Genomic DNA, 56,131 nt, shown 5'->3' on the forward strand with positions numbered 1-56,131 from the left:
GGGTGGTCGCCGCGTCGGGTCGGCCGGTTCGTCTCGCCGGGGCGGGTGTCAGACGAGGGGGTGGGCGGCCAGCAGGTCGCCCAGGGCCTCCTCGTGTGCCGCGGCCGGACCGAGCGACAGTTCCAGGTGCTTGGCCCAGGCGTGGTACCGGTGCAGCGGGTAGTCGACGTCGGCGCCGAAGCCTCCGTGCAGATGCTGGGCGGTCTGCACCACCCGCCGTACGCCTTCCGAGGCCCAGATCTTGGCCACGGCGACATCCCCGGAGGCAGGCAGTGCGCCCGGCGTCCCGGAGGCGATCCGCCACGCGGCCTGCCACAGCGTGACCTCCATCGCGCGCAGGTCGATGTAGCGGTCGGCTGCCTGTACGGCGACGGCCTGGAAACTGGCGATGGGGTGTCCGAACTGCTCCCGCTTGCCGGCGTACTCGCTTGTCATCGCCAGTACGCGCTCGCCCAGACCGAGCGCCTGCGCGCAGGTCCCCGTGGTCAGCAGGGCGCGCAGCCACTCCCAGGCGCCGTCGGCGGTGATGACGTCCCGGTCGGGGATCTTCGCCGAATCGAGGCGCAGTTCGCCGAGCCGCTCACCGGTCGTGGAGATCTGCTCGGCGAGCACGACCCCTTCGTGTCCGCGTGCGACGACGGCGAGGACGCTCCGGTCGTCCCCGGTGTGCGCCGGTACGACCACGAAGTCGGCGTCGTACGCCCACGGCACCACCGTCTGCACCCCGTCCAGCACCCACTCGCAGCCGTCCGACCCCCCTGGGCCGCTTCGCTCGGCCGTGCCGTCCTCCTGCCGTGCGGTCACGGCGAGTTCGGCCGGATCGTGGCCGGTGCGGCCGTTCGCGGCGACGGTGAGCACGATCTCACCCCGGCCGGCCCGAGCGAGCAGGGACGACTTCAACTCCGTCCCTCCGTAGGCCTGTAGGGCGGCCACGGCCGCGCTGCTCTCCAGCAGCGGTACCCGTGCCAGCACCTTCGACGCCTCGCGCAGCACCAGACAGAGCGCGATCGCGTCGAGGCCTGCCCCGCCGAACTCCTCGTCCAGCAGCAGGCTCAGCAGGTCCGCCGAGGCGAGCCTGGCCCACAGCGCGCGGTCGAAGTCGTCGGCCACGGCACCCCTGGTGAGCGCGGGGCTCGGAACGTCGTCGGGGGCGACCCCGGCGAACACCCCCCGCGCCGCCTCCGCCGCTGCCTGCTGCTCCTCGGTGAAGGTGAAGTCCACGGCTTGTCCTCCCGACGGGTCAGCTGATCTGACGGAGCGTCAAGATAGAACAGGTTCTAGAAGAAGGGAACGGTCGGTGGGAGGGGAACGGTCGGTGAGCGGGGAACGGTCGGTGGGAGGGGAACGGTTGGGGAGCGGGGAACGGTCGGTGGGAGGGGAACGGTTGGGGAGCGGGGAACGGTCGGTGGGAGGGGAACGGTCGGTACGGCGGATTCGGTCGGTAAGGCGGAAACAGCCGGTCGCCCCCTCGCACCGCGCTCCTCAGCGGTCGAAGTCCACCTCCACCGCCTCCGTCAGCGGATGCGACTGGCAGGCCAGCACATACCCGGAGTCCGTCTCCTCCGGTTCCAGCGCGAAGTTGCGGTCCATGCGCACCTCGCCCGAGACCAGGAAGGCCCGGCAGGTTCCGCAGACCCCGCCCTTGCAGGCGTAGGGCGCGTCCGGCCGGTTGCGCAGCACCGTCTCCAGGACCGACTCCCCGTCCCGCACGGGCCAGCTGCCGCCCCGGCCGTCGAGCCGGGCGGTCACGGTGCTGTGGGCGGGGGCCGCCACGGGCGCCGAGGGCGCCGTGACCTCCACGTGGAAGATCTCCTCGTGGATCCGGGACCGCGCGACCCCGATCTCCCGCAGCGCCTGCTCCGCGCCCTGGACGAGTCCGAACGGCCCGCACAGGAACCATCCCGCCACCTCCGCCACCGGCAGCAGCGACGGCAGCAGCCCGGTCAGCCGCTCCCGGTCCAGTCGGCCGGACGGCAGCCCGGCCTGCTGTTCCTCCCGGGAGAGCACGGTCACCAGCTGGAACCGCTCGGGGTACCTGTCCTTGAGGTCGGCGACCTCCTCCAGGAACATCGTCGAGGCGGCCGTCCGGTCGCTGCGGATGAGGCAGAACCGGGCCGCGGGCTCGCGGGCCAGCAGCGTCGAGACGATCGACAGCACCGGCGTGATCCCGCTGCCGCCGACGATCGCCGCGTACCGGCCGGGCGCGGGAGCGAGGGTGAACCGGCCGGCCGGCGTCATCACGTCCAACTCGTCGCCGACGGCGATCTCCTTCAGCGCGTACGTCGAGAAGGCCCCGCCCTCGACCAGCCGCACGCCCACTCGCAGCGTGCGGGGACCCGCGCCGTCGGGACCGGGGGCGGGCGAGCAGATCGAGTACGTCCGCCTGACCTCGGTCCCGTCGACCACGCGGCGCAGGGCGAGATGCTGGCCGGGGGCATGCCGGTACTCCTCGCGCAGCGCGTCGGGGACCGTGAGCGTGAGGGTGACGGAGTCGTCGGTCAGGTGGTCCACCGCGGCCACCTGGAGCGGGTGGAAGCGGGCCATCACAACTCCTTGAAGTGGTCGAAGGGTTCACGGCAGGCGAGGCAGCGTCGCAGCGCCTTGCAGGCGGTGGAGGAGAAGCGGCTGAGCAGCTCGGTGTCGGCGGAGCCGCAGTGCGGGCAGCGGATCGGCTCCAAGGCCACGCCCGTGTCCGCGGCGGTGTCCGCGGCTGTGGCTCTATCCATGGCTGCGTATGCCCCTGTTCCGGTCGCCGCCTGGGTCGCCGCCCCGGTCGCCGTTCCGGTAGCCGTGGGCTTCGGGGGCAGGGTCCGGGTGGGGCCCAGGGTGACGCCGACCGGGTCGGCCGCCCTTCGCACGCGTGGCGGTGCGATGCCGAACTCCCGAAGTTTGCGGCGCCCTTCGGCGGAGATGTCGTCGGTGGACCAGGCGGGGGACAGCACCGTGCGCACGGTGACCTCCCGCACCCCGTGTGAGTGCAGCGCCCGTTCGATGTCCAGGGACATCGCCTCCACCGCCGGGCAACCGGTGTAGGTGGGGGTCAGCTCGACCTCGACGGCGTCCGCGTGGCGTACGTGCACCGCGCGCAGCACGCCGAGTTCCCGAAGGGTGACCACGGGCAGTTCGGGGTCGAGAACCGAACCGGCGACCTCGAGGAGTTCCGCCTCCAGCGGGGTGGGCGTCACCATGACGCGCCCGGGTGACTGCGGTGCAGGTGCTGCATCTCGGCGAGCATCCGGCCGAAGGACTCGGTGTGCAGGCCCTCGCGGCCCGCGCCGGCGCGCCAGGCTCCGGTGCGCGATCCCTCGGGCACGGCCAGGCCTGCCCGCCCCAGCACGCTGCGCACCGACTCCAGCCAGGCCGAGTCCAGCTCCGCCCGGTCGAGGTCGAGGCCGTCCAGGGGGCGGAACATCTCTCCGGTGAACCGCCACAGTGCCGTGCAGGCCCGCTGCGTCCGGTGGTGACTCTCCTCGGTGCCGTCGCCGAGCCGCAGCGTCCACTGTTCGGCGTGGTCGCGGTGGTAGGCGACCTCCTTGACCGCTTTCGCCGCCAGTCCCGCGAACGGGCCCTCCACGGCCGCCAGCCGCGCGTACAGCAGGTGCTGGTAGGTGGAGAAGTACAGCTGGCGGACGATGGTGTGGGCGAAGTCACCGTTTGGCTGCTCGACCAACTGGAGGTTGCGGAAGGCGCGTTCCTCGCGCAGGTACGCCAACTCGTCCTCGTCGCCGGCCATCGACAGCAGGATCCGGGCCTGGCCCAGCAGGTCGAGCGCGATGTTGGCGAGGGCGACCTCCTCCTCGAGCACGGGCGCGTGGCCCATCCACTCCCCCAGGCGGTGGGAGAGCACCAGGGCGTCGTCGCCGAGGGCGAGGGCGGCGGTGTGGGTGTGCGTCGTCGTGGTCACAGGTGCTTCACCCCCTCCGGGATCTCGTAGAACGTCGGGTGCCGGTACGGCTTGTCGGCGGCCGGTTCGAAGAACGGGTCCTTCTCGTCCGGCGAGGAGGCCGTGACCGCGGAGGACGGCACGACCCAGATCGAGACGCCTTCGCCACGCCGGGTGTACAGATCGCGCGCGTTGCGCAGGGCGAACTCGGCGTCCGGCGCGTGCAGGCTGCCGGCGTGGGTGTGGGAGAGGCCGCGCCGGGAGCGCACGAAGACCTCCCACAGGGGCCAGTCGGTGTTCGTCATGCCTGCTCCACTTCCGTCCCAGAGCTGTGTTTGGCCGCGTAGACGGCGGCTGCCTCTCGTACCCACGCGCCCTCTTCGTGGGCACGCCTGCGTTGTGTCATCCGCTGCTCGTTGCAGGGGCCGTTGCCCTTGAGGACCTCCTTGAACTCGGTCCAGTCGATGGCTCCGAAGTCGTGGTGCCCCCGCTCCTCGTTCCACTTCAGGTCCGGGTCGGGGAGCGTGAGGCCGAGCGAGGCCGCCTGCGGGACACAGATGTCGACGAAGCGCCGGCGCAGTTCGTCGTTCGAGTGGCGCTTGATCTTCCAGGCCATCGACTGAGCGGAGTGCGCGGACTCGTCGTCGGGCGGGCCGAACATCATCAGTGACGGCCACCACCAGCGGTCCACCGCGTCCTGCGCCATCGCGTGCTGCTCCGGGGTGCCTCGGCTGAGGGCCAGCAGCAGCTCGTACCCCTGGCGCTGGTGGAAGGACTCCTCCTTGCAGACGCGGACCATCGCGCGGGCGTACGGGCCGTAGGAGCAGCGGCACAGGGGCACCTGGTTGGTGATCGCGGCGCCGTCCACCAGCCAGCCGATCGCGCCGACGTCCGCCCAGGTCAGCGTGGGGTAGTTGAAGATCGAGGAGTACTTCTGGCGGCCGGAGTGAAGCTTGTCGAGCAGTTCCTCACGGCTGGCGCCGAGCGTTTCGGCCGCGCTGTACAGATAGAGCCCGTGGCCCGCCTCGTCCTGGACCTTCGCCATGAGGATGGCCTTGCGGCGCAGGGAGGGCGCGCGGGTGATCCAGTTGGCCTCCGGCTGCATGCCGATGATCTCGGAGTGGGCATGCTGGGCGATCTGGCGTACCAGCGTCGCGCGGTAGGCGTCGGGCATCCAGTCGCGTGGCTCGATGCGTTCGTCCGCGGCCACGGTGGCGTCGAAGACGCGCGTGTACGCCTCGTCGGCGCCGGTCCCGCTGTCCTGCCCGGCGTGCGGCTGTGTGCGGGCCGTCTGGTGCGCGGCTGCTGTCGCCATGCGGTCCCCCTTGACCTTGGGCCTCGGCTCGGTGCCTCGGCCTCGGCTCTGCCCGAGCCTTCTCCCGACCGATCGTTCGGTCCGTGCGATTCCATGGTGGAACGGCCGTCGTAAGGTGTCAACCGCTGTGGATAACCTGCGGGCATCCCCTGTGGACAACCTGCCCCGGCCTTTCCCGGCCCAGGTGTCGCGGGGAGGGGGCTGCGCCGAACGGGTGAGGCTGAGTACCGTTCGCGATTGCGCGACGCAGCGCGAAGACGACCGGTATCGGGGAACGGGGCGGAATGGACGTGCACGACGGAGGGGCCGGCTCTCCAAAGGGGCCGAACACGTCAAGGGAGGCGGAGGCGGAGACGCCGCCCGCCCGGGACGCCGTTCCCCGCCCCCGAGCCGAACTTTCGAGCTCTGGACCTGCTGCCTCCCGGGCCGAGCCCGCGGACCCGGAGCCTTCTTCTCGGGCCGAGCCCGCAGACGCGGACCCTGTTCCTCGGGCCGAGCCCGCCGGTGTCGTGAGTGAGCCTCGGCGGCCGGAAGCCCGGACCGGTGTGGCCGCGCTCTCCCCCCGCTATCAGGTCGGCGCCGCGCTGGCGCTGGCCGGCGTCGCGGTGGCCGTCTGTGTGCACGTCGGGATGGTCTTCCTGCACGTCGCCCCGTCGAACACCGTCACCAAGGCGCACGGCAAGGCGATCGACGACTGGATCTACCCCGAGTTCGAGCAGAACTGGAAACTCTTCGCGCCGAACCCGCTGCAGCAGAACATCGCCGTCCAGGTCCGTGCCCAGGTCCGTACCGCGGACGGCGGGTCCCGGACCACCGGCTGGTACGACCTGTCGGCGCAGGACGGCCGGGCCATCGACGGCAATCTGCTGCCGAGTCACACCCAGCAGAACGAACTGCGCCGCGCCTGGGACTTCTTCACCGCCACGCACGACAACAACAACCGCCCCGTCGGCCTGCGCGGAGCCCTCTCCGAGACGTACCTGCGCCACATCGTGGTGCTCCGTCTGGAGCGCGGCGGCACGGCCGGTGACGGCGGTGTCGTCGAGCGCATCCAGGTCCGTTCGCAGACCACCAACGTGACCCCGCCGAAGTGGAGCACCGAGAAGGTGTCGATGAGCCCGGTGTACCGCGAGCTGTCCTGGTGGTCCGTGCCGGACGGCGAGACCGAGGGAGGCACGAGGTGAACCGCTTCTCCCTGACGGTGTCCGCCGCCATCGCCCGCGTCACCGAGTCGGCGCTCGCGCCGTACCAGAGCGCCGTGGTCCGGATCGGCTTCAGCGCCACCTGGCTGCTGTTCCTGCTGCGCGAGTTCCCCCACCGCCAGGAGCTCTACGGCCCCGACGGCCCCTGGGACTGGGAGCTGGCCCGGCAGCTGATCGACACCAACGGCGCGTTCACGGCCCTGATGTGGTCGGACGGGCGGGGCTGGTTCGAGGCGGTGTACCTGCTCGCGCTGCTCTCCGCCGCGCTGCTGCTCCTCGGCTGGCGCACCCGCGCGATGTCGGTGCTGTTCATGGTCGGCGTGCTGTCGCTCCAGAACCGCAGCGTCTTCATGGGGGACGGCGGGGACAACGTCCTGCACCTGATGTCGATCTACCTGGTGTTCGTGCGGTGCGGCCGGGTGTGGTCGCTGGACGCGCGGCGGGCACGGCTCGCGCACGAGGCACGCGCGCGTGGGGAGCGGGTCACGGACCGGGTGGGCCCCGTCCTGTGGGCCGTGGCCGGGTCCGTCCTGCTCACGGTGACCGTGGCGGGCCGTTTCCACAGCGCCTGGACCATTCCGGCGCTCCTGTGGGCGGCGTGGGCCGTGCAGGGTCTTTGGTGGGCCGTCGGCCGCCGCACGAAGTCTGCGGAGCCCCGGGTCCTGCTCGACGTGATCGGCAACATCCTGCACAACGGCGCCCTCGTCGTGATCATGGCCGAGGCCTGTCTGATCTACGCGACGGCCGGCTGGTACAAGATCCAGGGTTCGCGCTGGCAGGACGGCACCGCCGCGTACTACCCCCTGCACCTGGACTACTTCTCGCCCTGGCCCGCGCTCGCCGACCTGCTGGCCGGCAGCGGCACGATGGTTCTGCTGGCCACCTACGGGACCGTCATCGTGCAGGTCGCCTTCCCGTTCACGCTCGCCAACCGGCGGCTGAAGAACGTCCTGCTGGCGCTGATGATGACGGAGCACGCGGTGATCGCCGTGCTGCTCGGGCTGCCGTTCTTCTCGCTGGCGATGATCGCGACGGACGCGGTCTTCCTGCCGACCACCTTCCTGCACCGGGTGGGCGGATGGGCGGCACGCGCGCGTGGAGGGCTGTTCCCCGACGGCGGACGCAAGGCCGCCCCGGAGGAGCCGCGGGCCCAGGAGAACCCCGGGCACACCCACGTAGGGTTCACCGCATGACCGACCCCGTGACCGCCGGCTCCGACCCGCTCGGCCGGTGGCGCCGGCTCGCCGCCGCCTGCGTCCTGCTCGACGGCTTCCACGCCCTCAAGCACGCCGTGCGCTTCGGAGCCGAGGTCCCGGTGGCGGTCACCGCCGACCGGCGGGCGACGCTCGCCCTCGCCGACGAACTCGCCCCGGACGTGCGCGACGCGCTGGACGCGCTCCTGACGGAGGTCCCGGAGGCGACGTACACCTCCCTGGTGCCGCGCCCGCATCCCACCGCGGTCGCCGCCCTGGCCGTACGGCCCTCCCGCGAGGCCAACCTGGAGCGGCTGGGGCACGCGCCACGCGCCACTCCCGTCGTGGTCCTGGACAACCCGCGCAACCTCGGCAACGCGGGCGCGGTGATCCGGCTGGCCGCCGGTTTCGGGGCCACCGGGGTGGTCACCACCGGCACGCTCGACCCCTGGCATCCGACCGTGGTGCGCGGCGGGGCGGGGCTGCACTTCGCGACCGCCGTGGAGCGGCTGGCCGTCGACGAGCTGCCGGCCGGCCCGGTGTTCGCCCTCGATCCCGAGGGGGACGACCTGCGGGGCGTCAAGCTGCCGGACGACGCCCTCCTGGCCTTCGGGTCGGAGCGCAGCGGGCTCTCGGCCGAGCTGCGCGCGCGTGCCGGCCACCTTCTCGCCCTGCCGATGCGCCCCCAGGTCTCCAGCTACAACCTCGCGACCAGTGTGGCCATGACGCTGTACCACTGGAGCGCCACCGGGGGCGCACCGCATGTCCCCTAGGCGTCCCTGCGGACCTCCACCACCCGGAAGCGGTTCGCGACGAACGCGCCGTCGGTGAGGGCCGCGTTGGCCGCCGGGTTGCCGCCCGAGCCGTGGAAGTCGGAGAACGCGGCCGTCTGGTTGACGTAGACCCCGCCGGTGAGGTTGAGGGACAGCTGGGCGGCCTCCTCCAGGCAGACCTCCTCGATCGCCTGCTCGACCTCTTCGTCGGTGGTGTACGCCCCGACCGTCATCGCGCCCTTCTCGCGCACCGTGCGCCGCAGCAGGGCGACCGCGTCGGACGCGGAGTCGACGGCGACGGCGAAGGAGACCGGGCCGAAGCACTCGCCCATGTAGGCGGCCTCGTCGTCCGCCCCCTCCCAGTACTTCCGCGCCCCGTCGAGCTTGACGAGCACCGGGGTGCGCACGATCGCGTCCGGGAACTCCGGGTTGCTCACCTCGCGGGAGGCGAGGGCGACCTCACCGAGGCCCGCGGCGGCCTCCAGGCGGGCCTTGACGTCCGGGTTGACGATCGCGCCGAGCAGCGCGTTCGCGCGCGCGTCGTCGCCGAGCAGGCCGTCGACCGAGCGGGCGAGGTCGGCGACGACCTCGTCGAAGGTCTTCGCGCCCTCGTCGGTGCGGATGCCGTCGCGGGGGATCAGCAGGTTCTGCGGGGTCGTGCACATCTGGCCGCTGTACAGCGAGAGCGAGAACGCCAGGTTGGCGAGCATGCCCTTGTAGTTCGCCGTGGACTCCACGATCACCGTGTTGACGCCGGCCTTCTCGGTGTAGACCTGCGCCTGGCGGGCGTTGGCCTCCAGCCAGTCGCCGAAGGCGGTCGAGCCGGTGTAGTCGACGATCCTGATCTCGGGGCGGGTGGCCAGGGTCTTGGCGATGCCCTCACCGGGGCGTTCGGCGGCCAGCGCGACCAGGTTCGGGTCGAAGCCGGCCTCGGCGAGCACCTTGCGGGCGACGCCCACGGTCAGCGCGAGCGGCAGCACCGCGCGCGGGTGGGGCTTGACCAGGACGGCGTTGCCGGTGGCCAGGGAGGCGAACAGGCCCGGGTAGCCGTTCCACGTCGGGAAGGTGTTGCAGCCGATGAGCAGGGCGATCCCGCGCGGGACCGGGGTGAAGCGCTTGGTGAGCGCGAGCGGGTCGCGCTTGCCCTGGGGCTTGCTCCACTCCGCCGTGCCGGGCGTGCGGACCTGCTCCGCGTACGCGTACGCCACCGCCTCCAGGCCGCGGTCCTGCGCGTGCGGGCCGCCTGCCTGGAACGCCATCATGAAGGCCTGGCCGGAGGTGTGCATGACCGCGTGCGCGAACTCGTGCGTCCGGTCGCTGATCCGCTTGAGGATCTCCAGACAGACCACCGCGCGCACTTCCGGGCCCGCGTCCCGCCAGGCGCCCTGTCCGGCCCTCATGGCGGGCAGCAGCGTGTCCACGTCCGCGTGCGGGTAGGTCACGCCCAGTTCGACGCCGTACGGCGAGACCTCGCCGCCCACCCAGTCGTCGGTGCCGGGCTGGCCGAGGTCGAGGCGGGTGTGCAGAACGGCGTCGAAGGCGGCCTTGCCGGCCGTGGCGTCCAGGCTGCCGTTCTCCCCGTAGGCCTTGGGGTGTTCGGGGTGCGGGGACCAGTACGCGCGGGTGCGGATCGCTTCCAGGGCCTGGTCGAGGGTGGGCCGGTGCTGGGCGATCAGAGCGTGCGCGGTCGGTTCGGCGGCGGCCATGCGGGACCAACTCCTCGTCTTGAGAACTCTCCGTCGAGCTCATGACCTGGCGGAAACCTGGGCAGGATCAGCCAGTCAGAGTTAGAGTAACCGAACGATCGGTCGGGACAAGGGGGCCTGCCGCATCTGTGGAAAACCCAGTGCGGGAGGATCGCGCACATGACAGCACTCGACCTCAGCAGCCCCGTGGCCGTCGTCGGCACCGGCACCATGGGCCAGGGCATCGCCCAGGTCGCGCTCGTCGCCGGCCACCCGGTGCGGCTGTACGACACCGTGCCCGGCCGCGCCCACGAGGCGGCCGCCGCGATCGGCGCCCGCCTGGACCGGCTCGTCGAGAAGGACCGCCTCGCCGCCACCGACCGGGACGAGGCACGTGCCCGCCTGTGGCCCGCGGAGAGCCTCAGCGACCTCGCCGACTGCTCCCTGGTCGTCGAGGCCGTGGTGGAGCTCCTGGAGGCCAAGCAGGAGCTGTTCCGGCAGCTGGAGGACGTCGTCGGCGAGGACTGTCTGCTCGCCACCAACACCTCGTCCCTGTCGGTGACCGCCGTCGGGGGCGCCCTGCGCAACCCGGGCCGCCTGGTGGGCCTGCACTTCTTCAACCCCGCGCCGCTGCTGCCGCTGGTCGAGGTCGTCTCCGGGTACGCCACCGACGTCACGTCGGCCACGCGCGCGTACGAGACCGCCCGCTCCTGGGGCAAGACGCCGGTCGCCTGCGCCGACACCCCCGGCTTCATCGTCAACCGCATCGCGCGGCCCTTCTACGCCGAGGCGTTCGCCGTCTACGAGGCGCAGGGCGCCGACCCGGCCACCATCGACGCGGTCCTGCGCGAGTCGGGCGGCTTCAGGATGGGCGCCTTCGAGCTGACCGACCTGATCGGACAGGACGTCAACGAGTCGGTCACGCACTCCGTGTGGCGGTCCTTCTTCCAGGACGTGCGCTTCACGCCCTCGCTCGCCCAGCGCCGGCTGGTCGAGTCGGGCCGCCTCGGCCGCAAGACCGGCCAGGGCTGGTACGACTACTCCGCCGGGACCGGGGCCGCGGAGGCGGCCGAACCGCACACCGCGGAGAAGGCCCAGCCGCCCGCGTACGTCGTCACCGAGGGCAACCTGGGTCCCGCCTCCGAACTGCTCGCGCTGATCCGCGAGGCGGGCATCCAGGTGCGCGAGGAGGAGGAGGACCACGGCACCCGCCTGGTGCTGCCCGGCGGCGGCCAGCTCGCCCTCGCCGACGGCCAGACCTCCGTGGAGTTCCGGGACGTCGTCTACTTCGACCTCGCCCTGGACTACCGCAAGGCCACCCGCATCGCCCTTTCCGCCTCCCAGGACACCTCCACGCAGACGATGTCCGAGGCGATCGGCCTGTTCCAGGCGCTCGGCAAGGACGTCAGCGTCATCGGTGACGTCCCGGGCATGATCGTCGCCCGTACGGTCGCGCGGATCGTCGACCTCGCGCACGACGCCGTGGCCAAGGGCGTGGCCACCGAGGAGGACATCGACACCGCGATGCGCCTGGGCGTGAACTACCCCCTCGGCCCCTTCGAGTGGAGCCGCCGGCTGGGCCGTACCTGGGCCTGCTCCCTCCTGGACGACCTGCACGAGCGCGACCCCTCGGGCCGCTACGCGCCGTCTCTCGCGCTCTACCGGCACTCCTACGCCACCGAGAAGCGGGAGGGCGCCTCGTGACCACCGCCAAGCGCGACACGTACACCCCGGAGACCCTGCTCTCCGTCGCCGTCCAGATCTTCAACGAACGCGGCTACGACGGCACCTCCATGGAGCACCTCTCCAAGGCGGCCGGCATCTCCAAGTCGTCGATCTACCACCATGTCGCCGGCAAGGAGGAACTGCTGCGGCGGGCCGTCAGCCGGGCCCTGGACGGCCTCTTCGGGATCCTCGAGGAGGAGCACGCGCGCGTGGGGCACGCCTCGGAGCGCCTGGAGTACGTCGTGCGGCGCATGGTCGAGGTGCTCATCGGCGAACTGCCGTACGTGACACTGCTGCTGCGCGTGCGCGGCAACACCGACACCGAGCGGTGGGCCCTGGAGCGGCGCCGCGACTTCGACCACCGGGTCGCCGAACTGCTGAAGGCGGCCGCCGCCGAAGGGGACATACGCGCCGACATCGAGGTTCGGCTCGCGACCCGGCTGGTCTTCGGGATGATCAACTCGATCGTCGAGTGGTACCGGCCGGGCGGCCGCGGGATGGTCGAGAGCGAGGTCGCCGACGCCGTCGTGCGGTTGGTCCTCGAGGGGCTGCGCACGGCCCCGTAGGGCTCACCCCTGCGGCTCCAGGTCCTCCTCCTCGAACACCAGCAGCGTGCGCGTGCTGAGCACCTCGGGGATCGCCTGGAGTCGGGTGAGCACCACCTCGCGCAGCGCCCTGTTGTCCGGTGTGTGCACCAGGAGCAGCACGTCGAAATCGCCTCCGACGAGTGCGATGTGGGAGGCGCCGGGCAGCAGTCTGAGCTGCTCGCGCACCGTCCGCCAGGAGTTCTGCACGATCGTCAGCGTGATGTAGGCGCTCGTGCCCTGCCCGGCGCGCTCGTGGTCGACACGGGCGCCGAAACCGCGGATGACGCCGTCCTCGATGAGCCGGTTGATCCGCGCGTAGGCGTTGGCGCGCGAGACGTGGACCCGCTCGGCGACCGACCGTATCGAGGCGCGGCCGTCCGCCTGGAGCATCTGGAGGATGTCCTGATCGATGGCGTCCAGCGGACGCGGTGGCGGCAGCGGGGCACCGCCAGGCGGCGGGGTGCTGATCGGCAAGGGGGCACCGGTCCGTGGCGAAGGACTGCCCGGCAGCGGCGCGGCGCCGTTCTCCGGTCCTTCGGCCATTTGTTCAGGTGCCATGTCCCCCTGCCTCCCTGCCATGGACGTACTGCACCCATCTCAGGTTGTGGAGAACCGTTTGTCCACAGCCTGAGGGGCCCTGTAGCCAAAATGTGCCGACGACCGAACAATCGGTAGGTGAGGCGCATCACAACCGACGCGCCTCCCGTAGCCGCTCCCCACGAGGAGGTGCCGTCATGACGGTCATGGAACAGCGGGGCGCGTACCGGCCGACTCCGCCGCCGGCCTGGCAGCCCCGTACCGACCCCGCGCCGCTGCTGCCCGACGCGGAGCCGTACCGCGTCCTCGGCACCGACGCGGCCGCGCAGGCCGACCCGGAGCTGCTGCGCCGGCTGTACGCCCAGCTGGTGCGCGGCCGCCGCTACAACGTGCAGGCCACCGCCCTCACCAAGCAGGGCAGACTCGCCGTCTACCCGTCCAGCACCGGCCAGGAAGCCTGCGAGGTCGCCGCCGCGCTCGCCCTCCAGGAGCGGGACTGGCTCTTCCCCAGCTACCGCGACACCCTCGCCGTCGTCGCGCGCGGTGTGGACCCCATCGAGGCCCTCACGCTGCTGCGCGGCGACTGGCACACCGGCTACGACCCCTACGAGCACCGTGTGGCGCCGCTGAGCACCCCGCTCGCCACCCAGCTCCCGCACGCCGTGGGCCTCGCACACGCCGCCCGCCTCAAGGGCGACGACGTGGTCGCGCTCGCCATGGTCGGCGACGGCGGCACCAGCGAGGGCGACTTCCACGAGGCGCTGAACTTCGCCGCCGTCTGGCAGGCCCCGGTCGTCTTCCTCGTGCAGAACAACGGCTTCGCGATCTCCGTACCGCTCGCCAAGCAGACCGCCGCCCCCTCTCTGGCCCACAAGGCCGTCGGGTACGGCATGCCGGGCCGCCTGGTCGACGGCAACGACGCGGCCGCCGTGCACGAGGTGCTGACCGACGCCGTACGGCACGCGCGCGAGGGGGGCGGCCCCACCCTCGTGGAGGCGGTGACCTACCGCATCGAGGCGCACACCAACGCCGACGACGCCACCCGCTACCGCGGCGACGCCGAGGTCGAGACCTGGCGCGAACACGACCCGATCCTGCTGCTGGAGCGCGAACTCACCGCGCGCGGGCTGCTCGACGAGGACGCGAAGCAGTCCGCGCGGGACGCCGCCGAGGCGATGGCCGCCGACCTGCGCGCCCGTATGAACCAGGACGCGGTCCTCGACCCCATGGACCTGTTCGCCCACGTGTACGCCGAACCCACCCCCCAACTGCGGGAACAGCGGGCCCTGCTGCGGGCGGAGCTCGAGGCCGAGCACGCCGACCAGGAGGGTACGCACCGATGACCACCGTCGCCCTCAAGCCCGCCACCATGGCGCAGGCACTCACCCGCGCACTGCGGGACGCGATGGCAGCCGACCCGTCCGTGCACGTCCTGGGCGAGGACGTGGGCACCCTCGGCGGCGTCTTCCGGGTCACCGACGGGCTCGCCGCGGAGTTCGGCGAGGACCGCTGCACGGACACCCCGCTCGCCGAGGCGGGCATCCTCGGCACGGCCGTCGGCATGGCGATGTACGGACTGCGGCCGGTCGTGGAGATGCAGTTCGACGCCTTCGCCTACCCGGCGTTCGAGCAGCTCATCAGCCATGTCGCCCGCATGCGCAACCGCACCCGCGGCCGTATGCCCCTGCCGATCACCGTCCGGGTGCCCTACGGCGGCGGCATCGGAGGCGTCGAGCATCACAGCGACTCCTCCGAGGCGTACTACATGGCGACCCCGGGCCTCCACGTCGTCACGCCCGCCACGGTCGCCGACGCCTACGGACTGCTGCGCGCAGCCATCGCCTCCGACGACCCGGTAGTCGTCCTCGAACCCAAGCGTCTGTACTGGTCCAAGGACTCCTGGAACCCGGAGGAACCGCAGAGTGTCGAACCGATCGGCCGCGCGGTGGTGCGGCGCACGGGCCGGAGCGCCACACTGATCACCTACGGGCCGTCGGTGCCGGTCTGCCTCGAAGCCGCCGAGGCGGCGCGCGCCGAGGGCTGGGACCTCGAGGTGCTCGACCTGCGCTCCCTGGTGCCCTTCGACGACGAGACGGTCTGCGCCTCGGTGCGGCGGACCGGCCGCGCGGTCGTCGTCCACGAGTCGGGCTCCTTCGGCGGCCCGGGCGGGGAGATCGCGGCACGCGTCACGGAGCGCTGCTTCCACCACCTGGAGGCACCGGTGCTGCGCGTCGCAGGCTTCGACCTCCCGTATCCGCCGCCGATGCTGGAGCGCCACCACCTGCCCGGCGTCGACCGCATCCTGGACGCCGTGGCGCGGTTGCAGTGGGAGGCGGACAACTGATGGCACAGGTGCTGGAGTTCAAGCTCCCCGACCTCGGGGAGGGACTCACCGAGGCGGAGATCGTCCGCTGGCTGGTCCAGGTCGGTGATGTCGTCGCGGTCGACCAGCCGGTCGTCGAGGTCGAGACGGCCAAGGCGATGGTCGAGGTGCCCTGCCCCTACGGCGGTGTGGTCACCGCCCGCTTCGGCGAGGAGGGCACCGAACTGCCCGTCGGCGCCCCGCTGATCACGGTCGCGGTCGGCGCGCCGGTCTCCGGCGGCCCGGACGTTCCCGCCAAGGGTGCCGAGGGGTCCGGCAACGTGCTCGTCGGTTACGGCACCTCGGAGGCGCCCGCGCGCAGGCGCCGGATCCGGTCGGCGCGACCGGAACCCGCCGCTTCCGTGCCCGCCGCCGCGCCAGCTGCGCCAGTCGCGTCCGCCGTGCCCGCCGCGCTCGCACCGGCGGCCCCGGTTCTCCCGGTCCCCCCGGCCGGGGCGACCGACCGCTCCGCCGGCCCCGTCCCCGTGATCTCCCCCCTGGTGCGCAGACTCGCCCGGGAGAACAATCTGGACCTGCGGGAGCTCACGGGCTCCGGGCCCGAAGGGCTGATCCTGCGGGCGGACGTGGAGAACGTGCTGCGGGGGGCCGTCCCCCGGGAACAGGCGGCACAGTCGTCGCCCGGGTCCTCCGCTCCCACCGGAAGCCGGCGTGTCCCCCTCAAGGGCGTTCGCGGCGCCGTCGCCGACAAGCTCTCCCGCAGCCGGCGCGAGATCCCCGACGCGACCTGCTGGGTGGACGCCGACGCGACGGAACTGATGCGTGCCCGGGCAGCGATGAACGCGTCCGGCGGACCGAAGATCTCCCTTCTGGCCCTGCTCGCCCGTATCTGCACCGCGGCGCTGGCCCGCTTCCCCGAGCTCAACTCCACCGTCGACCTGGCGGCCCGGGAGGTCGTCCAGTTCGACCACGTCCACCTCGGCTTCGCCGCGCAGACCGAGCGGGGACTCGTCGTGCCCGTCGTCCGCGACGCGCACGCCCGGGACGCCGAGGGACTCACCGCGGAGTTCACCCGGCTCACCGAGGCGGCCCGGGACGGCCGTCTCACCCCCGCCGACCTGACCGGCGGCACCTTCACCCTGAACAACTACGGGGTGTTCGGAGTCGACGGCTCCACGCCGATCATCAACCACCCCGAGGCGGCCATGCTCGGTGTCGGCCGCATCATCCCCAAGCCGTGGGTGCACGAGGGCGAGCTGGCGGTGCGCCAGGTCGTCCAGCTCTCGCTCACCTTCGACCACCGGGTGTGCGACGGCGGAACGGCCGGCGGCTTCCTGCGCTACGTGGCGGACTGCGTGGAAGCGCCGGCGGTGCTGTTGCGCACCCTGTGATTGCGGGCGTGCCCCGGTGATTCCCGCCTTTCCCGTGATCGGGCGGGCCCGCATCCCCGGGGCGGCCCGCATACTCGGGGGGTGACCTCGAACGAGCCCGCCGCCCACGACGCCGTCGTGCTCGCCGGTGGCGGCGCCCGCCGGCTCGGCGGCGCCGACAAGCCGGGTGTACGGGTGGGCGGGCGCGCGCTGCTCGACCGGGTGCTCGGCGCCTGCGCCGACGCGCGCACCACCGTCGTCGTCGCCGACCCCCGCCCCACCGCGCGGCCCGTGCGCTGGGCACGCGAGGACCCGCCCGGCGCGGGACCCGTCGCCGCGCTCGACGCCGGACTGCGCCACACCGCGGCGGACGACGTCCTCGTCCTCTCCGCCGATCTGCCCTTCCTCGCGGCGGACACCGTACGGCGACTGCTGACCGCCCTGCGCGCCGGCGCGGCCGAGGGCGTGCTGCTCACCGACGCCGACGGCCGTGAGCAGCCGCTCGTCGCCGCGTACCGCACGGCCGCCCTGCGCCGCGAACTGGCGGTGCTCACCGCCGGCGAAGGCGGCCTCACCGGACTGCCGCTACGCCGGCTGACCGCCGGACTCGACCTCACCCGCGTCCCCGACCCGGTCGCGTCGTTCGACTGCGACACCTGGGACGACATCGCCGCCGCCAGGGCACGTATCAGGGAGCATGACCACGTGTTGGATGAATGGATTTCCGCAGTCAAGGACGAGCTGGGCATCGACCTCGACGTCGACACCGGCGCCCTCCTCGACCTCGCCCGCGACGCCGCTCACGGGGTGGCCAGGCCCGCGGCCCCGCTGACCACCTTCCTGGTCGGCTATGCGGCGGCGCAGGCCCAGGGAGGCCCCGAAGCCGTGGCCGAGGCCGCCCGCAAGGCCGCCGCACTGGCGCTGCGCTGGGCGGAGGAGGCCGACCAGGAGAAGGCGGAACAAGGGAAGGCGGAACAAGGGAAGGCGGAACAAGGGAAGGCGGAACAAGGGAAGGCGGAGCAGCAGCAGGCCGACAAGCCCGGCGGCTCCGGACCGGACGCCGGATGACCGCCCGCGGTACCCGGCAGGGCCTCGACGCCGAGGACCTCGACGTCGAGGAGGCGCTCGCCCTCGTGAAGGACGGCAACGGCACCGCCCGCCCGGCCGGCGGTCACAGCCCCGCACAGCGCGAGGGCGGCGGCCACGGCACTCCGCCTTCACCCTCCCCCTCCCACACCTCCCCGTCCCCGTCCCCGGAGGCCGGTCACCGGGGAGAGGCCGCCGAGCACCGCCACCGGGCGACATCCTGGCCCGAGGCCCGGACGATCGCCGCCCGCGCCGCACGGTCCGGCGCCGCCCGCCTCGCCCCCGTCTCCGTGACCCTCGGCGACGCCCTCGGCCTCGTTCTGGCCGCCCCCCTGACGGCCCTCACCGACCTGCCGTCCTTCGACACCTCGGCGATGGACGGGTGGGCGGTCGCCGGTCCCGGCCCCTGGCACGTACGAAAAGAGGGCGTGCTGGCCGGGAGCGCGACGCCCGCGCCCCTGGCCGACGGCGAGGCCGTACGGATCGCCACCGGCGCGCGGATCCCCTCGGACACCACCGCGGTGCTGCGCAGCGAGCACGGCCGGACCGACGACAACGGACGGCTGCACCCGACCCGCGAGATGCAGCACGGCCAGGACATCCGCCCGCGGGGTCAGGAGTGCCGCAACGGGGATCAGCTGTTGCGTGCCGGGGCGGTGGTGACCCCGGCCGTCCTCGGCCTCGCAGCGGCCGCCGGGTACGACACGCTGGCAGCCGTCCCCCGGCCCCGGGTCGAGGTGCTCGTCCTGGGCGACGAACTGCTCACCGAGGGCCGCCCGCACGACGGCCTCATCCGGGACGCGCTCGGTCCGATGCTGCCGCCGTGGCTGCGGGCGCTGGGCGCCGAGGTCACCTCCGTACGCCGGCTCGGCGACGACGCGAAGGCCCTGCACAAAGCCATCACCGCCTCCGGCGCCGATCTCGTCGTCACCACCGGGGGCACCGCCTCGGGGCCCGTCGACCACGTGCACCCCATTCTGCGCCGACTCGACGCCGAACTCCTCGTCGACGGCGTCAAGGTGCGCCCCGGTCACCCGATGCTGCTGGCCCGCCTCAAGGAGGACCAGCACCTCGTCGGCCTGCCCGGCAACCCCCTCGCGGCCGTCTCCGGGCTGCTCACGCTCGCCGAGCCGCTGCTGCGCACCCTCGCCGCCCGACCGGCTCCCGAGCCGTACGCGCTGCCGCTGAGGCAATCGGTGCACGGGCACCCGTACGACACCCGGCTCATCCCGGTCGTCCTGCGGGGTGACCATGCCGTGCCGCTGCACTACAACGGCCCGGCCATGCTGCGGGGTATCGCGGCGGCCGACGCCCTCGCCGTCGTACCGCCGGGCGGCGCCCGCGCCGGTCAGGAGGCCGAGCTCCTCGACCTGCCGTGGGCGACGGCCGGGATCGACGCCTGTTTCACGTGAAACAGTCCTGCCTCAACCGCACTTACCCGTGTTTCACGTGAAACCGACCGAGCTTGTCCCCGCTCGCCCCTCGCCCCTCGCCCCCGGTTTCACGTGAAACATCGTCATGCCTGCTCAGGCGCCGGGACGGCTCGGCTGACCGTGATCACGCGGTCCCCCAGTTGGAGACGGGTGAGCCGGGGGTCGGTGTAATCCAGCAGTTCCTTGCCCCGGACGACGGCCACGACCAGGTCGGCGCAGCTGCGTGGCGCCTTGCCGATCTCCGCTTTGCCGACCGGCCGCTCGATGAGGTCCAGGCCGTTGCCGAGGGTCATCAGGTTTTCCAGGGTCCTGGCCACGGTCGGGCTGACCATCGAGACGCCGAGCAGCCGTCCGGCGGAGCTGGAGCTGGTGATCACGGTATCCGCACCGCTCTGCTTGAGCAGCGGCACGTTCTCGTCCTCGCGGGCGGCCACGACGATCGTCGCGCGCCGGTTCAGCTGCCGGGCGGTGAGGGTGACCAGGGCGGCCGTGTCGTCGCGCTGCGGGGCGACGATCACCCGGGTGGCGGTCTGGACCTCGGCCTTGAGGAGCGTCTCGGAGCGGGTGGCGTCCCCGGTCACCGACACCAGACCGTCGTCGCCGGCGGCGAGCGCGGACTTGCGCTGGGCGTCCACGATGACGATCCGGTCCTTGGGAATGCCCTGTCCGACGAGGGTCTCCACCGCGTGGCGGCCCTTCGTGCCGTATCCGACGACCACTACGTGGTTGCTGGTGCGGGCCCGCCAGCGGTGGACGCGGACCTGCTGACGGGTGCGCTCGGTGAGCACCTCCAGGGTGGTGCCGACCAGGATGATCAGGAACACCACGCGCAATGGCGTGATGACGAGGATGTTGACGAGCCGGGCCGTGTCACTGACCGGGGTGATGTCGCCGTATCCGGTGGTGGAGAGCGTGACCGTGGCGTAATAGGCGGCGTCGAGGAGACTGACGGAGCCGTCCGAGTTGTCGTTGTAGCCGTCGCGGTCGGCGTAGACGATCAGCGTGGTGACGGCCAGCACCAGCAGGCCCATGGCGAGCCGCCGCAGTACCTGCTGGAGCGGGGGAACGCCGATGCGCATGGGCATGGTGATGGAACGGCCCGCCTCCGCGTCGTCGCGGGCCTCGCTGCGCGAGCGGTACCAGAGGGACCTGAAGAGGGAGAGTCTGGCCGGGCCGGCCGGCTGTCGTTCGTGGTCCTTCATCGTGTGCCCCCTGTGACGGTGATCCGATCGGTGGGCACCATGGTTCCCGGCGGGCTCGTACCCGTCATGAAGCAACACGTGTCCATGAGTCCACAGATATTCATGATCCCGGAGGTCCCCTTGCGCGACCACACTGTCGTCGTCGGCTTCGGCACGAAGGGACGGTCCGCGATCCGGACGGCCTGTGCGGCGGGCCTGCGCAGGGAACAGGTCGTGGTGATCGATCCCAGTGCGAAGGTGATCGACGCGGCGACGGCCGAGGGCTACGAGGGCGTGGTCGGGGACGCCACCCGCAGTGATGTGCTGCGGCGGGCCGAGGTGCAGCGGGCGGGGCGGATCGTGATCGCGACCCAGCGGGACGACACGGCCGTCCTCGTGGCGCTGACGGCCCGCCAGCTCAACCCCGGGGCGAAGATCGTGGCGGCGGTCCGTGAGGAGGAGAACGCCCCGCTGCTCAGGCAGTCGGGCGCCGACGAGGTCATCACCAGCGCCGGTGCGGCCGGCCGGCTCCTCGGCCTGTCCGTGCTCAGTCCGGCGGCGGGCCGGGTCATGGAGGACCTCATCCAGCAGGGCGACGGGCTGGACCTCGTCGAACGGCCCGTCACCAAGGCCGAGGCGGGCCGGGGACCGCGTGAGACGGACGACCTGGTGGTGAGCGTCGTCCGCGGGCACCGTGTTCTCGCCTACGACGACCCGGCGATCGGCGTGCTGGAACCGACGGACCGGGTGGTCACGATCGTGCGGGTGGGCCCGGCCCGTACCCGGGGCCCCCTCGGGACCCCCGGTATGCCCGGGGTCCCGCCGCTCCCGCCGGCCTGAGGCGCATGCCCTCGGGCGGGGGCGTCGGCGCTACTTGCGGTTGTAGAGCCGCATCGTCACCGGCCCGAAGACCAGCACGAACAGGCAGGCCCATCCCAGCGACCAGGCGATCTCGGCACCGGGCCAGTCACCCGCCATCGGTCCCCGCACCGCCGAGGCCGGATGGGTGAACGGGCTGTTGTTGACGAACGCCTGAAGCCGGCCCGGCATTCCGCGTACTTGGGCTACGCACGGGGAGACCTTGGCCGTCGCCCGAACTCATCGGTGACGGATCCTGATCTTCCCGGTGTCACCGACTCAGCCGCGGATCATGATCGGGAGCGAGGAGGGGGAGGAGTAGCGTCCCCTTCATGCATGCGATCACGATTCCCGAACCTGGTGGTCCCGAGGCGCTGGTGTGGGGCGAGGTCCCCGATCCCGTACCCGGCACGGGCGAGGTCCTGGTCGAGGTGGTGGCCGGCGCCGTCAACCGGGCCGACATCCTTCAACGGCAGGGCTTCTACGATCCGCCGCCCGGCGCCTCCCGCTACCCCGGCCTGGAGTGCTCCGGCCGGATCGTCGAGGTCGGCTCCGGGGTGTCCGGCTGGTCCGTCGGCGACGAGGTGTGCGCGCTGCTCGCGGGCGGCGGATACGCGGAGAAGGTCGCCGTACCGGCCGGTCAGCTGCTGCCGGTGCCGGACGGCGTCGATCTGCGGCGGGCCGCCGCGCTCCCCGAGGTGACCAGCACCGTCTGGTCGAACGTCTTCATGATCGCCCACCTCCGTCCCGGCGAGACGCTGCTGGTGCACGGCGGCTCCAGCGGTATCGGGACCATGGCGATCCAGCTGGCCAAGGCCGTCGGCGCCAGGGTCGCCGTCACCGCGGGCACCAAGGAGAAGCTGGACCAGTGCGCCGAGCTGGGCGCGGACATCCTGATCAACTACCGCGAGCAGGACTTCGTCGCCGAGCTGAAGCAGGCCACGGACGGCGCGGGCGCCGACGTCATCCTCGACAACATGGGCGCGAAGTACCTGGACCGCAACGTCCAGGCGCTCGCCGTCAACGGCCGCCTCGCGATCATCGGTATGCAGGGCGGCAGCAAGGCCGAGCTGAACATCGGCGCCCTCCTCGGCAAGCGCGCGGCGATCAGCGCGACCTCGCTGCGGGCCCGCCCCCTGGAGGAGAAGACGGCCATCGTGGCGGCCGTACGCGAACACGTCTGGCCGCTGCTCGCCGCCGGCCACGTCCGCCCCGTCGTCGACCGCGAAGTCCCGATGAGCGAGGCGGCCGAGGCCCACCGGATCGTCGAGGCCAGCAGCCACGTCGGCAAGGTGCTGCTGGTCACGCCCGAGGACAGGGTCTAGAGGCGGCGGCCTCAGGTGCGGCGCAGCCGCAGGGCGGCCAGGGCGAGGGCGATGCCGAGGCCGATGAGGACGAGGCCGCTGCCGAGCGGCAGGATCTGAAGCACCGGGCCGTCGGCCCGCTCCGGCTGCGCCACGGCCCGCCGCACGGCGTCCCGCGGCGCACCCGGGGGCACGGGAGCGGCGGCCTCCGGCGAGTCGGACGCGGCGGTGTCGTCGGAGAGGTCGCCGTCGCCGCTCCCCTCGCCGGCGTCCTCGCCCTCCGTGTCCGGTGCCTCCTCGTCCGCTTCCTCGTCCTCCTCCACGTGGTCGCCGGCCCGTCCGGGCCGCTGGCGTCCCTCGCCCGCCCGGCTGCCCGCCCGTTCCGGCTCGGGGGAGGAGGGGGCGGGGGTGGCGGACGCCGACACGGAGACGTACGACGCGGCGGCCGTGTACGACGAGACGCCCCCGTGGGGCAGCACGAGCACGCCCAGCACGCCCACTCCGACGCCCATGCCGGCCCGCATCGCGCACAACGCCTGCTGCCATGGAGTCACGTCCGTGACCCCCTCCCGGTGCCCAGTCGCCAAGAAAAGACGCAATAAGCCTCACATCAGGGATCTACCGCCGCATTCCGGACTCCGCCGAACGGAAACAGTGGATCACCCTTCCCGGGGGGTGCCACGATGATGAGGTGGGGACGTGCGAGAGAATGACGGCATGGAGATGCCGAGGAACGAAAGGTCGCCGGAGAACGCCCAGAAGATCCTGGTCGTAGGTCAGGACGGCATGGCGCTCGGTGACATCGACGCTGACGACGACTCCCGTGAGATCCCGGTGACCGAACAGGTCGAGCAGCCGGCGAAGGTCATGCGGATCGGCAGCATGATCAAGCAGCTCCTCGAGGAGGTACGCGCGGCTCCCCTGGACGAGGCGAGCCGGGTCCGGCTGAAGGAGATCCACTCGAGCTCGGTGAAGGAGCTGGAAGACGGCCTGGCGCCGGAGCTGGTCGAGGAGCTGGAGCGGCTCTCCCTGCCGTTCAACGAGGACTCGACCCCGAGCGACGCGGAACTGCGCATCGCGCAGGCCCAGTTGGTCGGCTGGCTGGAGGGCCTCTTCCACGGCATCCAGACCACGCTCTTCGCCCAGCAGATGGCCGCGCGCGCCCAGTTGGAGCAGATGCGTCGCGCGCTGCCGCCGGGAGTGAGCCACGAGGGCGTCGACGACCCGCGCGCGGGCGGCCGTTCGGGCGGGCCGTACCTCTAGGACGCCGGCCGGTTGTCCGTAGCCGTACATATGAGAAGGGCCCGGCGTTCGGCGCCGGGCCCTTCTCCCATGACGTCAGGCGGTCACGACGCCGGGTTGCCCGTGGAGACCTTGAGCTGGATCTCCGGCATGTCCTTCGGGTCGACGTCCGTCCCGGCGGCGGGGAACTGGTCCATGACCGCCCCGTCGCCGTAGGTGTTCTCGTCGACCTTCACGATCTTGATCGACCAGCCGGCGGCCTGGAAGCACTCCTTGACCGAGGCGATGTACTTGAACTTGAAGTTCGGCACCCGGATCTTGTCGGGGTCGTTGTACGACTCCTGCGGCTCGGAGCACTCCGTCGACTCGATCGTCTTGGAGGTGTCGGGCGCCCGGTAGTCCGCCGCCTTCGTCGCCGACGGCGAGGAACTGGTGCCACCGCCCTTGGCGTCGTCGTCATCGCCTGCGCCCACCGCGAGGCTGGCGAGGAGGCCGCCGACCGCCACCACGGCGACGACGGCCGAGCCGATGAGCACCGCCTTGCTGCTCCTGCCGTTACCGCCGCCGCCCGAGGACACCGTGGTGGACGGCTGCGGGCTGAGGTTGTACGCGGGCGGGGTGTGCGGGGCCTGCTGGTGGCCGTAGGCCGGAGCGGGCGTCTGGTAGCCCTGCTGCGGGTAGCCGTAGGAGGCGGCCGGCGTCGGGGTGCCGTACGGGTTCGGGGTCGGCGCGGGCTGGTAGGGCGTCTGGACGCCGGCCTGGGGCGCCGGGGTGCCCTGGCCGATCGGCGGGAACACCGCGGAACCGACGCCCGCGCCGCTGGATGTCGGCGCGCCCGGGACGATGCTCGGCGGGGCCGGCTGGAAGGAGGCGGCGACCCGCAGGCACTCGTCGCGCATGGCGACAGCGGTCGGAAAGCGCTCGTTCGGGTTCTTCTTCAGCGCGCGGGCGATCAGCGCGTCGACGGCCGGCGGCAGCGCCCGGTTGATCGAGGAAGGAGCCACCGGCTCCTCCTGCACGTGCGCGTACGCGATCGCAAGCGGCGAATCGGCCTCGAACGGCAGCCGCCCGGTGACCAGTTGGAACAGCATGATGCCGACCGAGTACAGGTCGGACCGGGCGTCCACCGCACGCCCCAGGGCCTGTTCGGGCGAGAGGTACTGCGGGGTGCCGACGACCATGCCGGTCTGCGTCATCGAGGTGACCCCGGACTGCATCGCGCGCGCGATGCCGAAGTCCATCACCTTGACCACGCCGCGCTTGGTCATCATCACGTTGCCGGGCTTGATGTCGCGGTGGACGAGCCCCATCTCGTGGCTGATCTCCAGTGCCGCCAGCACGTCCGCGGTGATCTTCAGCGCCTTGTCGGCGGGCATCGCGCCCTGCTGCCGTACGTCCTCGTCGAGCACCGAACCGAGCGGGCGGCCCTCGATGTACTCCATGACGATGTAGGGGGTCGTCAGCCCCTCGACATCGTCCTCGCCGGTGTCGAAGACGGAGACGATGTTGGTGTGCGTGAGCTTGGCCACGGCCTGGGCCTCGCGGCGGAAGCGCTCGCGGAAGGCCTGCTCGCGGCCGAGTTCGGTGTGCAGGGTCTTCACCGCGACCTGACGGTCGAGCACGGCGTCGTACGCGAGGTGCACCGAGGCCATGCCGCCCTCGCCGAGCAAGTCGCGCAGCTGATACCGGCCGGCGGCGAGCGCCCGCCCCGCGTACCGGCCCTGCGCGCCGTCCTGGCTCATCTTCTGCGTCCCCCGTAGGCCCTCAGGCGCCGTTGACTGTCGTTGATCGAAAGTGCTATTCCCGGCCAAGTCTGCCGTAGGGCACTGACACGTCAAGCTCGGTGCCCGTTCCGTGACCCTACGAGAAAGAAGCGTCGCGGAAGCGTTACAGGTGCCGTACTGCCGGTACACAGAATTTGCACGTCGGTACGGCGTGCAGGTTTGATGACCGGTCCGTCCCGGACCGGCGCCCGGGCCCGCCCCGGGCGATGTTCCGGGGATCGTGCCGGGCCGGAGGCTTGCGCGGAGGCTGTAGCGTGGCCGACGGAGACCGTAACAACACCGCGCGTTCCGCGGGCAGAAACGACGGCGAGGACTGATGGCACAGCAGCGCGCTCAGGGCCCGTCCGACCCCGAGGCGACTGGCGGCGGTATGTCAGATGCGCCGGAGAACTGGGGCAACGGCGGGCTGGTTGGGGACGGCCGATACCGGCTGACCCGCAGACTCGGCCGAGGTGGCATGGCCGAGGTGTTCGCGGCCGAGGACGTACGCCTCGGACGCACCGTCGCGGTCAAGCTGCTGCGCGCCGATCTCGCCGAGGACCCCGTGTCCAAGGCCCGCTTCACGCGCGAGGCGCAGTCGGTGGCCGGCCTCAACCACCATTCGATCGTCGCCGTGTACGACTCCGGCGAGGACTTCGTGGGCGGCCAGAGCGTGCCGTACATCGTGATGGAGATCGTCGAGGGGCGCACGATCCGCGACCTCCTCCTCAACGCCGAGGCGCCGGGCCCCGAGCAGGCCCTGATCATCACCTCGGGTGTGCTGGAGGCGCTCGCCTACTCGCACCAGCACGGCATCGTGCACCGCGACATCAAGCCGGCGAACGTGATCATCACGCACAACGGCGCCGTCAAGGTGATGGACTTCGGCATCGCGCGCGCCCTGCACGGCGCGTCCACGACGATGACGCAGACCGGCATGGTCATGGGCACCCCGCAGTACCTCTCCCCGGAGCAGGCGCTCGGCAAGGCCGTCGACTACCGCTCCGACCTGTACGCGACGGGCTGCCTGCTGTACGAACTCCTCGCGCTGCGGCCGCCGTTCACCGGCGAGACGCCGCTGTCGGTGGTCTACCAGCACGTGCAGGACATCCCGGTACCGCCGTCGCAGACCTCGGACGGACAGTGCCCGCCGGAACTCGACGGTCTCGTCATGCGGTCCCTGGCCAAGGACCCCGACGACCGGTTCCAGACGGCGGAGGAGATGCGCGGTCTGGTCCAGTACGGGCTCCAGATGCTGTACGACCAGGGCGGCCACACCGGTACCTGGAACACCGGCCCGGTCGGCGCGCACGACGGCCGCGGCACGCCCGCCGGCGGCTTCGCGAGCACGACCGCGCTGGCGCACGGCGCCGACGGCTCCCGCACCTCGCAGATCCCGCAGCCGATCCTGCCCACCGGCTACGGCGGCGGTGACGACGGCGGCTTCGAGGGGCACGGCAACAAGGGCAGCGGCCGCGGCAAGCTGTGGATCCTCGCCGTCTTCGCGGTGATCGCCATCGCCGCGGGCGTCGCCCTCGCGCTGAACGGCCAGGGGAAGGGCAGCGGCGGCACCGACACCTCGCCGTCGCCGTCCACCTCGCAGTCCGCGACGGACGACACCTCCACCGAGACGCCGAGCGACGAGGCGACCGACACGTCCACGGACGACACCTCGGACGACAACTCCGGTTCGAACTCCGATTCGAACTGGACGCCGTCGTACACGCCCTCGGACACGCCGGAGTACTCCCCCTCAGAGTCGGCCAGCAGCGAGCCGACCGACGAGGAGACGGAGACCCAGCCGTCGGACGAGCCGACCGACACGGAGACCGAGCCGAGCGACCAGCCCACGGACCCCGAGACGGGCGGGGCCGACCAGGGCGGCACCACGCTCGGCAGCCTCGGCTGACCGACCGGCGTACATCCCGATCGCCTCACGCGCGCGTGGGCCCATGACAGGGCTCCACGCGCGCGTGTCGCGTCTGTGGAGCCCGGGTCAGTCCGCGAACGCGCCGCACACCGCGTCGTACTCCCGGGTCCACCACACGGCGAGGGCCGAGGCCGCCGGGAACTGGGAGTCCGCGCGGGTGTCGCCGCGCTCGTAGTGCCAGCGCAGCATCCAGAAGTCGTTGAGGCGCTCCCACCACACCCGGTGCGCGGCCGCCGCGAGTTCGGAGGGCGTGGCCCCGGCCGCACGCCGGTACGCGCGTGCGTACTGCCTCGCCTTCGGCAGGTCGAGGGTGCCGTCGGGACGGACGAAGAAGATCGCGGCGGCGCGGACGGCCTCCTCGGCGCGGGGCTGCACGCCCAGCCGGTCCCAGTCGACGATGGCGGCGGGGGCGTCCCCGCGGTAGAGCAGGTTGAAGGGGTGGAAGTCCCCGTGCACCCAGCCGGCCGGGCCGCTGTGCGGGGGACGTCTGTCCGCGTGCCGTTCCAGCAGCGTGCGCCGTTCCAGGAGGCGGTGGCGGGCGAGCTCGTCGAAGGAGTCGGCGGGGCGGTGGCGGCGCACGCGCGCGAGGAGGCCGTCGATGAGGACGAAGGTGTCGGCGGGGTCGGGACTCGGGGCGGGAGCGGCGGTCTCGACGGGCGCGGGGCACTCGGCCGCGGCGGTGTGCTGGTCGGGAGCGGTGACCGTGTCGCGGGCGAGGCGCTCGGACGGGGTGGCGCGACGCTCAGGGCTGCGTTCCGGGTGGCGCTTCGGGTCGCGCGCCGGTGGGGCGTTCTCCCCGTGCCTCCGGGGCCCGTGCGCTCCGCGTCCCGGGGGCGGGATCTCGCCGTGGGCCGCCCGCATCACGTGCTCCAGGCTGGCGTGCACCACCCCCAGCAGCGCTCCCAGACGGCCGCACTGGCCGGGGGTGAGCTGGGCGCCGTGGCGGTGGCGGCCGTCGATCCACGGGTGGAGGGCGTAGGCGTGGCCGCCGACGACGGCGACCGTGCGTCCGTCGTGGCCGGGCAGCGGGGGAGCGACCGGGACGCCGAGGTCGGCCAGGCGCTCGGTGGCCCGGTGCTGGCGGGCGATGGAGGCGGGGTCGGCGGTCTCCGGGTCGAAGTGGTGCTTGAGGAAGTAGCGGCCTCGGGTGGTGCGCAGCCGGTAGCCGCGGTTCAACAGTCCCTCGTCGACGGGCTCACAGGTGAGCGCGGTGCCGGCGGCGTACCGGCGGAGCAGGGCGCCCAGAGGGGGCGCGTGGAGTACTAAGGGGGGTACACAGGAGCGCGGCACGCGCTCGATGCTAGGGCACGATCCGAGGCTGTGAGCTGGGCGTTGTCACAGAAAGTCACTAAAGATCAACAGCTGTCACAGGTGGTCCCTTCAGGTCGCATCAGGTCGCCGCCAGGGCGTGCACGGACACGAACCGAGGGGTCACGCGCGGGTGGACCGGGGCGAACGGGACACCGCCGTCCACGAACCGGGGCGCGGGCCCCAAGAGCTTCGGTTCGGCGTCGGCGTCAGGCACTTGACGGAGTCGTCCCGGGAGCGGATCTCGCGGCACACCTCCAGCCCACTGCCGTCCGGGGGCCGTACGTCGAGCACCGCGGCGGCGGGCCGGGTGGCCGGGACGCGCACCAGTGCGTCGGTCGCCGCGCCGGGCTCGCCGACCACCTCGATATCGCTCTGAACGGAGAGCGCCCCGTGGGCCCCGCGCCGGACGACCTCATGGTCAACGAGCGGGAAAACGGTGATTTATCCTTCTTCGCGCATACGGTCGGTGTCACATACTGGCTCTTCCCGTGGACTGGGTGGCCGGGATAACGTGCCGTTGCTCCGGCCTCCTGCGAGGCTGTGACCAGGCTCTCTCCCGACTTTGCCGATTTACTTGGAAATCCAAGCAAAAACGCAGGTCAAGAGGGGTTTCACAGAAATGTGAAGCACTGGGTAACGTGATGACCGCAGGGCGCTCGCCGGGGCACCTGTCACGCCTGTTCCGACCGAGTGACACCCACCCCGTGTACGGGTGCCGGAACAGGTGAGCCGCACTGGTCACCCGGCAACCCCGGGGGCCGGACCGACGGAGGAGCACACGTGACCGTGGAGAGCACTGCCGCGCGCAAGCCGCGACGCAGCGCCGGAAGCAAGGCCGGCACCACCGGCACCGAGCGCACCACCCGCACCACCGCCCGGAAGGCCGCCGAGCCCGAGCTCGTGCAGTTGCTGACGCCGGAGGGCAAGCGGGTCAAGAACGCGAAGAACGCCGAGTACGCCAAGTACGTCGCCGGTGTCACCCCCGAAGAGCTCCGCGGCCTGTACCGCGACATGGTGCTCACCCGCCGCTTCGACGCGGAGGCCACCGCCCTCCAGCGTCAGGGCGAGCTGGGTCTGTGGGCCTCGCTGCTCGGCCAGGAGGCCGCCCAGATCGGCTCCGGCCGGGCCCTGCGCGATGACGACTACGTCTTCCCGACCTACCGCGAGCACGGCGTCGCCTGGTGCCGCGGGGTCGACCCGACCAACCTGCTCGGCATGTTCCGGGGGGTGAACAACGGCGGCTGGGACCCCAACAGCAACAACTTCCACCTCTACACGATCGTCATCGGCTCCCAGACGCTGCACGCCACGGGCTACGCCATGGGCGTCGCCAAGGACGGCGCGGACAGCGCGGTGATCGCCTACTTCGGCGACGGCGCGAGCAGCCAGGGCGATGTGGCGGAGTCCTTCACCTTCTCCGCCGTCTACAACGCGCCGGTCGTGTTCTTCTGCCAGAACAACCAGTGGGCGATCTCCGAGCCCACCGAGAAGCAGACCCGGGTGCCGCTCTACCAGCGCGCGCAGGGCTACGGCTTCCCCGGCGTCCGCGTCGACGGCAACGACGTCCTGGCCTGCCTCGCGGTCACCAGGTGGGCGCTGGACCGGGCCCGCGACGGCGAGGGACCCACCCTCGTCGAGGCGTACACGTACCGCATGGGCGCCCACACCACCTCCGACGACCCGACGAAGTACCGGGCCGACGAGGAGCGCGAGGCCTGGGAGGCGAAGGACCCGATCCTGCGCCTGCGCCGCCACCTGGAGGCCTCAAACCACACGGACGAGGGATTCTTCGCGGAACTCGAGGTGGAGAGCGAGGCGTTGGGCAGGCGAGTGCGCGAAGCGGTCCGCGCCATGCCGGACCCGGACCGTTTCGCCATCTTCGAGAACGTGTACGCGGACGGACACGCGCTCGTCGACGAGGAGCGGGCCCAGTTCGCGGCCTACCAGGCATCGTTCGCGACGGAATCTGACAGCGGCTTCGCCGCGGGTTCGGGGGGAAACTGAGATGGCGGAGACCGTGACGTCCAAGAACCTGGCCCTGGCCAAGGCGATCAACGAGTCGCTGCGCCGCGCCCTGGAGACGGACCCCAAGGTCCTGATCATGGGTGAGGACGTCGGCAAGCTCGGCGGCGTCTTCCGGGTGACGGACGGCCTGCACAAGGACTTCGGCGAGAGCCGCGTCATCGACACCCCGCTCGCCGAGTCCGGCATCGTCGGCACCGCGATCGGGCTGGCCCTGCGCGGCTACCGCCCGGTGGTGGAGATCCAGTTCGACGGCTTCGTGTTCCCGGCCTACGACCAGATCGTCACGCAACTCGCGAAGATGCACGCGCGCTCGCTCGGCAAGATCAAGCTGCCGGTCGTCGTCCGCATCCCCTACGGCGGCGGCATCGGCGCGGTCGAGCACCACTCGGAGTCGCCGGAAGCCCTCTTCGCGCATGTGTCGGGCCTGAAGATCGTCTCCCCGTCCAACGCGTCCGACGCGTACTGGATGATGCAGCAGGCCATCCAGAGCGACGACCCGGTGATCTTCTTCGAGCCGAAGCGGCGCTACTGGGACAAGGGCGAGGTCAACTTCGAGGCGATCCCCGGCCCGCTGCACAAGGCTCAGGTGGTCCGCGAGGGCACGGACCTGACCCTCGTCGCCTACGGTCCGATGGTGAAGCTCTGCCAGGAGGTCGCCGCCGCGGCCGCCGAGGAGGGCAAGAACCTGGAGGTCCTGGACCTGCGTTCGGTGTCCCCCCTGGACTTCGACGCGATCCAGACGTCGGTCGAGAAGACCCGCCGCCTGGTCGTCGTCCATGAGGCGCCGGTGTTCTTCGGCTCGGGCGCGGAGATCGCGGCCCGGATCACGGAGCGCTGCTTCTACCACCTGGAGGCCCCGGTGCTCAGGGTCGGCGGCTATCACGCCCCGTACCCGCCGGCGCGCCTGGAGGAGGAGTACCTGCCGGGCCTGGACCGGGTGCTCGACGCCGTCGACCGTGCCCTGGCGTACTGAGGAGAGGGTCGTGACGACGATGACGGAAGCGTCCGTACGCGAGTTCAAGATGCCCGACGTGGGCGAGGGGCTCACCGAGGCCGAGATCCTCAAGTGGTACGTCCAGCCAGGCGACACGGTGACGGACGGCCAGGTGGTGTGCGAGGTCGAGACGGCCAAGGCCGCCGTCGAACTGCCCATCCCCTATGACGGGGTGGTCCGCGCGCTGCACTTCCCCGAGGGCACCACGGTCGACGTGGGCATGTCGATCATTGCCGTGGACGTGGCGGGAGAGGCGGGCGGCGATCCGGTCGCCGCCCCGGTGGCCGAGGTACCGGCGCAAGCGCCCGCGCAGGCCCCGGCCGCCCCGGAGAAGAAGCCGGAGGCGGCGCAGGCCGAAGCACCCCGGGCCGATGCACCGCAGGCGGCGGCGAAGCCGGTGGGCTCCGGCCGCCAGCCGGTCCTCGTCGGGTACGGCGTGGCCGCGTCCTCCACCAAGCGCCGTCCGCGCAAGGGCCCGCAGACCACGGTCTCCCGGGTCCCGGACACGATCCAGGCGGAGCTGAACGGCCATGGCGGCGCGCCCGCCGTGAAGGAGCGCCCGCTGGCCAAGCCGCCGGTGCGCAAGCTGGCCAAGGACCTCGGCGTCGACCTCGCCACGGTGGTGCCGTCCGGCCCGGACGGCATCATCACCCGCGCGGACGTCCACGCGGCGGTGGCCCCGGCAGCCCCGGCGACCGAGGCCGCTCCGGTGGCCGAGCCGGCGCCGCAGGTGACGCAGGCCCCGGTCACGACCCCCGCGGCCGTGCCCGTGCCGTCGTACGACACGGCTCGGGAGACCCGTGTCCCGGTCAAGGGCGTCCGCAAGGCGACGGCGGCGGCGATGGTCGGTTCGGCGTTCACCGCGCCGCACGTCACGGAGTTCGTGACGATCGACGTGACGCGCACGCTGAAGCTGGTCGAGGAGCTCAAGCAGGACAAGGACATGCAGGGCCTGCGGGTGAACCCGCTCCTGCTGATCGCCAGGGCCCTGCTGGTCGCCGTCAAGCGCAACCCGGAGATCAACGCGTCCTGGGACGAGGCGGCGCAGGAGATCGTGGTCAAGCACTACGTCAACCTGGGCATCGCGGCCGCGACCCCCAGGGGCCTGCTGGTCCCGAACATCAAGGACGCCCAGGCCAAGACGCTGCCGCAGCTGGCGGAGTCCCTGGGCGAGCTGGTCTCGACGGCGCGGGAGGGCCGGACGTCCCCGGCCGCCATGCAGGGCGGCACGGTGACCATCACCAACGTCGGCGTCTTCGGCGTCGACACCGGCACCCCGATCCTCAACCCCGGGGAGTCCGCGATCCTCGCGATCGGTGCGATCAAGCTCCAGCCGTGGGTCCACAAGGGCAAGGTGAAGCCACGGCAGGTGACGACGCTGGCCCTGAGCTTCGACCACCGGCTGGTGGACGGGGAACTGGGCTCCCGGGTGCTGGCGGATGTGGCGGCGATCCTGGAGCAGCCCAAGAAGCTGATCACCTGGAGTTAGGAGCGGCCCTGCCGACAGGGCCGCTCCACCGCGAAGGGCCGAGCACCGCGAAGGGCCGCCCCCCGAGGGGGGCGCGGCCCAGGGTCCGGCGGCCTCAGTCGGCCGAGGCCGGATCCGGACGCAGCCAGTGTCCGTCCGTGGCCGTGGTCCAGCCGAGGAGCAGCCGGCCGGCGCCCTCGTCCGCCCGGCCGCCCTCGGCGACCTGGTGCAGGCCGGTCAGGGCGGGGGCCAGTCGGCCCGCCACATGGCCGGGGTGCCGGGTCAGCTCCTCCGGCAACCGGGCCAGGGTGCGGGCCCGCTCGCCGGGGGTGCACAGGGACAGATGGAACACCAGCTGCCGCCAGGCGTAGGCCACGTCCTTGACCGTGCTCAGCGGGCGCGGGTTGCCGTGCACGCGGCCGGTCAGCCGGCACACGGTGACGAAGCAGCGGCGGGCCAGGTCCGCCCAGCCCACCGCCGGGTCGATGCCGACCCGGTGGACCAGGGTGGCCAGGTTGTGCGTGGTGAGGATCTGCGCCTGCTCGATCACCTTGCCGTTCGCGGCCACCGATCCGCCGCCTCCGTGCCGCGACCGGGACGAGCCGGCCTCGGCCCGCTCGACGCACAGCTTCGCGAACCCGGGCGAGGTCCTGGCCCCGTACGACCTCGTCAGCGCCTCGCCGGTCTCGACGATCGCCAGATTGCGGACGGCCCGGTAGTCGATGACGTAGTAGCGCTCGTAGAGCGAGCCGCCGCCCAGCAGCTCCGCCGCGATCCGGGCCGCGGCGAGGAACTTCGGGGTGAACGTGCCCATGAAGATGTCCGCGGCCAGCTCCTCGACCAGGGGAGCGCCCAGCTCGGCCTGGCGGGCCAGCACGGACAGCTCACGGATCAGGGCGTTGGGCAGGATCGTGCCGGGGAAGGCCTGCACGGCGAGCTCGCCGAGCTGCCGCAGCGCGACGGCCGACACCGCGCCCGCCTCGCCGTCCGTGCGCTGCCCGGCCACGGCACGCACCCACGGCAGTTCCTCCGCCCGTACCTGCCGCTGGAGGTTGAGCAGCAGCAGCGAACGGCGGCCCGCGAACGCCCGGTGGTGAGCCGCCGCCAGCGTGCGCAGGGCCGGGTCGGGGTAGGCCTGCGCGGTGGTGGCGGCGACGAGCCGCGGCACGAGCTCGGCCAGCACCTCCGCCGAGGGCACGACCCCGCGTTCCACGAGAGTGCTCAGCGGCGCGCTCAGCGAGGCCTCGACGGGCCGCCGGACACCGGCCGGAATCGCCGCGCCCGCGGGCAGCCCCGTCTCCCGCGCCTCCTCCTCGCCGACCTCGGCGACGAGCGGCGCGACCTCGGTCACGCCCGCCTGCTGGTCGAGCCCGGACAGCCGGCGCAGCACCAGCCGGGCCAGCGCGTGGTGCGAGGGCAGCGCCGCCTGCGCGGCCTGCTCCCGGCGCAGCGCGGTGAGTCCGGCGGAGCCGGGCAGCCCGCGCCGCCGCACCATGGACGTGACGGCGTGCCGCAGCAGCCCGAGCCGGCGCGCGTCCAGTTCCCGTCCGGCGACGGTCTCCTCCAGCGCCCCGCGCAGGATCCCCAGGTTCCCCTTCGGCTTGAGGTGCTTGGTGCAGTGCGTGTGACGGCCGGCCAGGTCGCGGTAGCGGCGCACCAGTTCCGCGCTGTGCTCGTGCCAGGCGGCGTCGGGGGCGCGCGTCAGCACCCGGGCCGGCTGCCCGGTGTCGGCGGTCTCCAGCCAGTGGGCGAGCAGTTCGTCGCCGAACGGCTGCCACACGGCCAGCGCCTCCCGCTGCGTCTCCACCGCCTCGTTGATCCGCCGCCGCGCCAGGCTCTGGCCGGCCTCGGCGACGGTCCACCGGTGCACCGTGCCGGCGTCGGGCGCCGGGCGGGTGGACGGGCGGGGCGTGAACCGTAGCCGTCCCGCGAACGGGGCGAGTTCCTCGACGAGTCCGAGCGCCGCGTCCGTCTCCCCGGCCCGGGCCAGCCAGGCCACGGTGAGCAGGGCGGCCTCCTCGGGGACGGTCACCTCGTACCGTCCGTCGTCGAGGACTTCGTAGAGCCGCGCCAGTCCGTCCTCGGACAGCCAGTACGCGAACAGCGCCTGCCGGTCCGGCGGCACCCCGGCCCGGCGGGCGGCCTCGGCCTCGTACTCCGTGAGGGGTCCGGCGGCGCTCGGCGCGCCGGTGGCGAAGCCGCCCCGGAGCACCTCGGGTGTCACCCACGCGGGCAGATCCCGGACCGGTGTGCGGGAGCCGATGGTGAGCAGCCCGTTCGCCATGCCCGCCAGCACCGACCGCCACGCACGCTGTCGTTCGCCGGCGCGGCGGCGGGTGTCGGGGTCTGCGTGGGTGAGCGCGGTCTCGAGCGCCCTGGCCAGTTGGCCGGAGGCGTAGCCCGGGTTGGCCTCTGCGAGGTGCTGCTGGTCAGCGTCGTCGTTCATAAGCCGACGTGGCGGGTGCCGCCCCCGCCCCCTCCGGGTCCCGAGCCCGGTGCTCTGCTGCTGAGCTACACGTCGATGGGCCGACGTGGCAGGTTCCGCCCCTGCGCCCTCCGGGTCTGCAGCCCGGCGCTCTGGCTACTGAGCTACACGTCGACGAGGTCCGACGGTAGACGTCGAACTAGCGTCCGGACAACCGTGTTTCGCCGCGGAGAAGTCTGAACAGCCCCACGACTCAACGCCGTCAACGCCCGTCGACGCCGGTCACGCCGTCGACGCCGGCTACGCCGGTCACGCCGGTCACGCCGTCGACGCCGGTCACGCCGTCAACGCCGGTCACGCCGGCACGTGCACCGTCTCCACCCGGCTGGCCACCAGCCGCTCCCGCTCGCGCCGAGCCGCCCGGCTGCGCAGCCGCAGGATCTGGCTGACGCCGACGGCCTGGAGGACGAAGACGCAGGAGAAGGCGATCGTGTAGTCGTCGCCGGTCGCGTCCAGCAGCACGCCGACCAGGAAGAGCGTCGTCATCGACGCCACGAAGCCACCCATGTTGGTGATGCCGGAGGCTGTTCCCTGGCGCTCGGGCGGGTTGGCCGGGCGGGCGAAGTCGAAGCCGAGCATGGAGGCGGGGCCGCACGCGCCCAGGACCGCGCAGAGCGCCACGAGCAGCCACATCGGCGCCCGGTCGCCGGGGTAGGCGAGCGTGGCCGCCCACATGAGGGCGGTCGCGCCGACCGTGCTCAGGGCCAGCGGCAGCCGGGCTTCGTGGTGGCGGGCGACGATCTGGCCGTAGACCAGGCCCACGACCATGTTGCTCAGCACCACCAGGGTCAGGAGTTCGCCGGCCGTCGCCCGCGACAGGCCCTGCGCCTCCACCAGGAACGGCAGGCCCCACAGGAGCAGGAACACCATCGCCGGGAACTGGGTGGTGAAGTGCACCCACAGGCCGAGGCGGGTGCCCGGCTCGCGCCAGGACGCGGCGATCTGGCGGCGGACGTACGCCGCGCCCTGGTGCGGGAACGGCTCGGGCTCGTGGCCCTCGGGGTGGTCCTTCAGGAAGAGCAGCAGGAGGACCAGGACGATCACTCCCGCCAGCGCGCTGCCCGCGAAGGCCGCCGTCCAGCCGATGCCGTGCAGGAGGCGGGCCAGGACGAGGGTCGAGACCAGGTTGCCCGCCATCCCCGCCAGTCCCGCCATCTGGGCGACCATCGGTCCGCGTCGGGCCGGGAACCACCTGGTCCCGAGCCGCAGGACGCTGATGAACGTCATCGCGTCCCCGCAGCCGAGCAGTGCGCGTGAGGCGAGGGCCGTGCCGTAGGACGGGGAGAAGGCGAAGCCGAGCTGACCGGCCGTGAACAGCACGACGCCGATGGTCAGCACCTTCTTCGTGCCGAGCCGGTCGACCAGCAGGCCCACCGGTATCTGCATGCCCGCGTAGACCAGGAGCTGGAGGATCGAGAAGGTGGACAGGGCCGAGGCGTTCACCTGGAAGCGTTCGGCGGCGTCGAGGCCGGCCACCCCCAGGGAGGTGCGGAAGATGACCGCGACGAAGTAGACCGAGACGCCGATCCCCCAGACGGCCATCGCGCGCCGTCCGCCCGGTGGATCACCCGGAAGGGTGGAGTTCAGGCTGCGGGCGCCGGAGCTCATCGGACCTCCCCGCGGGCCAGGTGCGAGAACCAGCCGACGTGCCGGTGGACGATCTCGACGGCGGCCTCGGCGTCACCGGAGCGCAGCGCCTGAAGGATCTCCTCGTGTTCGCCCAGCGTCTTGGCTATCCGGTCGGGGTGGGAGTGCATCACGGCGACGCCCATCCGCAGCTGGCGGTCGCGGAGCTGGTCGTACAGCCTCGACAGGATGTCGTTGCCGCCGCTGCGGACGATCTCCGCGTGGAAGCAGCGGTCCGTCACGGCGGCCGCGGCCAGGTCGCCCGCCGCGGCCTGTGCCTTCTGCTTGGCGAGCAGCTCTTCCAGGCGCTCGATCAGCGCGGCCGACGCGGGTACCGCCTTGCGTGCCGCGTGCTCCTCCACCAACAGCCGGGTCTCCACCACGTCCGCGATCTCCTGTGCGGAGACCGGCAGGACCAGGGCGCCCTTCTTCGGGTAGAGCTTGATCAGCCCCTCCGCCTCCAGGCGCAGCAGCGCCTCACGCACCGGAGTGCGTGAGACCCCCACGGCCTCGGCGAGCTCGCCCTCGGTGAGGAGGCTGCCGCCCTCGTAGCGGCGGTCCAGGACGCCCTGCTTGATGTGGGCGTACACGCGGTCGGCGGCGGGCGGTTGCTTCACGGGAGCGGGGGCGGGCGGGGCGGAGGACGGCATGCCCACAGGATAGATACAACACGTACGCAACGGGGGGCCGGTCCAGAATGCGGACCTGTGGCCGGGGGTGTGGAGAGGTGCGGGAAGCGGGGTGGCCGGGGGCCGGGTAAGAGCAAGGTCAATTAATCGGAAAATCGGCCCAGCAAGCGCACAACTTTCTGTGCTACTTACGTGTCACACACATGCGGCCCCTTCTGCTTTCCCCTTCAACTTGGCCGCATCGCAGGGGCATTCGACGTAATCGGGGTATTTCAGTTGATAACCGCCACCAAGGGCATCCGAGTCCGCAGGGCCGCATCCGTCGCCGTCACTGTCGGCGCAGTGCTCGCGACCGGAGCCCTCACCGCGGCACCCGCACAAGCCGTCACGACGCCCACGATCGCCGCCAAGACCGGCTACGTGATGAACAACGCGAACGGCGCCGCGCTGTACAACAAGGGCATGGACACCAAGCTGTCCACCGGCTCCACCACGAAGATCATGACGGCGAACGTAGTGCTGTCGCAGACGAACCTGAATCTGGACACCAAGGTCACCATCCAGAAGGCGTACAGCGACTACATCGTCGCGAACAACGCCTCGTCCGCGCGCCTGATCGTCGGCGACAAGGTCACGGTCCGTCAGCTGCTCTACGGGCTGATGCTGCCGTCCGGTTGTGACGCCGCGTACGCCCTGGCCGACAAGTTCGGCACGGGTACGACGCGGGCCGCGCGCGTGAAGAACTTCATCGCCAAGATGAACAGCAAGGCCAAGACGCTCGGCATGACGAAGACGCACTTCGACTCGTTCGACGGGATCGGCAACGGGTCGAACTACTCGACCGCCAAGGACCTGACGAAGCTCGCCAGCAACTCGCTGAAGAGCGCCAACTTCCGTGCGGTCGTCAAGACGAAGTCGTACACCGCCAAGACGATCACCAAGACCGGCTCCACCCGCACCATGGCGGCCTGGACCAACACCAACACACTGCTGAGCAGCTACAGCGGCGCCATCGGCGTGAAGACGGGCTCCGGCCCGGAGGCGAAGTACTGCCTCGTCTTCGCCGCCACCCGTAACGGCAAGACCGTCGTGGGTACGGTGCTGGCCTCCACCAACGCGACGGTGCGCGCCGCCGACGCGACGAAGCTGCTGAACTTCGGCTTCGCCAAGCTGGGCTGACACCCGCTCAACCGGTAACGCCTTCGGAACGGGCCCGTCGTGATCCTCACGACGGGCCCGTTCTGTCGAGGGGCGAGGGGGTACCGCCGGCTACCTGGTGACCGCGAAGTTCCGCAGGATCGCCGCCGTCAGCTCCGGGTCGCCCTCCGCCTTCACCCGGTCGGCGACCGCCTCCGCCGTCACCCGCCCGCAGGCCAGCCGCACGAACGTCTCCCAGTCGAGGGTGAACGCGGCGGCCGGGCCGAGCGCCGGAGCCGTCTCCAGGGTGCCGCGGCCCTGGATGTCGACGCGGATGGTGCGCAGGAACTCGATCGGCCCGTGCACGTCGAAGACGACCGCGGAGCTGCGCGGGGCGTCGGCCTTCTCGGCGACGACCGCCGGGAGTTCGGCGAGCAGCGCGTCGCGGGCGATGTGCGCGCCGGGCGAGTCGAGGTTACCGGGGCGGCCGAGGGCGGCGCGCAGGTCCTGCTCGTGCGCCCACACGTTGAACGCGTGCTTGCGCATGGACTCCTCGAGCGTGAGCTCGGTGCCGAGCGGGCCGCGCACCATCGTGGTGGGCTGGCGCGACTCGTTGCGCAGCTGGCGGTTGCGGCGGATGACCGTGTACTCCAGCTCGGACGTCATCTCCGGCGCCGTGTGGTGGCGGCGGACGTCGACCTGCATCTCCATGTAGCGCTGGATGTCGTTGGTGACGTGGTACAGGTCGCGCGGGAGGGTGTGGATGGGGCGCGGGTCGCCGTACATCTCGCAGTCCAGCCCGATGACGTGCGACACGATGTCGCGCACCGACCAGCCGGGGCACGGGGTCCGGCGGTTCCAGTCCGCCTCCACCAGCGGCAGCACCAGCTCGGATATCGCTTCGATGGAGTGGGTCCAGGCGTCGGCGTAGGGCTGGAGGGTGGGATGCAGACTCACGGAAACGGGACCCCTCGGCGGTCGGTACTCGGGTGGGTTGTGGCGGCGTTGCCAGCGGGAGGTGGCGGTTGTCGGCAGGTGTCGGCGGGTGTCTCGGAACGCTAAGTTACGCTGCTGTGAGGCACCCCGGCAGTGCTTTCGTGTGACGATCGTAGGCCCGTGTGGACGACTCGAATGCCAGGACGGTGGTAGTGTGCGCGCCTCTCTGATCCAGATCGCTGTAGAAGAGGGCGAATCGGTCGAATCGCGCCGGGTGCGGGTTGCCGCGCTGGTGCGGGAACGGGCCGGTGCCGCCGACCTCGTGGTGCTGCCGGAGCTGTGGACGACCGGGGCGTTCGCCTACGAGGCGTTCGGCAGCGAGGCCGAGCCCCTGGAAGGGCCGACGTACGAGGCGATGGCCAAGGCCGCGAGCGACGCGGGCGTGTGGCTGCACGCGGGCTCGATCCCGGAGCGGGCTCCGTCCGGCGACGGCTCCGCCGAGGGCCCCCTGTACAACACGTCTCTCGTCTTCTCCCCCTCCGGTGAGCTGGCCGCCGCCTATCGCAAGATCCACCGCTTCGGCTTCGACAAGGGCGAGGCCGTGCTGATGGGCGCGGGCGAGGAACTGGTGACGGTCCGCCTCCCCGGGACGACCGTCGGTGTCGCCACCTGCTACGACCTCCGTTTCCCCGAACTCTTCCGCGGCCTCGTCGACGCCGGCGCCGAGACCCTCGTGATCTCCGCGGGCTGGCCGGAGCGCCGCCGTGCGCACTGGACGCTGCTGGCCCGGGCGCGGGCGGTCGAGAACCAGGCGTTCGTGCTCGCGTGTGGAACGGCCGGGACGCATGCCGGAGTTCCGCAGGCGGGTCACTCGATCGTGGTGGATCCGTGGGGTGAGGTGCTGGCGGAGGCGGGTTCCGGCGAGGAGGTCCTGACGGTCGAGTTCGACCCGTCCAGGGTCGCCACGACCCGGGAGCAGTTCCCGGCCCTCAAGGACCGGGTACTCGGACTGCCCACTCCCGAACCCCGGTCCTAGTCGCTTCCGGCCCTCCTGCTCCGGTCCCTCCTGCTCCGGTCCCTCCTGCTCCGGTCCCTCCTGCTCCGGTCCCTCCTGCTTCGGTCCCTCGCTTCCGGCCCGCCCGTTCCGGTCCCTCCCGGCTCCCGGGCCTTCGAGCTCCCGGACGCTCCTAGTCCTCGTGCTCCTTGTCGGCGAGGTGGATCACGCACACCGCGACCGCGATCAGCAGCGCCGGGTCCGCGTCCTCCCGTACGACGTCGACGCCGTACGTCTCCCGCACATGCAGCCACCGCCGGGAGACGACGGCCAGCAGCTCGCCGTCGTACTCGACCGCGAACTCCCGGTCGAGGATCTTGCCGCTGACGTCGAGTTCGGTGCGGCCGTCCGCCAGCGCCACCCGGTAGTGGTTGCGCAGCAGCGACAGCCGCTTGCGCCGGATCGTGGCCAGCGGCTCGCCGTCCCGTTCGATCACCATCGTGTCCCGCAGGGCGAACATCTTCTTGCGGATGTCGATCAGGACCCGCCCCTGGGTGTCCTTCAGCTCGAAGGTGTCCCGCAGCCGCATCGCCTTGCCGTCGACGAGGTACACCTTGTTGCCGTGGTCGTCCTCGATCCAGTAGTCGTCACCGATGCCGAGCAGCCGGTCGCGTACGAGGAATCTCATGCGGTTACGGCTTCCCCGGCGGCCGGTCCGAAACGCCGCCGGTAGGCCGATGGGCTGAGTCCGGTCTCGCGGCGCACGCGTGCGCGCAGGTTCGCGGCGGTCCCCAGCCCGCTCCTGGCCGCCACCGCGTCCAGCCGCTGCTCACCCCGCTCGATGAGCCGGCAGGCGAGCGCCACCCTCTCCGCCGTCAGCCAGGCGAGTGGGGTCGTGCCGAGCTGGGCCCGGAACCGCCGGTGCAGGGTCGCCGGGCTCACCGCCGCCCGCGCCGCGAGCTCCGCCACCGTCAGCGGTTCCCCGAGCCGTTCCTGTGCCCACGCGAGCAGCGGCGCCAGCGATTCGTCGGGCACGTCCGGCACCGGGCGCTCGACGAACTGCCGCTGGCCACCGTCGCGGTGCGCGGCGAACACCAGTCGGCGCGAGACGGCGTTGGCGATCTCCGCGCCGTGGTCGCGCCGTATGACGTACAGCCCGAGGTCGAGCGCGGCGGCGCTGCCCGCCGCGGTGAGGATGCCGCCCTCGTCGACGAAGAGGACGTCGGACTCGAGTCGCACCGTCGGATGCAGCGCGCGGAACGTCTCGGCCCACATCCAGTGGGTGGTGGCCCGGCGCCCGTCCAGCAGCCCGGCCTCGGCGAGCGCGAAGGTGCCGGTGCAGAAACTCATGACGCGCGCCCCGCGCGCGTGGGTGCGCCGGATGGCGTCGAGGACGGCGGGGCCGCGCGGGACGACGTTGTCGGGCCGGCCCGGGACCACGAGGGTGTCCGCCGAGTCCACCGCCTCCAGGCCACCCCCGCCGGTCATGGTGAAGAACCCGTGGTTCATCCGCACCTCGCGCGCGGGCGTGCACAGCACGACCTCGTACAGCGGCCGGGCCAGCCCGAGTTCGGGCCGGGGCAGCCCGAACAGTTCGGTGGCGACACCGACCTCGAAGGGATTGGTGCCCTCGTCCACGATCACGGCGACCCGGTGTGGCGCACCCGCGGTCCGCTGAGAGGATTCTTGCGGCATGTGCGATTCCTAGCACTCGTGGGGCGGTCGGCGCATCCCGCACCCTGAGCGCATGACCACCGAACCCGTCTCCCTGGCCATCGCTCTCGCCTCGTTCACCCGGCGTTGGAGCCCTCGCATCGTCGCCGCCGTCAACGACTACGACGTGCGCGTCGCGAAGGTCGAGGGCGAGCATGTGTGGCACGTCCACGACCACACCGACGAGTTCTTCCTCGTCCTGGACGGTGAGCTGCACATCGCGCTGCGGGAATCGGGCGGCGAACGTACCGTCGTCCTGCCCAAGGGCTCGGTGTACACCGTCCCGCGCGGTACGGAGCACAAGCCGTTCGCGCCGGTCCCCACGGAGATCCTCGTCTTCGAGCCGGCCGGCACCCTCTCCGTGGGCGACCGCCACGACGACGTGCCGGACCATGTGGACGCCACCACGGGTCACGCGCTGACGTGACTGCCGGTGGCCGGCCGGTGCGACGACGATCCCGCCGGCATGTACCCGGCCCGCCCTGTGCACCGGCCGGACCGGGGCGTTCCGGTCCGCCTCACCGGGGGCGGGGCGGACCGGTCGCCGTCGGTCCTGGCCGGACTGGACGCCTGACCCGGGTCACGGTCAGACGCCGTAGCCGCCGTTGTAGCCGTCGCGCTGGTGTCGTTCCGTCTCGACCACCGTGGTCGAGGTCGGAGGCACCATCACGCGGCGGCGCCGGGCGATGCTGCTGAACGTCGTCACGCCGATCAGACCGACGATCATCAGGATGACGCCCACCAGATCGAGATTGACGCCCTGCATGTCCCAGTCGGTCGCGAACGTGAGGATGGCTCCCACGGCGATGAGGATGATGCATCCGCCGAGGCCCATGATGTCGCCTCCTGTCCGGTGTACCGGCCACTCCGGTTCACCACCGGATCCGGGTACCCCAGGGCCCGACTCCCATGCGCGGCAGCCGACTTGCTACCCCTCCAGGAACGCCACCAGCGCGTTGGCCAGCAGGTACGGGTCGGCGTCGCCGCACAACTCCCGTGCGCTGTGCATCGACAGGATGGCCACACCGATGTCGACCGTGCGGATGCCGTGCCGGGCCGCGGTGATCGGGCCGATGGTCGTGCCGCAGGGCATGGAGTTGTTGGAGACGAAGTTCTGGAACGGCACGCCCGCCTTCTCGCAGGCGGCGGCGAAGATCGCCCGGCCCGAACCGTCCGTCGCGTAGCGGTTGTTGACGTTGACCTTGAGGATCGGGCCGCCGTTGACCCGCGGGTGGTGCGTGGGGTCGTGCCGCTCCGCGTAGTTGGGGTGGACGGCGTGACCGGTGTCGGAGGAGAGGCAGACGGTGCCCGCGAAGGCTCTCGCCCGGTCCTCGTACGACCCTCCGCGCGCGAACACCGAACGCTCCAGCACGCTGCCCAGCAGCGGCCCGTCCGCGCCGGTGTCCGACTGCGAGCCGTTCTCCTCGTGGTCGAAGGCGGCCAGCACCGGGATGTACGGCAGGCCCTCGCCGCCGGTCGCCACGGCAGTCAGCGCCGCCGTACCGGCGTGCACGGACAGCAGGTTGTCCATCCGGGGGCCGGCCACCAGCTCCTCGTCGCGGCCCAGGTACGCGGGCGGCTCCACGGAGTGCGCCATCAGGTCCCAGCCGGTGACCTGACCCGCGGCCAGCCCGGCCTCCTGCTCCAGGAAGGCGATCAGGTCGCCGTCACGCACCTCGCCTCCCAGGCCCCAGACGGGCTGGAGGTGACGCTGCTTGTCGAGCTTGAGGCCGTCGGTGTTGACCGCCCGGTCCAGGTGGATGGCGAGTTGGGGGACCCGCAGCAGCGGACGGCCCACGTCGACCAGGCGGGTCGAACCGTCCCGCAGCGTCAGCCGGCCGGCCAGGCCCAGGTCGCGGTCCAGCCAGGAGTTGAGCAGCGGACCGCCGTAGATCTCCACGGCCACCTGGCGCCAGCCGTGCGCCCCGGTGTCGGGCTGCGGCTTGACGCGCAGGTTCGGGGAGTCGGTGTGCGCGCCGATGATCCGGAACGGCGTGTGCGGCGCGGCGCCCTCGGGCACGTACCAGGCCACGATCGCGCCGCCGCGCAGGACATACCTGCCACCGCTCCCCGTCGCGGAGGCCGCCGAGGTCTCCGCGTCCCAGGCATCCGTCTCCGAGACCTGCCGGAACCCGGCCTTCTCCAGGCGCTCGGCCGCGTTCGCCACGGCGTGGTACGGCGACGGGCTCGCCGTCAGGAACGTCATGAGGTCGTCGGTGTGGCCGCGGTCGAAGCGGGAGGGTGCGCTCATGGGGTTCACCTTAACGACGGACGAGAGCCCGCTCCCGGTGATGGGGAGCGGGCCCTCGTGAGGACAATGTGGAGTGCTGGGCGGTTGTGCGGATGCGTCCTGGAACGCGGCCTCTGAGTGCTAGAAGGCGGCCTCGTCCAGCTCCATCAGGTCGAGCTCGACACCCGCGGCGATCTTGCGGGCCAGGGTGACGCCCGGCAGGACGTCGGCCGCGAAGAACTTCGCCGCCGCGATCTTGCCGGTGTAGAACGCCACGTCCTTCGCGGAGAGGGCCTTGGTGGCGGCCGCCTCCAGCTTCTCGGCGGCGATCGCGGCGCCCTTGAGGAGCAGGTAGCCGACGATGACGTCACCGGAGGCGAGCAGCAGGCGGGTGGTGTTCAGGCCCACCTTGTAGATGTTCTTGACGTCCTGCTCGGTGGCCGCGAGGTCGGTCAGCATCAGGCCGACGATGGCCTCCAGCTCGACGGCCGCCTTGGCCAGGTGCTCGCGGGCGCCGGCCAGCTGCTCGCCGCCGGTGCCCAGCGCCAGGAACTTCTTGATGTCCTCGGCGAGGGAGTTCAGCGCGGCGCCCTGGTTGCGGACGATCTTCCGGAAGAAGAAGTCCTGGCCCTGGATCGCCGTGGTGCCCTCGTACAGGGTGTCGATCTTGGCGTCACGGATGTACTGCTCGATCGGGTACTCCTGGAGGAACCCGGAGCCGCCGAAGGTCTGGAGCGACTGGGCGAGCTGCTCGTAGCCCTTCTCGGAGCCGTAGCCCTTGACGATCGGCAGGAGCAGGTCGTTGAGCGCGTGCTCCGTCTTCGAGTCCTCGCCGTTCGCCTCCTTCACGGCGATCGCGTCCTGGACGGAGGCCGTGTAGAGGACGAGGGCGCGCATGCCCTCCGCGTACGCCTTCTGCGTGATCAGCGAGCGGCGCACGTCGGGGTGGTGGGTGATGGTGACCTTGGGCGCGGCCTTGTCCATGAAGTTCGCCAGGTCGGGACCCTGGACGCGCTCCTTGGCGTACTCCAGGGCGTTGAGGTAGCCGGTGGAGAGCGTGGAGATCGCCTTCGTGCCGACCATCATCCGGGCGAACTCGATGATGCGGAACATCTGGCGGATGCCGTCGTGCTTGTCGCCGATGAGCCAGCCCTTGGCGGGGTGCCGGTCGCCGAACGTCATCTCGCAGGTGTTGGAGGCCTTCAGGCCCATCTTGTGCTCGACGTTGGTGGCGTAGACGCCGTTGCGCTCGCCCAGCTCACCGGTCTCGAAGTCGAAGAGCGTCTTCGGGACCATGAAGAGGGACAGGCCCTTGGTGCCGGGTCCGGCGCCCTCGGGACGGGCCAGCACGTAGTGGAGGATGTTCTCCGACATGTCGTGCTCACCGGACGTGATGAAGCGCTTCACGCCCTCGATGTGCCAGGAGCCGTCCTCCTGCTGGACCGCCTTGGTGCGGCCGGCGCCCACGTCCGAGCCGGCGTCCGGCTCGGTGAGGACCATCGTGGAGCCCCACTGCCGGTCGACGGCGATCTGCGCGATCTTCTTCTGGACGTCGTTGCCCTCGTCGAAGAGGATGCCGGCGAAGGCCGGGCCGGAGGAGTACATCCACACGGCCGGGTTCGCGCCGAGGATCAGCTCCGCGTACGCCCAGATCAGGGACGGCGGGGCGGTGGTGCCGCCGATCTCCTCGGGCAGGCCGAGACGCCAGTACTCGGAGTCCATGAAGGCCTGGTAGCTCTTCTTGAAGGACGCGGGTACCGGCGCGGTGTTGGTCTCGGGGTCGAAGACCGGCGGGTTGCGGTCGGCGTCCGTGAAGGACTCCGCCAGCTCGTTCTCCGCGAGGCGGGTCAGCTCCTCGAGGATGCTTTTCGCGGTCTCGGTGTCCATCTCCCCGAACGGGCCGGTGCCGTACAGCTTGTCGCGCCCGAGCACCTCGAAGAGGTTGAACTCGATGTCGCGGAGATTCGACTTGTAGTGCCCCATGGCGACGGCTCCGTAAAAGAGAGATCGGCGAGGGACTTGGATCCTCGCGCTAGTTCACGTACCAACAAGTAGCTACCGATGATGCTACCCGTCGGTAATAAGTCGCAACCCCGAACCGGCCATCTGTGACGCGTGACGCGTCCCGTACGCCCCGGAAGCGGCCCCCGTACCGCCCCGTCCGCCGGGCGCGCTCGGTACGCTTGCGCCCATGTACGGATACGGCCAGCCCATGGACGGCGGTGCTGCGCAGCAGCAGTACGCCCCGCCGCAGCAGCAGATGCCCGGCGGCCACGGCGGGTACGGTCAGCAGCCGCCGCTCTACCCGGAGCCGTCCCCGCCGTCCCTCGCGGACGCGGTGCGGGCCTTCACCACCGGGCAGCTGGCCGCGGAGGACTTCCAGCAGGTCTTCGCGACCTCCAAGGTCTACTGCCCGCGCGGGGACAACCCCGGTTTCCTCGCCCTGCACAACACCCAGCAGCCGGTGATCCCGATGTTCACCTCGCTCAAGGAGCTGCGCCGGTACGCGGGCAAGGAGTCCAAGTACTTCGTGATCACCGGCTCCGAGATGGTCGACCTGCTGCCCACCGGGTACGGCTTCGTCCTCGACATGGAGGGTGAGCACCGGATGGTGTTCGACGCGAAGGCGGTCGAGCAGATGGTCGAGTTCGCGATGCGGCGGATGTACGGCTGAGGGCTTCCCCCCTGCCCCTGGCCTGCCCCTCCCCTTCCCCCTTCCTCTCCTCCTTCCTCTCCTCCTTCCTCTCCTCCTTCTGATCCCCGGCCGGCCCTCGGGCGTCCGGGGATCACCCTTTCCCTTCACAGCGATGCCATAGGGTTCCCCCGCGCCGCCGCCCCTGCGTGGTCGCCTCTCCACGGGAATGTCCTCAGGGCTTCCATCGTTACGGGTAGCAGAAAGTTCAATGCTCAACTAAACTGGGACGCACGTCGCCCAAGGAGGTACGGACATGCCCGCAGTGACCGTCGAGAACCCGCTTACCCTGCCGCGCGTCACCGCATCGGCCGACGCGGTCGCACGTCCCGTGCTCACCGTCACGACCGCGCCCGGCGGTTTCGAGGGTGAGGGCTTCCCGGTACGCCGTGCGTTCGCCGGGATCAACTACCGCCACCTCGACCCGTTCATCATGATGGACCAGATGGGCGAGGTGGAATACGCGCCGGGCGAGCCGAAGGGCACCCCCTGGCACCCGCACCGCGGCTTCGAGACCGTCACCTACATCATCGACGGGATCTTCGACCACCAGGACAGCCAGGGCGGTGGCGGCACCATCACCAACGGCGACACCCAGTGGATGACGGCAGGCTCGGGCCTCCTCCACATCGAGGCGCCGCCGGAGTCGCTCGTCATGTCCGGCGGTCTCTTCCACGGCCTCCAGCTGTGGGTGAACCTGCCGGCCAAGGACAAGATGATGGCGCCGAGGTACCAGGACATCCGCGGCGGCCACGTACAGCTCCTGACCAGCCCGGACGGCGGCGCGCTGCTGCGTGTCATCGCGGGCGAGCTGGACGGCCACTCCGGGCCCGGCATCACCCACACCCCCATCACGATGGTCCACGCGACCCTCGCGCCGGGCGCGGAACTCACTCTTCCGTGGCGTGAGGACTTCAACGGTCTCGCGTACGTCATGGCGGGCCGCGGTTCGGTCGGCGCCGAGCGCCGGCCGATCCACCTGGGTCAGACGGCGGTCTTCGGCGCGGGCTCCTCGCTGACGGTCCGCGCGGACGAGAGGCAGGACTCCCACACGCCTGACCTGGAGGTCGTGCTGTTGGGCGGGCAGCCGATCCGTGAGCCGATGGCCCACTACGGCCCGTTCGTGATGAACACCAAGGACGAGCTCCAGCAGGCCTTCGAGGACTTCCAGAAGGGCCGGCTGGGCACGGTTCCGGCGGTGCACGGGATGACGGCGGAGGGCATCTAGCCCTCCGGTCGGCCGAAGACCGCTACGGTGTGACAAGGCCCGAAGCCGCAACCTCGTTTTGCGACTTCGGGCCTGTCTCATGTCACCTCGCTACGGCAGTACGTAGAGCGGCGCTCCGTCCGGGGCGCATCCGGTCTGCCGTACACACCCGCGCTTGAGCAGCATCCGCAGGCAGTCGTGGACACGGTCGTGCGGCAGCCCCGTACGAGTCGCGATCTCCTCCACGCGGTAGCGGGCCTCGCCACGTACCAGTGCCGGGGCGAGGAGGGCGGCGACCGCGTGCACGTCATCCGTGACGACGAGGTTCTTCGTCTTCCAGACGGCGAGCAGCTGCTGGGGCGTCAACCCCGCCTCGAACACGAGCCGGGAGCGCTCGGTGGGGCGGTTGAGGGCCGCCGCGATGTCCTGAAGGCTGTGGTTGATCTGCCGCAGCAGGTCGTTCCGCTCGCCGGCGAAGGCGGCCAGGCTCTCGTCCATCTGCATGTTGCGCTCTTCGAGGCGCACGAGGGCGTCGACGACCTGCTCGGGCATGACGTACGCGGTGCCGCCGGCCGGGATGGGTTGTACGGGGGCCGGTTCCAGGGAGTAGGAGCCGTCGCGCTGGATGGTGGCGATGACTCCGGCGACCCAGGTTTTGAAGGGCTGCGACTCCGGCTTGGTGCAGGCGTTGACCAAAAGGATCAAGCCCTGAAGGTTGACGAGATTCATGTCTCGGCGCCACTTCCGACCTGCGGGAATGCTGAGAGTGTGCTTCTGAAGCACACTCTCGACACTGTCGAAATTGGCTGCGTCCGCAATGTTGCGCAGAGTGGAACCGACGTGTGCGTAGCCCAGGTTCCTGCACACGTCGACTGCCGGGAACCAGTGCGTCCCGTCCGGAGTGGTGAGCCTGCGCACCCGTGCGCCGGTCGACGCGTAGACGAAGTCACTGATGTCGATCGCGTCCTGCTGTGCCGCCGACTCGTTCGGCGGCGGTGTGTTGTTCTGCTCGTACATCGAGCATCACCTCCGCCTCGAAAAATAGGCATATGCCACAGCAACGGGCCGCGCTGGCAAGGATGTTCACCCTTTAGGAGTGGACGTTCGATTCTGAGTCCGGGTCATGTCCCCTCACCCGGGCGGCCGTCCGGTCAGGACAACCCGGCGCTTCCGTGATCCGCTGAAGGCGTGCACCTGCTCCCCCTTCCCGCCCGCCGCTTCGCGGCCTGGTGCGCTCTCGTGCTGCTCGCGTCAGGCGTCGGATACGTCGGGATCAGGCTCTGCTCGGAGCTGCGTACGGCCGTCACGCCGGTGTTGCTCGCGCTGCTCGGGACCGCGCTGCTCAGGCCGCTGTACCGGAGGCTGGTGGAGGTGGGGGTGCCCCGGTCGGTGTCGGCGGGGCTGACGTGTGTCGCCGTCGTCGCCGTGGTCGGCGGGGCGGTGTACATCGTCGTCGCCGCGCTGATCGACAGCGGGGATCAGATCGTCGCCGCGCTCAGATCGGCGGCGCGGGGTGTCGCCGAGCACTTCGGGGCCGCCGGGACCTCGCTCGACGACCTCGCGTCCAACGCGAAGGAGTTGCTCACCAAGTTCGGGGGGACGGCCGCCTCCAACGTCATCAGCGGGGTGAGCGTCGTCGGCGAGAGCATCGCCATGGCCGTGCTCGCGCTGCTGCTCGTCTTCTTCTTTCTGCGGGACTCGCACCGGGCGATCGGCGCGCTGCGCGCCGCCGCTCCGCGCGGTACCGGCGACACCCTGGAGGCCATGGCCCGGCGGGCCTTCCGGGCGGTGGAGGGGTTCATGCGCGGGACGACCTTCATCGCCTTCATCGATGCCGTGTGCATCACCGTCGGGCTGCTCGTTCTCGATGTGCCGGGAGCGGTCGGACTGGGTGCCCTCGTCTTCGTCGGGGCGTACATCCCCTATCTCGGGGCGTTCCTCTCCGGGGCCGTCGCCGTGCTGGTGGCGCTCGCCGACCGGGGCTTCGTCATCGCGCTGTGGGCGCTCGGGGTGGTGCTGGCGGTGCAGGTGCTGGAGGGGCATGTGCTTCAGCCGATGATCCAGAGCCGGACCGTGCAGATGCATCCGGCGGTGGTGATGGTGGCCATCACGGCCGGGGCGTCCGTGGCCGGGATCCTGGGCATGCTGCTCGCCGTCCCCGTGACGGCCGCCGCCTTCGGGGTGCTGCATGAACTGCGGGGGCGTTACGGGGCGGCCGCCGAGGGCTCGCCGAACTCGTAGGGCTCGTGGAGCTCGAACCAGATGCTCTTGCCCCCCGCGGCGCCACCCCCCAGGTGTCCGCGAGCAGTTCGATGAGGACCAGGCCGCGCCCCGAGGAGGCCAGTTCACCGGGGCGGCGCTTGTGGGGGAGGTCGTCGCCGGCGTCGGTGACCTCGATGCGGAGCCGGCGTTCGCCGGGGGTGCCGTTGACCTCGGCGACGAGCAGCGCGTCCGTGTGGGTGTGGACGACCTTCTTCACCGGGTCGAAGGACGGCTTGGAGCGGCTGCGCACCACCCGGACGACCCGACCCCGGTTGTCCATGATCCGGATACGTACCTCGGCGAGGGTGCCCTCGGTGACGGCGAGCTGGACCACCCCGGTGATCTCGTTCCAGTCGACGGGGTGGAGGCGGGCCCGGGTCTGGGCCTCGGTGAGGACCGTCTCCCCCCGGGCCAGCCCGAGCAGCCAGGCTGCCTCGGCGTCGACCGTGACCAGCCCGGTGGCGGTGTCCCAGTGCCACAGGCCGGTCGCGAGGGAATCCAGGACCTCCCCCACGGCGGGCAACGGCTCACCAGTGCGCATTGCCCCACTTCAGGAAGATGCGATCGAGAAGTGCCACTGATCGCCGCACCGGTATAGAGGGGAGGTGATCAGTGACCGCCCGGTACCCTGGGGGTTGTTTCACGTGAAACACGCCCCTCGATCCGCGAAGACTGGATGAACGACGATGCATCGGTACAGGTCCCACACCTGCGGCGAGCTCCGCGCCTCTGACGTCGGCACCGACGTCCGGCTGAGCGGCTGGCTGCACAATCGGCGCGACCTGGGCGGCATCCTCTTCATCGATCTGCGTGACCACTACGGCATCACGCAGCTCGTCGCCCGTCCGGGCACGCCCGCGTACGAGGCCCTCGACAAGCTGACCAAGGAGTCGACGGTCCGCATCGACGGCCGGGTCGTCTCGCGCGGCGCGGAGAACGTCAACACGGAGCTGTCGACCGGCGAGATCGAGGTCGAGGTCGGCGAGGTCGAGCTGCTCGGCGCGGCCCAGCCGCTCCCCTTCACGATCAACGCCGAGGACGGGGTCAACGAGGAGCGGCGCCTGGAGTACCGCTTCCTGGACCTGCGCCGTGAGCGCATGCACCGCAACATCATGCTGCGCACGTCGGTCATCTCGGCGATGCGGCACAAGATGACGGCGCTGGGCTTCAACGAGATGGCGACGCCGATCCTGTCCGCGACCTCCCCCGAGGGCGCCCGCGACTTCGTCGTCCCCTCCCGTCTGCACGCGGGCCGGTTCTACGCCCTGCCGCAGGCCCCGCAGCAGTTCAAGCAGCTGCTGATGATCTCGGGCTTCGACCGCTACTTCCAGATCGCGCCCTGCTTCCGTGACGAGGACGCGCGCGCGGACCGTTCGCCGGGCGAGTTCTACCAGCTCGACGTCGAGATGAGCTTCGTCGAGCAGGAGGACGTCTTCCAGCCGATCGAGAAGCTCATGACGGAGCTGTTCGAGGAGTTCGGCGGCGGCCGTCATGTCACCTCCCCCTTCCCGCGCATCCCGTTCCGCGAGTCGATGCTGAAGTACGGCTCCGACAAGCCGGACCTGCGGGCTCAGCTGGAACTCACCGACATCACCGACATCTTCGAGGGCTCGGAGTTCAAGGCCTTCGCGGGCAAGCACGTCCGCGCGCTGCCGGTGCCGGACGTCTCCGCGCAGCCCCGTAAGTTCTTCGACCAGCTCGGCGACTTCGCTGTGACGCTGGGCGCGAAGGGCCTGGCCTGGGTCCGCGTGACCGAAGACGGCTCGCTGACCGGCCCGATCGCCAAGTTCCTGACCGAGGAGAACGTCGCCGAGCTGACCAAGCGCCTGTCGCTGGCCGCCGGCCACGCGGTGTTCTTCGGCGCGGGCGAGTTCGACGAGGTCTCGAAGATCATGGGCGCGGTGCGGGTCGAGGCCGCCAAGCGTGCCGGGCACTTCGAGGAGAACGTCTTCCGCTTCTGCTGGATCGTCGACTTCCCGATGTACGAGAAGGACGAGGAGACCGGCAAGATCGACTTCTCGCACAACCCGTTCTCGATGCCGCAGGGCGGCCTGGAGGCCCTGGAGACCCAGGACCCGCTGGACATCCTGGGCTGGCAGTACGACATCGTCTGCAACGGCGTCGAGCTGTCCTCCGGCGCGATCCGGAACCATGAGCCGGAGATCATGCTCAAGGCGTTCGAGATCGCGGGCTACGACCGGGAGACGGTCGAGGACAAGTTCGCCGGCATGCTGCGCGCGTTCCGCTTCGGCGCCCCGCCGCACGGCGGCATCGCCCCGGGTGTCGACCGCATCGTGATGCTGCTGGCCGATGAGCCGAACATCCGCGAGACCATCTCCTTCCCCCTCAACGGCAACGCCCAGGACCTGATGATGGGCGCGCCGACGGAGCTGGAGGAGGCCCGGCTGAGGGAGCTGCACCTGTCGGTGCGCAAGCCGCAGCCGAAGTAGCGGCGAGCGGCAGGCGCCGACGGGAGTCGGCGGAAGCAGGCGGTACGAACGAAAGTGGCCCGGAACCGACGTCGGTTCCGGGCCACTTTCGTTTTCCCCGGCAACTGACAGCTCTTCCCTATGCTGCTGACAGGTTTCGTCCCTAGCGTCCCGGCCTCATGACGGGATCTCAGAAACCACACAGCGAACAGGACTTATCACGTCGGAAGGTCGTGGCCGTGGCCGCGGGCGGCGTCGCGGCGGCGGGCCTGGGCGGCACCGCCTTCGCGGCGAGCGCCGCCGACGGGCGCGGCAGACCGGCTCGGACCGGCACCGGCACCGACGGGGAGGTCTGCTACCGCCTGACCGCGGAGACGGTCGAGGGCCCCTACTACATCGACGCCGACAAGATCCGCCGGGACGTCACGGAGGACCGGGAGGGCATCCCGCTCCTCCTCGGTCTGAAGGTGATCGACTCGGAGACGTGCAGGCCGATCCGGAACGCGGCCGTCGACATCTGGCACTGCGATGCGGCGGGGGTGTACTCGGGCTACGAGAACCAGGGCAACGGGGGTGGCGGCGGGCCCGCCCCGACCGGCGAGCCCCCGACCGGCGAACCCCCCACGGGTGCGCCCACCGGGGCGCCCCCGGGTGGCGGCCACCAGGAGCCCACGGACGACAGCCGCTACCTGCGCGGCACCTGGCGGACGGACCGGCACGGTCAGGTGACTTTCCGGACGGTCTTCCCGGGCTGGTACCGGGGCCGGTGTGTCCATATCCACGTCAAGGTGCATGTGGACGGCGAGTGGACGGACGCCGGTTACGAGGGCGGGCACACCTGCCACACCGGCCAGTTCTTCTTCGACGAGGAGTCCGTGCTCGCCTCGGCGGTGGTGGAGCCCTATGCGAGCAACGCCGCGGAGCGCACGACCCTCACCGAGGACACGATCTACGACCAGAGCGGCACCCAGGGCGGTCTGCTGAAGCTGCGCTACGACAAGCGGGACATCGCGAGGGGCGTCCACGGGTCGATCACGGTCGGGGTGGACCCGGAGGCGACGGAGGACGGCCAGGGCTCACCGCCGCAGCCGAGCGCGTCGGCTTCGGCCTCTGATTCCGCCGCTGCGCCGGCTTCACCTTCGGTCTCCGACAGCTGACGGTTTTGTCCGAGCCACGCCCCCCGACCTGCGCGTCGGGGGGCGTGGCTCTCTTCATGGGTCGTTCACACACGTGGTCGTCTGAACAACCCATTGACCCGGAGGGGTTGCCTCCATATCGTTCCCACATACATAACACCAGTTCAGGTATGTGAACGGCACGATGGGGAGACAACGATGTCAGAACCCGAGAGCGGGGCAGAGGAAGCGGCGGGGGCCGGCAACGGGGCCGAGAGCCGCGCGGTGGGCAAGTTCCTCCGCCGGATGATGCCGATCCTCGTCCTGATGCTCCTGGTCAACAATCTCGACCGGACGAACGTGGGCTTCGTCCAGGACGAGCTCCAGGCCGACGTCGGTATCAGCGCCACCGCCTACGGCCTCGGGGCAGGCCTGTTCTTCATCGGGTACGCCCTGTTCGAGGTGCCCAGCAACATGCTCCTGGAGCGCTTCGGCGCCCGGGTCTGGCTGACCCGCATCATGATCACCTGGGGTCTGGTGATCGTGGCGATGTGCTTCATCCACGACGTGACGACCTTCTACTCGCTGCGCTTCCTGCTCGGCGTCGCGGAGGCGGGCTTCTTCCCCGGCGCGATGCTCTACATCACCCAGTGGCTGCCCGACGCGAGCCGGGGCCGGGCGACGGCGATCTTCCTCGGCGGTTCGGCGGCCGCGGGCATCGTGACCGGCCCGGTCACCGGGGCGCTGCTCGAGCTGCACGGCGCGGGCGGGGTCGCCGGCTGGCGGTTGATGTTCGGCCTGGAGGGCGTGTTCTCGGTCGTGGTCGGGATCGTCGCCGGGTTCTTCCTCGTCTCCCGGATCGAGGACGCGCGCTGGCTCACGCGGGAGGAGAAGGACGCGCTCGGCGCGGCGGTGGCCGAGGACCGGGAGGCCCGCAGCCGCGCTCCGCACACGTCACGGTTCAAGCTGCTCTTCCACCCGCAGGTCGCGCTGCTGACCGGCGCGTTCTTCGCGATGACGCTCACCGGATACGCGATCACCTTCTGGCTGCCGAGCCTGATCGAGGACATCGGCGGACTGTCGTCCTTCCAGGTCGGGCTGCTGTCCGCGATCCCCGCGGTCTGCTCCATGATCGCCATGTACTCGATGAGCCACTTCACCGACCGTGCCCCGGACCGCCGTCCGTATCTGGCCATCACCCTGGTGCTGTCGGCGACGGGCACCTATCTGGCCACTCTGGGCTCCCCGTGGTTCGGCCTCGCGGCGATCACGCTGGCCGGGGTCGGCTCGAAGTGCGCGGCCACGCTGTTCTGGCCGATGGCGCAGTCGGGGCTCGACCTGAGGATCGCGGCACCGGGCCTGGCGCTCGTCAACTCCCTCGGAAACCTGGGGGGCTTCTTCTCCCCCACGCTCTTCGGCTACCTCAAGGACACGACCGGCAGTACGAACGGCGGCCTGTACACACTGTCGGCGGCATCGCTGCTGGCGGTG

General features: G+C 71.3%; 47 protein-coding genes, 2 tRNA genes and 4 pseudogenes (1 of these 53 cut by a window edge). 26 read left to right on the top strand and 27 right to left on the bottom strand.

Going from position 1 to position 56,131, the window contains the following annotated elements; all coding sequences use genetic code 11:
• Nucleotides 1-48: 48 nt before the first annotated feature.
• The 6 genes from ACFWBD_RS24180 to paaA all read right to left on the bottom strand — a co-directional run bounded on the left by ACFWBD_RS24180 (nt 49) and on the right by paaA (nt 5,198).
• Entirely contained in the window at nt 49-1,221 is a 1,173-nt protein-coding gene (locus ACFWBD_RS24180) for an acyl-CoA dehydrogenase family protein (protein WP_385670330.1), read from the bottom strand.
• Between the two features lie 261 nt (nt 1,222-1,482).
• Nucleotides 1,483-2,544 (bottom strand): 2Fe-2S iron-sulfur cluster-binding protein, encoded by a 1,062-nt coding sequence (locus tag ACFWBD_RS24185; RefSeq protein WP_385670333.1) that lies wholly within the window; start codon nt 2,542-2,544, stop codon nt 1,483-1,485.
• The gene (gene paaD / locus ACFWBD_RS24190) at nt 2,544-3,188 is read right to left on the bottom strand and encodes a 1,2-phenylacetyl-CoA epoxidase subunit PaaD (RefSeq protein ID WP_385670336.1); all 645 of its coding nucleotides are present in this window, start codon (nt 3,186-3,188) and stop codon (nt 2,544-2,546) included. Before paaD ends, ACFWBD_RS24185 begins: the two co-directional genes overlap by 1 nt.
• Nucleotides 3,182-3,904, bottom strand: a complete 723-nt coding sequence (paaC, locus tag ACFWBD_RS24195; protein ID WP_385670339.1) for a 1,2-phenylacetyl-CoA epoxidase subunit PaaC — start codon at nt 3,902-3,904, stop codon at nt 3,182-3,184. Before paaC ends, paaD begins: the two co-directional genes overlap by 7 nt.
• Entirely contained in the window at nt 3,901-4,188 is a 288-nt protein-coding gene (gene paaB / locus ACFWBD_RS24200) for a 1,2-phenylacetyl-CoA epoxidase subunit PaaB (protein ID WP_319337667.1), read from the bottom strand. The genes paaC and paaB overlap by 4 nt, the downstream gene beginning before the upstream one ends.
• Entirely contained in the window at nt 4,185-5,198 is a 1,014-nt protein-coding gene (gene paaA / locus ACFWBD_RS24205) for a 1,2-phenylacetyl-CoA epoxidase subunit PaaA (protein WP_385670342.1), read from the bottom strand. Before paaA ends, paaB begins: the two co-directional genes overlap by 4 nt.
• 284 nt (nt 5,199-5,482) lie before the next feature.
• Here paaA and ACFWBD_RS24210 point away from each other — a divergent pair, with 284 nt between their 5' ends.
• From ACFWBD_RS24210 to ACFWBD_RS24220, 3 genes are read left to right on the top strand one after another with little or no spacing between them, the layout of a single operon-like run.
• Nucleotides 5,483-6,382 carry a DUF5819 family protein gene (locus tag ACFWBD_RS24210; RefSeq protein ID WP_385670345.1) on the top strand — a complete coding sequence of 300 codons (900 nt, stop codon included), beginning with the start codon at nt 5,483-5,485 and terminating at the stop codon, nt 6,380-6,382.
• Nucleotides 6,379-7,593, top strand: coding sequence for an HTTM domain-containing protein (locus ACFWBD_RS24215; RefSeq protein ID WP_385670348.1), 1,215 nt, complete (start codon nt 6,379-6,381; stop codon nt 7,591-7,593). Before ACFWBD_RS24210 ends, ACFWBD_RS24215 begins: the two co-directional genes overlap by 4 nt.
• Entirely contained in the window at nt 7,590-8,366 is a 777-nt protein-coding gene (locus ACFWBD_RS24220; protein WP_385670351.1) for a TrmH family RNA methyltransferase, read from the top strand. The genes ACFWBD_RS24215 and ACFWBD_RS24220 overlap by 4 nt, the downstream gene beginning before the upstream one ends.
• Here the strand turns inward: ACFWBD_RS24220 and paaN are convergent.
• Nucleotides 8,363-10,072: a phenylacetic acid degradation protein PaaN gene (paaN, locus tag ACFWBD_RS24225; protein ID WP_385670354.1), complete on the bottom strand. Its 1,710-nt coding sequence runs from the start codon at nt 10,070-10,072 to the stop codon at nt 8,363-8,365. The two genes, ACFWBD_RS24220 and paaN, sit on opposite strands and share 4 nt — an antisense overlap.
• Nucleotides 10,073-10,231: 159 nt before the next feature.
• Here paaN and ACFWBD_RS24230 point away from each other — a divergent pair, with 159 nt between their 5' ends.
• Nucleotides 10,232-11,755, top strand: a complete 1,524-nt coding sequence (locus ACFWBD_RS24230; RefSeq protein WP_385670358.1) for a 3-hydroxyacyl-CoA dehydrogenase — start codon at nt 10,232-10,234, stop codon at nt 11,753-11,755.
• The gene (locus ACFWBD_RS24235) at nt 11,752-12,342 is read left to right on the top strand and encodes a TetR/AcrR family transcriptional regulator (protein WP_385565161.1); all 591 of its coding nucleotides are present in this window, start codon (nt 11,752-11,754) and stop codon (nt 12,340-12,342) included. Before ACFWBD_RS24230 ends, ACFWBD_RS24235 begins: the two co-directional genes overlap by 4 nt.
• Nucleotides 12,343-12,345: 3 nt before the next feature.
• Here the strand turns inward: ACFWBD_RS24235 and ACFWBD_RS24240 are convergent, their stop codons facing one another.
• Nucleotides 12,346-12,921 carry an Lrp/AsnC family transcriptional regulator gene (locus ACFWBD_RS24240; protein ID WP_385670361.1) on the bottom strand — a complete coding sequence of 192 codons (576 nt, stop codon included), beginning with the start codon at nt 12,919-12,921 and terminating at the stop codon, nt 12,346-12,348.
• A 176-nt stretch (nt 12,922-13,097) separates the two neighbouring features.
• Here ACFWBD_RS24240 and pdhA (ACFWBD_RS24245) point away from each other — a divergent pair, with 176 nt between their 5' ends.
• The 5 genes from pdhA (ACFWBD_RS24245) to ACFWBD_RS24265 all read left to right on the top strand — a co-directional run bounded on the left by pdhA (ACFWBD_RS24245) (nt 13,098) and on the right by ACFWBD_RS24265 (nt 19,088).
• Nucleotides 13,098-14,243: a pyruvate dehydrogenase (acetyl-transferring) E1 component subunit alpha gene (gene pdhA, locus ACFWBD_RS24245; RefSeq protein WP_385670364.1), complete on the top strand. Its 1,146-nt coding sequence runs from the start codon at nt 13,098-13,100 to the stop codon at nt 14,241-14,243.
• The gene (locus ACFWBD_RS24250; RefSeq protein WP_385670367.1) at nt 14,240-15,244 is read left to right on the top strand and encodes an alpha-ketoacid dehydrogenase subunit beta; all 1,005 of its coding nucleotides are present in this window, start codon (nt 14,240-14,242) and stop codon (nt 15,242-15,244) included. The genes pdhA (ACFWBD_RS24245) and ACFWBD_RS24250 overlap by 4 nt, the downstream gene beginning before the upstream one ends.
• A complete protein-coding gene (locus ACFWBD_RS24255; RefSeq protein WP_385670370.1) occupies nt 15,244-16,611 on the top strand; it encodes a dihydrolipoamide acetyltransferase family protein in 1,368 nt (455 codons plus the stop codon). Before ACFWBD_RS24250 ends, ACFWBD_RS24255 begins: the two co-directional genes overlap by 1 nt.
• Before the next feature lie 81 nt (nt 16,612-16,692).
• Complete coding sequence (locus tag ACFWBD_RS24260; RefSeq protein WP_385670373.1) at nt 16,693-17,658, top strand: NTP transferase domain-containing protein; 966 nt, start codon at nt 16,693-16,695, stop codon at nt 17,656-17,658.
• A complete protein-coding gene (locus tag ACFWBD_RS24265; RefSeq protein ID WP_385670376.1) occupies nt 17,655-19,088 on the top strand; it encodes a molybdopterin molybdotransferase MoeA in 1,434 nt (477 codons plus the stop codon). The genes ACFWBD_RS24260 and ACFWBD_RS24265 overlap by 4 nt, the downstream gene beginning before the upstream one ends.
• 104 nt (nt 19,089-19,192) lie before the next feature.
• On the opposite strand, the gene ACFWBD_RS24270 is transcribed toward ACFWBD_RS24265, so the two are convergent.
• A complete protein-coding gene (locus ACFWBD_RS24270; protein ID WP_385670379.1) occupies nt 19,193-20,311 on the bottom strand; it encodes a potassium channel family protein in 1,119 nt (372 codons plus the stop codon).
• Nucleotides 20,312-20,431: 120 nt separating this feature from the next.
• Here ACFWBD_RS24270 and ACFWBD_RS24275 point away from each other — a divergent pair.
• Nucleotides 20,432-21,130: pseudogene (locus ACFWBD_RS24275) on the top strand (potassium channel family protein); the annotation flags it as partial.
• 30 nt (nt 21,131-21,160) lie between these two features.
• Here the strand turns inward: ACFWBD_RS24275 and ACFWBD_RS24280 are convergent.
• Nucleotides 21,161-21,346: pseudogene (locus ACFWBD_RS24280) on the bottom strand (ABC transporter permease); the annotation flags it as partial.
• Nucleotides 21,347-21,480: 134 nt separating this feature from the next.
• On the opposite strand from ACFWBD_RS24280, the gene ACFWBD_RS24285 reads away from it, so the two are divergent.
• Nucleotides 21,481-22,473, top strand: a complete 993-nt coding sequence (locus tag ACFWBD_RS24285) for an NAD(P)H-quinone oxidoreductase (protein WP_385670382.1) — start codon at nt 21,481-21,483, stop codon at nt 22,471-22,473.
• Between the two features lie 11 nt (nt 22,474-22,484).
• Here ACFWBD_RS24285 and ACFWBD_RS24290 read toward each other — a convergent pair whose 3' ends face one another.
• Nucleotides 22,485-23,006, bottom strand: coding sequence for a hypothetical protein (locus ACFWBD_RS24290; RefSeq protein WP_385670385.1), 522 nt, complete (start codon nt 23,004-23,006; stop codon nt 22,485-22,487).
• A 163-nt stretch (nt 23,007-23,169) separates the two neighbouring features.
• Here ACFWBD_RS24290 and ACFWBD_RS24295 point away from each other — a divergent pair, with 163 nt between their 5' ends.
• Nucleotides 23,170-23,715, top strand: a complete 546-nt coding sequence (locus ACFWBD_RS24295; RefSeq protein ID WP_171402121.1) for a bacterial proteasome activator family protein — start codon at nt 23,170-23,172, stop codon at nt 23,713-23,715.
• 83 nt (nt 23,716-23,798) lie between these two features.
• Here ACFWBD_RS24295 and ACFWBD_RS24300 read toward each other — a convergent pair whose 3' ends face one another.
• Nucleotides 23,799-25,436 carry a protein kinase gene (locus ACFWBD_RS24300; RefSeq protein WP_385670388.1) on the bottom strand — a complete coding sequence of 546 codons (1,638 nt, stop codon included), beginning with the start codon at nt 25,434-25,436 and terminating at the stop codon, nt 23,799-23,801.
• Between the two features lie 358 nt (nt 25,437-25,794).
• On the opposite strand from ACFWBD_RS24300, the gene ACFWBD_RS24305 reads away from it, so the two are divergent.
• Nucleotides 25,795-27,366, top strand: coding sequence for a protein kinase (locus ACFWBD_RS24305; RefSeq protein WP_385670391.1), 1,572 nt, complete (start codon nt 25,795-25,797; stop codon nt 27,364-27,366).
• 87 nt (nt 27,367-27,453) lie between these two features.
• Here ACFWBD_RS24305 and ACFWBD_RS24310 read toward each other — a convergent pair whose 3' ends face one another.
• Nucleotides 27,454-28,677, bottom strand: coding sequence for a phosphotransferase (locus ACFWBD_RS24310; RefSeq protein ID WP_385670394.1), 1,224 nt, complete (start codon nt 28,675-28,677; stop codon nt 27,454-27,456).
• 219 nt (nt 28,678-28,896) lie between these two features.
• Nucleotides 28,897-29,139: pseudogene (locus tag ACFWBD_RS24315) on the bottom strand (response regulator); the annotation flags it as partial.
• 339 nt (nt 29,140-29,478) lie between these two features.
• Here ACFWBD_RS24315 and pdhA (ACFWBD_RS24320) point away from each other — a divergent pair.
• Genes pdhA (ACFWBD_RS24320) through ACFWBD_RS24330 form a run of 3 tightly spaced genes read left to right on the top strand, consistent with a single transcriptional unit; the run spans nt 29,479 to nt 33,206 of the window.
• Nucleotides 29,479-30,702 (top strand): pyruvate dehydrogenase (acetyl-transferring) E1 component subunit alpha, encoded by a 1,224-nt coding sequence (pdhA, locus tag ACFWBD_RS24320; protein WP_385670397.1) that lies wholly within the window; start codon nt 29,479-29,481, stop codon nt 30,700-30,702.
• 1 nt (nt 30,703) lies between these two features.
• A complete protein-coding gene (locus tag ACFWBD_RS24325) occupies nt 30,704-31,696 on the top strand; it encodes an alpha-ketoacid dehydrogenase subunit beta (RefSeq protein ID WP_385670400.1) in 993 nt (330 codons plus the stop codon).
• Between the two features lie 10 nt (nt 31,697-31,706).
• Nucleotides 31,707-33,206 carry a dihydrolipoamide acetyltransferase family protein gene (locus tag ACFWBD_RS24330; protein ID WP_385670403.1) on the top strand — a complete coding sequence of 500 codons (1,500 nt, stop codon included), beginning with the start codon at nt 31,707-31,709 and terminating at the stop codon, nt 33,204-33,206.
• A gap of 94 nt (nt 33,207-33,300) precedes the next feature.
• On the opposite strand, the gene ACFWBD_RS24335 is transcribed toward ACFWBD_RS24330, so the two are convergent.
• The 5 genes from ACFWBD_RS24335 to ACFWBD_RS24355 form a co-directional block, all read right to left on the bottom strand.
• On the bottom strand, nt 33,301-35,631 hold the full coding sequence (locus ACFWBD_RS24335; protein WP_385670406.1) for a hypothetical protein: 2,331 nt from the start codon (nt 35,629-35,631) through the stop codon (nt 33,301-33,303).
• Between the two features lie 3 nt (nt 35,632-35,634).
• Nucleotides 35,635-35,706, bottom strand: a tRNA-Pro gene (locus ACFWBD_RS24340).
• A 5-nt stretch (nt 35,707-35,711) separates the two neighbouring features.
• Nucleotides 35,712-35,784: transfer RNA gene (locus ACFWBD_RS24345), tRNA-Cys, on the bottom strand.
• A 180-nt stretch (nt 35,785-35,964) separates the two neighbouring features.
• Nucleotides 35,965-37,212, bottom strand: a complete 1,248-nt coding sequence (locus ACFWBD_RS24350; protein ID WP_385670563.1) for a nitrate/nitrite transporter — start codon at nt 37,210-37,212, stop codon at nt 35,965-35,967.
• A 62-nt stretch (nt 37,213-37,274) separates the two neighbouring features.
• Nucleotides 37,275-37,946: a GntR family transcriptional regulator gene (locus tag ACFWBD_RS24355; protein WP_385670409.1), complete on the bottom strand. Its 672-nt coding sequence runs from the start codon at nt 37,944-37,946 to the stop codon at nt 37,275-37,277.
• A 255-nt stretch (nt 37,947-38,201) separates the two neighbouring features.
• On the opposite strand from ACFWBD_RS24355, the gene ACFWBD_RS24360 reads away from it, so the two are divergent.
• Nucleotides 38,202-39,104: a D-alanyl-D-alanine carboxypeptidase family protein gene (locus tag ACFWBD_RS24360; RefSeq protein WP_385670412.1), complete on the top strand. Its 903-nt coding sequence runs from the start codon at nt 38,202-38,204 to the stop codon at nt 39,102-39,104.
• A 90-nt stretch (nt 39,105-39,194) separates the two neighbouring features.
• On the opposite strand, the gene ACFWBD_RS24365 is transcribed toward ACFWBD_RS24360, so the two are convergent.
• Complete coding sequence (locus ACFWBD_RS24365; RefSeq protein ID WP_142265218.1) at nt 39,195-40,019, bottom strand: maleylpyruvate isomerase family mycothiol-dependent enzyme; 825 nt, start codon at nt 40,017-40,019, stop codon at nt 39,195-39,197.
• A 193-nt stretch (nt 40,020-40,212) separates the two neighbouring features.
• Here ACFWBD_RS24365 and ACFWBD_RS24370 point away from each other — a divergent pair, with 193 nt between their 5' ends.
• On the top strand, nt 40,213-41,034 hold the full coding sequence (locus tag ACFWBD_RS24370; protein ID WP_385670415.1) for a carbon-nitrogen family hydrolase: 822 nt from the start codon (nt 40,213-40,215) through the stop codon (nt 41,032-41,034).
• A gap of 151 nt (nt 41,035-41,185) precedes the next feature.
• Here ACFWBD_RS24370 and ACFWBD_RS24375 read toward each other — a convergent pair whose 3' ends face one another.
• Nucleotides 41,186-41,680, bottom strand: coding sequence for an LURP-one-related/scramblase family protein (locus tag ACFWBD_RS24375; RefSeq protein WP_385670418.1), 495 nt, complete (start codon nt 41,678-41,680; stop codon nt 41,186-41,188).
• On the bottom strand, nt 41,677-42,687 hold the full coding sequence (locus ACFWBD_RS24380) for a GlxA family transcriptional regulator (RefSeq protein WP_385670421.1): 1,011 nt from the start codon (nt 42,685-42,687) through the stop codon (nt 41,677-41,679). The genes ACFWBD_RS24375 and ACFWBD_RS24380 overlap by 4 nt, the downstream gene beginning before the upstream one ends.
• Before the next feature lie 52 nt (nt 42,688-42,739).
• On the opposite strand from ACFWBD_RS24380, the gene ACFWBD_RS24385 reads away from it, so the two are divergent.
• Nucleotides 42,740-43,132, top strand: coding sequence for a cupin domain-containing protein (locus ACFWBD_RS24385; protein WP_385670424.1), 393 nt, complete (start codon nt 42,740-42,742; stop codon nt 43,130-43,132).
• A 159-nt stretch (nt 43,133-43,291) separates the two neighbouring features.
• On the opposite strand, the gene ACFWBD_RS24390 is transcribed toward ACFWBD_RS24385, so the two are convergent.
• The 3 genes from ACFWBD_RS24390 to ACFWBD_RS24400 all read right to left on the bottom strand — a co-directional run bounded on the left by ACFWBD_RS24390 (nt 43,292) and on the right by ACFWBD_RS24400 (nt 46,918).
• Nucleotides 43,292-43,540, bottom strand: coding sequence for a DUF6458 family protein (locus tag ACFWBD_RS24390; protein WP_054242050.1), 249 nt, complete (start codon nt 43,538-43,540; stop codon nt 43,292-43,294).
• A gap of 93 nt (nt 43,541-43,633) precedes the next feature.
• Nucleotides 43,634-44,956, bottom strand: coding sequence for a M18 family aminopeptidase (locus ACFWBD_RS24395; RefSeq protein WP_385670427.1), 1,323 nt, complete (start codon nt 44,954-44,956; stop codon nt 43,634-43,636).
• 120 nt (nt 44,957-45,076) lie between these two features.
• Nucleotides 45,077-46,918: an acyl-CoA dehydrogenase gene (locus ACFWBD_RS24400; RefSeq protein WP_385670430.1), complete on the bottom strand. Its 1,842-nt coding sequence runs from the start codon at nt 46,916-46,918 to the stop codon at nt 45,077-45,079.
• 208 nt (nt 46,919-47,126) lie between these two features.
• Here ACFWBD_RS24400 and ACFWBD_RS24405 point away from each other — a divergent pair, with 208 nt between their 5' ends.
• Nucleotides 47,127-47,609 carry an SseB family protein gene (locus ACFWBD_RS24405; protein ID WP_362524543.1) on the top strand — a complete coding sequence of 161 codons (483 nt, stop codon included), beginning with the start codon at nt 47,127-47,129 and terminating at the stop codon, nt 47,607-47,609.
• A 274-nt stretch (nt 47,610-47,883) separates the two neighbouring features.
• Nucleotides 47,884-48,855, top strand: coding sequence for a pirin family protein (locus ACFWBD_RS24410; protein WP_385670433.1), 972 nt, complete (start codon nt 47,884-47,886; stop codon nt 48,853-48,855).
• Between the two features lie 90 nt (nt 48,856-48,945).
• Here the strand turns inward: ACFWBD_RS24410 and ACFWBD_RS24415 are convergent, their stop codons facing one another.
• Entirely contained in the window at nt 48,946-49,851 is a 906-nt protein-coding gene (locus ACFWBD_RS24415; protein ID WP_385670436.1) for a Bro-N domain-containing protein, read from the bottom strand.
• 171 nt (nt 49,852-50,022) lie between these two features.
• On the opposite strand from ACFWBD_RS24415, the gene ACFWBD_RS24420 reads away from it, so the two are divergent.
• The gene (locus ACFWBD_RS24420) at nt 50,023-51,075 is read left to right on the top strand and encodes an AI-2E family transporter (protein WP_385670439.1); all 1,053 of its coding nucleotides are present in this window, start codon (nt 50,023-50,025) and stop codon (nt 51,073-51,075) included.
• 79 nt (nt 51,076-51,154) lie between these two features.
• On the opposite strand, the pseudogene ACFWBD_RS24425 reads toward ACFWBD_RS24420, so the two are convergent.
• Nucleotides 51,155-51,637, bottom strand: a pseudogene (locus tag ACFWBD_RS24425) (phosphatase); the annotation flags it as partial.
• A gap of 145 nt (nt 51,638-51,782) precedes the next feature.
• Between ACFWBD_RS24425 and aspS the strand changes: the two are divergent.
• The 3 genes from aspS to ACFWBD_RS24440 all read left to right on the top strand — a co-directional run.
• Nucleotides 51,783-53,546, top strand: coding sequence for an aspartate--tRNA ligase (gene aspS / locus ACFWBD_RS24430; protein ID WP_385670442.1), 1,764 nt, complete (start codon nt 51,783-51,785; stop codon nt 53,544-53,546).
• Nucleotides 53,547-53,704: 158 nt separating this feature from the next.
• On the top strand, nt 53,705-54,682 hold the full coding sequence (locus ACFWBD_RS24435) for an intradiol ring-cleavage dioxygenase (protein ID WP_385670445.1): 978 nt from the start codon (nt 53,705-53,707) through the stop codon (nt 54,680-54,682).
• Nucleotides 54,683-54,859: 177 nt separating this feature from the next.
• Nucleotides 54,860-56,131, top strand: partial view of an MFS transporter gene (locus tag ACFWBD_RS24440; RefSeq protein ID WP_385670448.1) — the 5' portion only. Its footprint extends 114 nt past the window's final position; the window shows 1,272 of its 1,386 coding nt (coding positions 1-1,272); the start codon lies at nt 54,860-54,862; its stop codon lies beyond the right edge, outside the window.

Origin of the sequence: Streptomyces sp. NPDC060002, from assembly GCF_042737245.1 — a bacterium.
Classification (GTDB): Bacteria; Actinomycetota; Actinomycetes; order Streptomycetales; family Streptomycetaceae; genus Streptomyces.

Coding starts and splice junctions, on each gene's coding strand:
- ACFWBD_RS24185 (WP_385670333.1), bottom strand. CDS start 2,544: ATGGCCCGCTTCCACCCGCTCCAGGTGGCCGCGGTGGACCACCTGACC.
- paaD (WP_385670336.1), bottom strand. CDS start 3,188: ATGGTGACGCCCACCCCGCTGGAGGCGGAACTCCTCGAGGTCGCCGGT.
- paaB (WP_319337667.1), bottom strand. CDS start 4,188: ATGACGAACACCGACTGGCCCCTGTGGGAGGTCTTCGTGCGCTCCCGG.
- paaA (WP_385670342.1), bottom strand. CDS start 5,198: ATGGCGACAGCAGCCGCGCACCAGACGGCCCGCACACAGCCGCACGCC.
- ACFWBD_RS24210 (WP_385670345.1), top strand. CDS start 5,483: ATGGACGTGCACGACGGAGGGGCCGGCTCTCCAAAGGGGCCGAACACG.
- ACFWBD_RS24220 (WP_385670351.1), top strand. CDS start 7,590: ATGACCGACCCCGTGACCGCCGGCTCCGACCCGCTCGGCCGGTGGCGC.
- paaN (WP_385670354.1), bottom strand. CDS start 10,072: ATGGCCGCCGCCGAACCGACCGCGCACGCTCTGATCGCCCAGCACCGG.
- ACFWBD_RS24230 (WP_385670358.1), top strand. CDS start 10,232: ATGACAGCACTCGACCTCAGCAGCCCCGTGGCCGTCGTCGGCACCGGC.
- ACFWBD_RS24240 (WP_385670361.1), bottom strand. CDS start 12,921: ATGGCACCTGAACAAATGGCCGAAGGACCGGAGAACGGCGCCGCGCCG.
- pdhA (WP_385670364.1), top strand. CDS start 13,098: ATGACGGTCATGGAACAGCGGGGCGCGTACCGGCCGACTCCGCCGCCG.
- ACFWBD_RS24250 (WP_385670367.1), top strand. CDS start 14,240: ATGACCACCGTCGCCCTCAAGCCCGCCACCATGGCGCAGGCACTCACC.
- ACFWBD_RS24255 (WP_385670370.1), top strand. CDS start 15,244: ATGGCACAGGTGCTGGAGTTCAAGCTCCCCGACCTCGGGGAGGGACTC.
- ACFWBD_RS24265 (WP_385670376.1), top strand. CDS start 17,655: ATGACCGCCCGCGGTACCCGGCAGGGCCTCGACGCCGAGGACCTCGAC.
- ACFWBD_RS24270 (WP_385670379.1), bottom strand. CDS start 20,311: ATGAAGGACCACGAACGACAGCCGGCCGGCCCGGCCAGACTCTCCCTC.
- ACFWBD_RS24285 (WP_385670382.1), top strand. CDS start 21,481: ATGCATGCGATCACGATTCCCGAACCTGGTGGTCCCGAGGCGCTGGTG.
- ACFWBD_RS24295 (WP_171402121.1), top strand. CDS start 23,170: ATGGAGATGCCGAGGAACGAAAGGTCGCCGGAGAACGCCCAGAAGATC.
- ACFWBD_RS24300 (WP_385670388.1), bottom strand. CDS start 25,436: ATGAGCCAGGACGGCGCGCAGGGCCGGTACGCGGGGCGGGCGCTCGCC.
- ACFWBD_RS24305 (WP_385670391.1), top strand. CDS start 25,795: ATGGCACAGCAGCGCGCTCAGGGCCCGTCCGACCCCGAGGCGACTGGC.
- ACFWBD_RS24325 (WP_385670400.1), top strand. CDS start 30,704: ATGGCGGAGACCGTGACGTCCAAGAACCTGGCCCTGGCCAAGGCGATC.
- ACFWBD_RS24335 (WP_385670406.1), bottom strand. CDS start 35,631: ATGAACGACGACGCTGACCAGCAGCACCTCGCAGAGGCCAACCCGGGC.
- ACFWBD_RS24350 (WP_385670563.1), bottom strand. CDS start 37,212: ATGGCCGTCTGGGGGATCGGCGTCTCGGTCTACTTCGTCGCGGTCATC.
- ACFWBD_RS24355 (WP_385670409.1), bottom strand. CDS start 37,946: ATGCCGTCCTCCGCCCCGCCCGCCCCCGCTCCCGTGAAGCAACCGCCC.
- ACFWBD_RS24375 (WP_385670418.1), bottom strand. CDS start 41,680: ATGAGATTCCTCGTACGCGACCGGCTGCTCGGCATCGGTGACGACTAC.
- ACFWBD_RS24380 (WP_385670421.1), bottom strand. CDS start 42,687: ATGCCGCAAGAATCCTCTCAGCGGACCGCGGGTGCGCCACACCGGGTC.
- ACFWBD_RS24385 (WP_385670424.1), top strand. CDS start 42,740: ATGACCACCGAACCCGTCTCCCTGGCCATCGCTCTCGCCTCGTTCACC.
- ACFWBD_RS24390 (WP_054242050.1), bottom strand. CDS start 43,540: ATGGGCCTCGGCGGATGCATCATCCTCATCGCCGTGGGAGCCATCCTC.
- ACFWBD_RS24395 (WP_385670427.1), bottom strand. CDS start 44,956: ATGAGCGCACCCTCCCGCTTCGACCGCGGCCACACCGACGACCTCATG.
- ACFWBD_RS24400 (WP_385670430.1), bottom strand. CDS start 46,918: ATGGGGCACTACAAGTCGAATCTCCGCGACATCGAGTTCAACCTCTTC.
- ACFWBD_RS24405 (WP_362524543.1), top strand. CDS start 47,127: ATGTACGGATACGGCCAGCCCATGGACGGCGGTGCTGCGCAGCAGCAG.
- ACFWBD_RS24410 (WP_385670433.1), top strand. CDS start 47,884: ATGCCCGCAGTGACCGTCGAGAACCCGCTTACCCTGCCGCGCGTCACC.
- ACFWBD_RS24415 (WP_385670436.1), bottom strand. CDS start 49,851: ATGTACGAGCAGAACAACACACCGCCGCCGAACGAGTCGGCGGCACAG.
- aspS (WP_385670442.1), top strand. CDS start 51,783: ATGCATCGGTACAGGTCCCACACCTGCGGCGAGCTCCGCGCCTCTGAC.
- ACFWBD_RS24435 (WP_385670445.1), top strand. CDS start 53,705: ATGACGGGATCTCAGAAACCACACAGCGAACAGGACTTATCACGTCGG.